Source organism: Pseudomonas sp. MNR3A (assembly GCF_009650575.1).
Classification (GTDB): domain Bacteria; phylum Pseudomonadota; class Gammaproteobacteria; order Pseudomonadales; family Pseudomonadaceae; genus Aquipseudomonas; species Aquipseudomonas machongensis.
Map to the genome: position 1 here is coordinate 56,592 of NZ_VZZS01000019.1, position 56,196 is coordinate 112,787.

52 protein-coding genes (2 of these 52 running past the window's edge) are annotated in these 56,196 nt (G+C 63.5%); 26 read left to right on the plus strand and 26 right to left on the minus strand.

All coding sequences use genetic code 11. The features are described 5' to 3' along the window. Positions 1–182, plus strand: the final stretch of a protein-coding gene (locus F6X62_RS14745; protein WP_153773978.1) for an oxaloacetate decarboxylase. It extends 649 nt beyond the left edge of the window; 182 of the gene's 831 nt are visible here — the last part of the coding sequence; its start codon lies off the left edge, out of view; its stop codon occupies positions 180–182. 6 nt (positions 183–188) lie between these two features. Further along, on the plus strand, positions 189–878 hold the full coding sequence (locus F6X62_RS14750; RefSeq protein ID WP_153773979.1) for an extensin family protein: 690 nt from the start codon (positions 189–191) through the stop codon (positions 876–878). A gap of 1 nt (position 879) precedes the next feature. Here F6X62_RS14750 and F6X62_RS14755 read toward each other — a convergent pair whose 3' ends face one another. Further along, positions 880–1,503, minus strand: a complete 624-nt coding sequence (locus F6X62_RS14755) for a hypothetical protein (protein ID WP_054895054.1) — start codon at positions 1,501–1,503, stop codon at positions 880–882. Positions 1,504–1,597: 94 nt separating this feature from the next. On the opposite strand from F6X62_RS14755, the gene F6X62_RS14760 reads away from it, so the two are divergent. Next, positions 1,598–2,380, plus strand: a complete 783-nt coding sequence (locus F6X62_RS14760) for a class I SAM-dependent methyltransferase (RefSeq protein ID WP_153773980.1) — start codon at positions 1,598–1,600, stop codon at positions 2,378–2,380. 366 nt (positions 2,381–2,746) lie between these two features. Here the strand turns inward: F6X62_RS14760 and F6X62_RS14765 are convergent, their stop codons facing one another. After that, the gene (locus F6X62_RS14765; RefSeq protein ID WP_112897584.1) at positions 2,747–3,394 is read right to left on the minus strand and encodes a TetR/AcrR family transcriptional regulator; all 648 of its coding nucleotides are present in this window, start codon (positions 3,392–3,394) and stop codon (positions 2,747–2,749) included. Positions 3,395–3,576: 182 nt separating this feature from the next. On the opposite strand from F6X62_RS14765, the gene F6X62_RS14770 reads away from it, so the two are divergent. Together F6X62_RS14770 and F6X62_RS14775 are read left to right on the plus strand one after the other, a co-directional pair. Continuing rightward, a complete protein-coding gene (locus tag F6X62_RS14770) occupies positions 3,577–4,677 on the plus strand; it encodes an efflux RND transporter periplasmic adaptor subunit (protein ID WP_125930600.1) in 1,101 nt (366 codons plus the stop codon). Positions 4,678–4,683: 6 nt separating this feature from the next. Beyond that, positions 4,684–7,752, plus strand: coding sequence for an efflux RND transporter permease subunit (locus F6X62_RS14775; RefSeq protein WP_153773981.1), 3,069 nt, complete (start codon positions 4,684–4,686; stop codon positions 7,750–7,752). A gap of 9 nt (positions 7,753–7,761) precedes the next feature. Here the strand turns inward: F6X62_RS14775 and F6X62_RS14780 are convergent, their stop codons facing one another. Then, positions 7,762–8,454 carry a pseudouridine synthase gene (locus F6X62_RS14780; RefSeq protein ID WP_151925346.1) on the minus strand — a complete coding sequence of 231 codons (693 nt, stop codon included), beginning with the start codon at positions 8,452–8,454 and terminating at the stop codon, positions 7,762–7,764. A gap of 10 nt (positions 8,455–8,464) precedes the next feature. Next, positions 8,465–8,686, minus strand: a complete 222-nt coding sequence (locus F6X62_RS14785) for a cysteine-rich CWC family protein (RefSeq protein ID WP_153773982.1) — start codon at positions 8,684–8,686, stop codon at positions 8,465–8,467. Between the two features lie 234 nt (positions 8,687–8,920). On the opposite strand from F6X62_RS14785, the gene F6X62_RS14790 reads away from it, so the two are divergent. Then, positions 8,921–9,334, plus strand: a complete 414-nt coding sequence (locus tag F6X62_RS14790; protein WP_153773983.1) for a hypothetical protein — start codon at positions 8,921–8,923, stop codon at positions 9,332–9,334. A gap of 2 nt (positions 9,335–9,336) precedes the next feature. Here F6X62_RS14790 and F6X62_RS14795 read toward each other — a convergent pair whose 3' ends face one another. Further along, positions 9,337–10,443: an enoyl-CoA hydratase/isomerase family protein gene (locus tag F6X62_RS14795; protein ID WP_153773984.1), complete on the minus strand. Its 1,107-nt coding sequence runs from the start codon at positions 10,441–10,443 to the stop codon at positions 9,337–9,339. 129 nt (positions 10,444–10,572) lie between these two features. Here F6X62_RS14795 and ung point away from each other — a divergent pair, with 129 nt between their 5' ends. Further along, on the plus strand, positions 10,573–11,265 hold the full coding sequence (gene ung, locus F6X62_RS14800) for a uracil-DNA glycosylase (protein WP_054891851.1): 693 nt from the start codon (positions 10,573–10,575) through the stop codon (positions 11,263–11,265). A gap of 84 nt (positions 11,266–11,349) precedes the next feature. Here ung and F6X62_RS14805 read toward each other — a convergent pair whose 3' ends face one another. From F6X62_RS14805 to F6X62_RS14825, 5 genes are all read right to left on the minus strand, one after another. Beyond that, positions 11,350–12,381 carry an AbrB family transcriptional regulator gene (locus tag F6X62_RS14805; protein ID WP_153773985.1) on the minus strand — a complete coding sequence of 344 codons (1,032 nt, stop codon included), beginning with the start codon at positions 12,379–12,381 and terminating at the stop codon, positions 11,350–11,352. Next, positions 12,374–13,888, minus strand: a complete 1,515-nt coding sequence (locus tag F6X62_RS14810) for a tripartite tricarboxylate transporter permease (protein ID WP_054891849.1) — start codon at positions 13,886–13,888, stop codon at positions 12,374–12,376. Before F6X62_RS14810 ends, F6X62_RS14805 begins: the two co-directional genes overlap by 8 nt. Positions 13,889–13,891: 3 nt before the next feature. Then, positions 13,892–14,350 carry a tripartite tricarboxylate transporter TctB family protein gene (locus F6X62_RS14815; RefSeq protein WP_153773986.1) on the minus strand — a complete coding sequence of 153 codons (459 nt, stop codon included), beginning with the start codon at positions 14,348–14,350 and terminating at the stop codon, positions 13,892–13,894. Between the two features lie 138 nt (positions 14,351–14,488). Beyond that, a complete protein-coding gene (locus tag F6X62_RS14820; RefSeq protein ID WP_153773987.1) occupies positions 14,489–15,469 on the minus strand; it encodes a tripartite tricarboxylate transporter substrate binding protein in 981 nt (326 codons plus the stop codon). 31 nt (positions 15,470–15,500) lie between these two features. After that, entirely contained in the window at positions 15,501–16,775 is a 1,275-nt protein-coding gene (locus F6X62_RS14825; RefSeq protein ID WP_153773988.1) for an OprD family porin, read from the minus strand. A gap of 201 nt (positions 16,776–16,976) precedes the next feature. On the opposite strand from F6X62_RS14825, the gene F6X62_RS14830 reads away from it, so the two are divergent. Then, positions 16,977–17,648, plus strand: coding sequence for a response regulator (locus tag F6X62_RS14830; RefSeq protein ID WP_054891845.1), 672 nt, complete (start codon positions 16,977–16,979; stop codon positions 17,646–17,648). Beyond that, positions 17,641–19,020: a sensor histidine kinase gene (locus F6X62_RS14835; RefSeq protein WP_054891844.1), complete on the plus strand. Its 1,380-nt coding sequence runs from the start codon at positions 17,641–17,643 to the stop codon at positions 19,018–19,020. Before F6X62_RS14830 ends, F6X62_RS14835 begins: the two co-directional genes overlap by 8 nt. A gap of 18 nt (positions 19,021–19,038) precedes the next feature. Here the strand turns inward: F6X62_RS14835 and F6X62_RS14840 are convergent, their stop codons facing one another. Both F6X62_RS14840 and F6X62_RS14845 read right to left on the minus strand, forming a co-directional pair. Further along, complete coding sequence (locus F6X62_RS14840) at positions 19,039–19,845, minus strand: HDOD domain-containing protein (RefSeq protein ID WP_054891843.1); 807 nt, start codon at positions 19,843–19,845, stop codon at positions 19,039–19,041. Positions 19,846–19,900: 55 nt separating this feature from the next. Further along, entirely contained in the window at positions 19,901–20,842 is a 942-nt protein-coding gene (locus F6X62_RS14845; protein WP_153773989.1) for a folate-binding protein YgfZ, read from the minus strand. Positions 20,843–20,977: 135 nt separating this feature from the next. Between F6X62_RS14845 and F6X62_RS14850 the strand changes: the two genes are divergently transcribed. Then, a complete protein-coding gene (locus F6X62_RS14850; protein WP_054891841.1) occupies positions 20,978–21,232 on the plus strand; it encodes a succinate dehydrogenase assembly factor 2 in 255 nt (84 codons plus the stop codon). Further along, a complete protein-coding gene (locus F6X62_RS25440) occupies positions 21,216–21,671 on the plus strand; it encodes a protein YgfX (RefSeq protein ID WP_256674041.1) in 456 nt (151 codons plus the stop codon). The genes F6X62_RS14850 and F6X62_RS25440 overlap by 17 nt, the downstream gene beginning before the upstream one ends. 61 nt (positions 21,672–21,732) lie before the next feature. Here the strand turns inward: F6X62_RS25440 and nadB are convergent, their stop codons facing one another. Next, positions 21,733–23,337, minus strand: a complete 1,605-nt coding sequence (nadB, locus tag F6X62_RS14855; protein WP_153773990.1) for an L-aspartate oxidase — start codon at positions 23,335–23,337, stop codon at positions 21,733–21,735. Between the two features lie 434 nt (positions 23,338–23,771). Here nadB and rpoE point away from each other — a divergent pair, with 434 nt between their 5' ends. From rpoE to pdxJ, 10 genes are all read left to right on the plus strand, one after another. Next, positions 23,772–24,353, plus strand: a complete 582-nt coding sequence (rpoE, locus tag F6X62_RS14860; protein WP_003252049.1) for an RNA polymerase sigma factor RpoE — start codon at positions 23,772–23,774, stop codon at positions 24,351–24,353. Between the two features lie 31 nt (positions 24,354–24,384). Continuing rightward, positions 24,385–24,975, plus strand: a complete 591-nt coding sequence (locus F6X62_RS14865; RefSeq protein ID WP_125930590.1) for a sigma-E factor negative regulatory protein — start codon at positions 24,385–24,387, stop codon at positions 24,973–24,975. Positions 24,976–24,987: 12 nt separating this feature from the next. After that, the gene (locus F6X62_RS14870) at positions 24,988–25,953 is read left to right on the plus strand and encodes a MucB/RseB C-terminal domain-containing protein (RefSeq protein ID WP_153773991.1); all 966 of its coding nucleotides are present in this window, start codon (positions 24,988–24,990) and stop codon (positions 25,951–25,953) included. Positions 25,954–26,157: 204 nt separating this feature from the next. Next, a complete protein-coding gene (locus tag F6X62_RS14875; protein ID WP_371264425.1) occupies positions 26,158–27,561 on the plus strand; it encodes a DegQ family serine endoprotease in 1,404 nt (467 codons plus the stop codon). A 215-nt stretch (positions 27,562–27,776) separates the two neighbouring features. Beyond that, positions 27,777–29,576: a translation elongation factor 4 gene (gene lepA, locus F6X62_RS14880; protein WP_054891836.1), complete on the plus strand. Its 1,800-nt coding sequence runs from the start codon at positions 27,777–27,779 to the stop codon at positions 29,574–29,576. A gap of 5 nt (positions 29,577–29,581) precedes the next feature. After that, entirely contained in the window at positions 29,582–30,436 is an 855-nt protein-coding gene (gene lepB / locus F6X62_RS14885) for a signal peptidase I (RefSeq protein ID WP_054891835.1), read from the plus strand. A 158-nt stretch (positions 30,437–30,594) separates the two neighbouring features. Next, a complete protein-coding gene (gene rnc, locus F6X62_RS14890) occupies positions 30,595–31,284 on the plus strand; it encodes a ribonuclease III (protein ID WP_054891834.1) in 690 nt (229 codons plus the stop codon). Beyond that, positions 31,277–32,179, plus strand: coding sequence for a GTPase Era (era, locus tag F6X62_RS14895; protein WP_054891833.1), 903 nt, complete (start codon positions 31,277–31,279; stop codon positions 32,177–32,179). The genes rnc and era overlap by 8 nt, the downstream gene beginning before the upstream one ends. A 145-nt stretch (positions 32,180–32,324) precedes the next feature. Further along, complete coding sequence (gene recO, locus F6X62_RS14900; protein WP_054891832.1) at positions 32,325–33,008, plus strand: DNA repair protein RecO; 684 nt, start codon at positions 32,325–32,327, stop codon at positions 33,006–33,008. 61 nt (positions 33,009–33,069) lie between these two features. Then, on the plus strand, positions 33,070–33,792 hold the full coding sequence (gene pdxJ / locus F6X62_RS14905; protein WP_232233620.1) for a pyridoxine 5'-phosphate synthase: 723 nt from the start codon (positions 33,070–33,072) through the stop codon (positions 33,790–33,792). Between the two features lie 42 nt (positions 33,793–33,834). Here the strand turns inward: pdxJ and F6X62_RS14910 are convergent, their stop codons facing one another. Both F6X62_RS14910 and F6X62_RS14915 read right to left on the minus strand, forming a co-directional pair. Next, positions 33,835–35,220, minus strand: a complete 1,386-nt coding sequence (locus F6X62_RS14910; RefSeq protein WP_054891830.1) for a heavy metal sensor histidine kinase — start codon at positions 35,218–35,220, stop codon at positions 33,835–33,837. Further along, positions 35,217–35,891 (minus strand): heavy metal response regulator transcription factor, encoded by a 675-nt coding sequence (locus F6X62_RS14915; protein ID WP_151925358.1) that lies wholly within the window; start codon positions 35,889–35,891, stop codon positions 35,217–35,219. Before F6X62_RS14915 ends, F6X62_RS14910 begins: the two co-directional genes overlap by 4 nt. A gap of 269 nt (positions 35,892–36,160) precedes the next feature. On the opposite strand from F6X62_RS14915, the gene F6X62_RS14920 reads away from it, so the two are divergent. Next, entirely contained in the window at positions 36,161–36,364 is a 204-nt protein-coding gene (locus F6X62_RS14920) for a hypothetical protein (protein WP_054891828.1), read from the plus strand. A gap of 72 nt (positions 36,365–36,436) precedes the next feature. Here the strand turns inward: F6X62_RS14920 and cmoB are convergent, their stop codons facing one another. Next, the gene (gene cmoB, locus F6X62_RS14925) at positions 36,437–37,393 is read right to left on the minus strand and encodes a tRNA 5-methoxyuridine(34)/uridine 5-oxyacetic acid(34) synthase CmoB (RefSeq protein ID WP_153773992.1); all 957 of its coding nucleotides are present in this window, start codon (positions 37,391–37,393) and stop codon (positions 36,437–36,439) included. Then, complete coding sequence (gene cmoA / locus F6X62_RS14930; RefSeq protein ID WP_153773993.1) at positions 37,390–38,133, minus strand: carboxy-S-adenosyl-L-methionine synthase CmoA; 744 nt, start codon at positions 38,131–38,133, stop codon at positions 37,390–37,392. Before cmoA ends, cmoB begins: the two co-directional genes overlap by 4 nt. Positions 38,134–38,392: 259 nt before the next feature. Between cmoA and F6X62_RS14935 the strand changes: the two genes are divergently transcribed. Both F6X62_RS14935 and F6X62_RS14940 read left to right on the plus strand, forming a co-directional pair. Then, positions 38,393–39,574, plus strand: coding sequence for an alpha-xenorhabdolysin family binary toxin subunit A (locus tag F6X62_RS14935; protein ID WP_178117555.1), 1,182 nt, complete (start codon positions 38,393–38,395; stop codon positions 39,572–39,574). Between the two features lies 1 nt (position 39,575). Beyond that, a complete protein-coding gene (locus tag F6X62_RS14940) occupies positions 39,576–40,553 on the plus strand; it encodes an alpha-xenorhabdolysin family binary toxin subunit B (RefSeq protein WP_153773995.1) in 978 nt (325 codons plus the stop codon). 21 nt (positions 40,554–40,574) lie between these two features. On the opposite strand, the gene F6X62_RS14945 is transcribed toward F6X62_RS14940, so the two are convergent. The 5 genes from F6X62_RS14945 to F6X62_RS14965 form a co-directional block, all read right to left on the minus strand. Further along, a complete protein-coding gene (locus F6X62_RS14945) occupies positions 40,575–40,967 on the minus strand; it encodes a protease inhibitor I42 family protein (RefSeq protein ID WP_054891823.1) in 393 nt (130 codons plus the stop codon). A 114-nt stretch (positions 40,968–41,081) separates the two neighbouring features. Continuing rightward, the gene (lon, locus tag F6X62_RS14950; protein WP_153773996.1) at positions 41,082–43,502 is read right to left on the minus strand and encodes an endopeptidase La; all 2,421 of its coding nucleotides are present in this window, start codon (positions 43,500–43,502) and stop codon (positions 41,082–41,084) included. A gap of 166 nt (positions 43,503–43,668) precedes the next feature. Next, positions 43,669–46,080 (minus strand): glucose/quinate/shikimate family membrane-bound PQQ-dependent dehydrogenase, encoded by a 2,412-nt coding sequence (locus F6X62_RS14955; protein ID WP_125930583.1) that lies wholly within the window; start codon positions 46,078–46,080, stop codon positions 43,669–43,671. 30 nt (positions 46,081–46,110) lie between these two features. Then, the gene (locus F6X62_RS14960; RefSeq protein WP_153773997.1) at positions 46,111–47,457 is read right to left on the minus strand and encodes a carbohydrate porin; all 1,347 of its coding nucleotides are present in this window, start codon (positions 47,455–47,457) and stop codon (positions 46,111–46,113) included. Between the two features lie 332 nt (positions 47,458–47,789). Continuing rightward, positions 47,790–49,841, minus strand: a complete 2,052-nt coding sequence (locus tag F6X62_RS14965; protein WP_153773998.1) for a TonB-dependent receptor — start codon at positions 49,839–49,841, stop codon at positions 47,790–47,792. A gap of 212 nt (positions 49,842–50,053) precedes the next feature. Between F6X62_RS14965 and F6X62_RS14970 the strand changes: the two genes are divergently transcribed. Further along, entirely contained in the window at positions 50,054–50,275 is a 222-nt protein-coding gene (locus F6X62_RS14970; protein ID WP_063543406.1) for a VF530 family DNA-binding protein, read from the plus strand. Positions 50,276–50,277: 2 nt separating this feature from the next. Continuing rightward, positions 50,278–50,907 carry a Pr6Pr family membrane protein gene (locus tag F6X62_RS14975; protein WP_153773999.1) on the plus strand — a complete coding sequence of 210 codons (630 nt, stop codon included), beginning with the start codon at positions 50,278–50,280 and terminating at the stop codon, positions 50,905–50,907. Positions 50,908–50,962: 55 nt separating this feature from the next. Here F6X62_RS14975 and F6X62_RS14980 read toward each other — a convergent pair whose 3' ends face one another. The 4 genes from F6X62_RS14980 to F6X62_RS14995 all read right to left on the minus strand — a co-directional run. Further along, positions 50,963–51,724, minus strand: a complete 762-nt coding sequence (locus F6X62_RS14980) for a siderophore-interacting protein (protein WP_153774000.1) — start codon at positions 51,722–51,724, stop codon at positions 50,963–50,965. Continuing rightward, the gene (locus tag F6X62_RS14985) at positions 51,721–52,263 is read right to left on the minus strand and encodes a PadR family transcriptional regulator (protein ID WP_063543412.1); all 543 of its coding nucleotides are present in this window, start codon (positions 52,261–52,263) and stop codon (positions 51,721–51,723) included. Before F6X62_RS14985 ends, F6X62_RS14980 begins: the two co-directional genes overlap by 4 nt. Positions 52,264–52,379: 116 nt before the next feature. Further along, positions 52,380–55,496, minus strand: a complete 3,117-nt coding sequence (locus F6X62_RS14990) for a transglycosylase domain-containing protein (RefSeq protein ID WP_153774001.1) — start codon at positions 55,494–55,496, stop codon at positions 52,380–52,382. A gap of 102 nt (positions 55,497–55,598) precedes the next feature. Continuing rightward, a protein-coding gene (locus F6X62_RS14995) for an FMN-binding glutamate synthase family protein (RefSeq protein ID WP_125930579.1) crosses the window boundary here: on the minus strand, positions 55,599–56,196 show its 3' end. Its footprint extends 1,022 nt past the window's final position; the window shows 598 of its 1,620 coding nt (coding positions 1,023–1,620); its start codon lies beyond the right edge, outside the window; the stop codon is at positions 55,599–55,601.

Sequence of the window (56,196 nt, forward strand, 5' to 3'; positions counted from 1 at the left end):
CGCTGGGGGTGAACCAGTTGCAGGACCTGGGTGTGCGGCGCATCAGTGTGGGTTCATCAATGGCCAGGGCGGCGCTGGGGGCGTTGCAGCGTGCGGCGCTGGAGATCCGCGACCAGGGCACCTTCGCTTACGGCGAGCAGGCGGTGCCGTTCGCCCAGCTCAACGATCTGTTCCGACGCTGATCGGCCATGCGCTTGCTGGCGACGCTGTTGGGCGGGCTGATGGTCGCAGGCGCTGTTGCCTGGTATCTCGGCTGGCGCCCCCCGGCGGCGTGGAACCCCTGGGCGGCGCTCGATGTGCGTCAGCCGCCGAACCTGCTGACGGCCTACAAGCTGTCACGCCTGCGTGACGACCCGGATCTGTGTCGACAGGCACTGCAAACCTCCGCGCTGCGTTATCGGGAACAGGCCGACAGCCCGGAAACGGCGCGTTGTCCGTTACGCAACGTATGGCGTATCGAAGCTGGCGAGGCGCGGTTGAGCAGCAGCTTTCTCGCCAGTTGTCCGCTGGCGGTGGCCTATGCGCTGTTCGAGACTCACGGCCTGCAGCCTGCGGCGCAGCGTGTGTTCGGCCAGTCGGTGGCACAGGTGGATCACCTGGGCAGCTTTGCCTGTCGCAATGTCTATCATCGCGAGCAGGGGCGGCTTAGCCAGCACGCGACGGCCAATGCCCTGGACATCAGCGGTTTTCGTCTGAAGGATGGCCAGCGCATCGTGCTCGCGCGAGACTGGCAGGCGGGCGGGACGAAGGCGCAATTCCTGCGCGAAGTGCGCGATGCGGCCTGCGAGAGCTTCAGTACGGTGCTTGGGCCTGACTACAACGCCGCCCACGCAAACCACTTTCATCTGGATGCGGGGCGGTGGCAGGTCTGTCGCTGATTCAGGCGTGTACGCGCACGTTGTTCAGCACCACCGGGCGCGCCCAGTGGGTGTCGAACTCCAGGTCGGTCTGCTGCTTGGCGAGAGTTGCGTCGTCGAAGGGCTCCGGGGCCGGCTCTAGCAGGTACTTTTCCAGTTCGGCGATCGGCAGGTGCAGCGGACGCGGCGAAGGCGCCGGGCCCGGCTCGGGCGAGGGATGGCCCTGGTTCATCACCAGCGGACGCAGCCAACTGCCGTTGAGGTCGAGCTGGCGCTGCTGTTCGATCAGTTCGCTGGCGCTGAAGGGTTCGGGGGCCGGCTCCAGCAGGTTGGCTTCCAGTTCCGCCTTGGGCAGGAACAGCGGCTCGGGCGGACGCACCTCGGTATCCTGAACCGGCAGCGCGCGCTGAATTTCGATCAATGCCAGCGCCTTGGCGCCACCTAGTGGCTCGCCGCTGTCCTTGTCGTACTGGCGAGTCAATGCCTGGCTGAAGCTGTCCTGCTCTTCTGCGGACTGCTCGGCCATCGCGCGGGCGAAGAAGTCCTGCCACAGGTGGCTGACGCCGCCCAGTGCCTGGGTATTCTGGCGACCGTAGTTGCCGACTGGCGACAGGTAGGTCAAACCGATGGGAAGAGTATCTGACATGGCAGTCGCGCGCGTTGTGCTCTGGCAGAATAGCGGATAGAGCTTTTATCGGCCGTGGCCGGGGTTTCATTAATTTTTTCGAGTGCGGGATCGGATGGCAGAGCAAGAGCAGGGCACAGGTATCAGGGTCGAGGCGCTGTCGGCGTCGTTCCAGGCGCAGGCACAGGAATGGTCGCAGCGTCTGGGCCTGCCGCAGGTGGATGACGCGGCGGAGTTCGCTGTGCAAATCGGTGCTGATGGTCTGCAGATCCAGCAATTGGGCCCGCAGGCTCCCGGTCCGGTCCGGGTGGATTTCGTCGAAGGGCAGGCGGCGCATCGGCGTCTGTTCGGCGGCGGCAATGGACAGATGATCGCAAAGGCGGTCGGTATTGCCCAAGGCGTTCGCCCCCAGGTGCTCGATGCCACTGCGGGCCTGGGCAAGGATGCCTTCGTGCTGGCGAGTCTGGGCTGCCAGATGACCCTGATCGAACGTCAGCCGTTGATTGCTGCGTTGCTCGAGGATGGCCTGGCGCGTGGGCGCCTGGATGCCGAAGTGGCGCCGATCGTCGAGCGCATGCGCCTGCTGACCGGTAACGCCATCGAGCGCATGCGCGATTGGCAGGGCGAGGCGCCGCAGGTGATCTACCTTGACCCGATGTTCCCGCATCGTGACAAGAGCGCGCTGGTGAAGAAGGAAATGCGCGTGTTCCGCCCGCTGGTGGGCGACGACCTGGATGCTCCTGCACTGCTGGAGGCGGCGCTGGCGCTGGCCAGCCACCGGGTGGTGGTCAAGCGCCCGCGCAAGGCGCCGATCATCGACGGGCCAAAGCCGAGCCATAGCCTGGAAGGCAAGTCCAGCCGCTATGATATCTATCCGAAGAAGGCGTTGAAGGCTTAGGGTAAGCCAGCTTTTGAGCATGGCTTTCCAAGGTGTTTGCAATGTGATTGCGTGAGGGCTGACAGGTGCTTGCCTGAAGTTTTTCAGCGCCTATGAGATCGAGCGCCGCCCGCGCGGCGCTTCGCGGGCAAGTCGGAGCGCCGAACCGCCGCCTCCACATTTGTTTCGGGCCAATGAATCCTGTGGCATTTTCGCGCGACCCCTTTGGCGCACGGCGCAATATCGAGTCGTACACACCAAGCGGTCGCGCGCCTGCGGCACAGGCATAACTGGCCCGAAACAAATGTAGGAGCGGGCTTGCCCGCGAAGCGCCGCGCGGGCGGCGCTCGATCTTGTAGGCGCTAAAAAGCTTTCGACTAGCGCCTGTTAGCCTCTACGCAAACCTTGAATGCCATACGCCCGCATGAACACCCCGACCACCTCGCGCACATGCTGCTCGGCTTCCTCTCCGGCCAGCGGCGGTGCGCAGCCCAGCAGCAGGCGGTAATCGGCAGCGCCCTTGATCAGGCAGAAGAAATGCTCGGCGGCGCGCAACGGATTCTCGATCCGCAGCAACCCACGCTCGTCGACACAGCGCAGCAACGCCTCCATCTCGGCCAGCACCCGCTTGGGCCCCGCCTCGTAGAAGAACTGCCCAAGCCCCGGGTCCTGGCTGCCCAGGGCCATGATCAGGCGCGTGAGCTTGACCGACTCGTCGCTGCTGATCAGTGCCTGGAAGCCTCGGGCGATGTTGAGCAGCACCTCTTCGATCGGCACCCCCTCGGGCAGCTCGAAGATCAGGTCGGGCAGCTGCGTCTGGCAGGTGGCCATGACTGCCGAGCCGAACAGGGTCTGCTTGTCGTTGAAGTGGCTATAGACCGTGAGTTTTGAAACACCTGCCGCCGCAGCGACCGCATCCATGCTGGTGTTGGCATAGCCAAGGCTGAGGAACAGCGACTTGGCGGCTTCGAGGATGGCCTCGCGCTTGGCGAGATCCTTGGGCCGGCCAGGGCCTGTGGGTGCGTCGATGGGCATTGGAATCCGTGTCTGTCTGATGAAGCGCTCATATTACCGGGTCGCGCGGCTCGCGGCTGCTACGCACGTCGCGGCGCAAATACATTTTTCTCTCATGCACCTGCTTCCCGGAGTCGTTTCGCTGACTTAATATACCCGCCAGTATAATTATTCGATGCGTCCTCTGCGAAAGGTCTTCCATCATGTTGCGTCGTGCGTCGCCCCTCGTCCTGCCCCTTGCCTGCCTTCTGCTGCTCACTGCCTGCGGCCAGGAGGCTGCTGCACCCGCGGCCCCGCGTCCGGCACTGGTGATCCAGCCCCAGCCCACCGGCGCCTCGGCCGACAGCTATCCGGGCGAAGTACGCGCCAGGTTCGAGCCGGAACTGGCGTTCCGTATTGGTGGCAAGGTCAGCAAGCGCCTGGTCGAGGAAGGGCAGCGGGTCAAGGCCGACCAACCACTGGCCGAGCTCGATCCACAGGATGTGCGCCTGCAGTTGGAGGCCAACCGCGCGCAGATGGCGGCCGCCGAAGCGAACCTGTCGCTGGTGCGGGCCGAACGCGACCGTTACCAGAAGCTGCTCGACCGGCAGATGGTCAGCCATTCCCAGTTCGACAATGCCGAGAACCTCTACCGTGCAGGTCTTGCCCGCCTCAAGCAGGCCAAGGCCGAATTCGACGTGGCCGGCAACCAGGCGGAATATGCGGTGCTGCGGGCGCCGCAGAACGGAGTGATCGCCAAGCGCCAGGTCGAGGTCGGCCAGGTGGTTGCGGCGGGGCAGACAGTGTTCACCCTGGCCGCCGATGGCGAACGTGAGGTGGCCATCGGCCTGCCCGAACAACAGTTCGCGCGTTTCTCGGTAGGGCAGGCGGTCAGTGTCGAACTGTGGTCGCACCCCGAGCAACGCTTCGAGGGACGCATCCGCGAGCTGTCGCCGGCGGCTGATCCACGCTCGCGCACCTTCGCTGCGCGAATCGCTTTCACATCGACGCAAGCCCCGGCAGAGCTGGGCCAGAGCGCCAAGGTGTACATCGCCCATGCCGAACACTCGCCGCTGTCGGTGCCGCTGTCGGCGGTGACTGCCGAGCAGGGCCAGGCTTATGTCTGGCGGGTTGGCAAGGACAATCGGCTGGAGCGTGCGCCCGTGCGTCTCGGCCCTTATGGCGCAGACAGCGTGCCGGTGCTCGAAGGGCTGGGCGCCAACGATTGGGTGGTCGCCGCAGGTGGCCACGTGCTGCGCGAAGGCCAGGAGGTACGGCCGGTCGATCGCAGCAACCGTGTGGTGAACCTGGCGACCAAGGAGTAAGTCCCGATGGGTTTCAACCTTTCCGCCTGGGCGCTGCGCAATCGCCAGATCGTACTGTTCCTGATGATCCTGTTGGCGGCCATTGGCGCCATGTCCTACACCAAGCTGGGGCAGAGTGAAGATCCGCCCTTTACCTTCAAGGCCATGGTCGTGCGTACGCTGTGGCCTGGTGCCACCGCCGAAGAGGTATCCCGACAGGTCACCGAGCGCATCGAAAAGAAGCTGATGGAGACCGGCGAGTACGACAAGATCGTCTCGTTCTCCCGTCCGGGTGAGTCCCAGGTCACGTTCATGGCCCGCGACTCGATGCATTCGAACGAAATTCCCGAGCTGTGGTACCAGATCCGCAAGAAGGTCGCGGACATTCGTCACACCTTGCCACCGGAGGTGCAGGGGCCGTTCTTCAACGACGAGTTCGGCACCACCTTCGGCAATATCTACGCCCTGAGCGGGGCAGGCTTCGACTATGCGGTGCTCAAGGATTATGCCGACCGCATCCAGATCCAGCTGCAGCGGGTCAAGGATGTGGGCAAGGTCGAGCTGATCGGCTTGCAGGACGAGAAGATCTGGATCGAGCTGTCCAACACCAAGCTGGCGACCCTTGGGGTGCCGCTGGCGGCGGTGCAGCAGGCGTTGCGCGAGCAGAATGCGGTGAGCACTGCGGGCTTCTTCGAAACGCCCAGTGAGCGCTTGCAACTGCGGGTCAGCGGGCGCTTCGACAGCGTCGAGCAGATTCGCCAGTTCCCCATCCGTGTGGGCGACCGAACCTTCCGCATCGGCGATGTCGCCGAAGTCCATCGCGGCTTCAACGACCCACCTGCGCCACGTATGCGCTTCATGGGCGAGGATGCCATCGGCCTTGCCGTGTCGATGAAGGACGGCGGTGACATCCTGGTACTGGGCAAGGCGCTGGAAGCCGAGTTCGCCCGCCTGGCGCACAACCTGCCAGCGGGCATGGAACTGCGCAAGGTGTCCGATCAGCCGGCAGCGGTCAAGGCTGGGGTCGGCGAGTTCATCCAGGTGCTGGTCGAGGCACTGGTCATCGTGTTGCTGGTGAGCTTCTTCTCGCTGGGGGTGCGCACGGGGTTGGTGGTGGCGCTGGCGATCCCGCTGGTGCTGGCGATGACCTTCGCCGCGATGCACTACTTCGGCATCGGCTTGCACAAGATTTCGCTGGGGGCGCTGGTACTGGCCCTGGGGTTGCTTGTGGACGATGCGATCATTGCGGTCGAGATGATGGCGATCAAGATGGAGCAGGGCTACGACCGGCTCAAGGCGGCGAGCTATGCCTGGTCGAGTACCGCCTTCCCGATGCTGACCGGCACGCTGATCACCGCTGCGGGCTTTCTGCCGATCGCCACGGCCGCGTCGAGCACCGGCGAGTACACCCGGTCGATCTTCCAGGTGGTGACCATTGCTTTGCTGACCTCGTGGGTCGCGGCGGTATTGTTCGTCCCCTACCTGGGCGACCGCCTGCTGCCGGACCTGGCCAAGCGCCATGCGGCGCGTCACGGCAATGGTGAGCATACGCCCGACCCTTATGCCACGCCGTTCTACCAGCGTGTGCGCAAGGTGGTGGAGTGGTGCGTGCGCCGTCGCAAGACCGTGATCGTGCTGACCATTGCCGCTTTCATCGGCAGCATCGTGCTGTTCCGCTTCGTGCCCCAGCAGTTCTTCCCTGCGTCGGCGCGGCCTGAGCTGATGATCGACCTGAAGCTCGCCGAAGGGGCTTCGCTGGCCAATACCGCCGAGCAGGTCAAGCGCCTGGAGGCCTTACTCAAGCAGCAGGACGGTATCGACAACTACGTGGCCTACGTCGGCACCGGCTCACCGCGTTATTACCTGCCGCTGGATCAGCAACTGCCGGCGGCGAGCTTCGCCCAGTTCGTGGTGCTGGCCAAGTCGCTCAAAGACCGCGAAGCCCTGCGCAGCTGGGCCATTACCACCCTTGAGCAGGAATTCCCGCAATTGCGCTCGCGGGTCACGCGCCTTGAGAACGGTCCGCCCGTGGGTTACCCGGTGCAGTTCCGGGTCACTGGTGAGCACATCGAGAAAGTACGCGCCCTGGCCCGCGAGGTGGCGGCCAAGGTGCGCGAGAACCCGCATGTGGTCAACGTGCACCTGGACTGGGAGGAGCCGAGCAAGGCGGTGTTCCTGGCGATCGACCAGGACCGTGCCCGCGCGTTGGGGGTGAGTACCTCGCACCTGTCCAGTTTCCTGCAGAGCTCGTTGACAGGTACTACGGTCAGCCAGTACCGCGAGGACAACGAACTGATCGAGATCCTCCTGCGCGGCACCCGCGAGGAGCGCAGCGACATGGGTAGCCTGGGCAGCCTGGCGCTGCCGACCGACAACGGCCAGAGCGTGGCGTTGTCGCAGGTGGCGACGCTGGAGTACGGCTTCGAAGAGGGCGTGATCTGGCACCGCAATCGCCTGCCGACGGTGACCGTGCGTGCCGACATCTACGACAAGGAACAGCCGGACAGCCTGGTCAAGCAGATCCTGCCGACCCTGCAGCAGGTGCGCGAGCGGTTGCCCGACGGCTACCTGCTGGAAGTCGGCGGCACGGTGGAGGATGCCCAGCGCGGTCAACGCTCGGTGAACGCGGGCATGCCGCTGTTCATCGTGGTGGTACTGAGCCTGCTGATGATCCAGCTGCGCAGTTTCTCGCGCACGGTGATGGTGTTCCTCACCGCGCCGTTGGGGCTGATTGGTGTGACCCTGTTCCTGCTGGTGTTCCGCCAGCCGTTCGGCTTCGTGGCGATGCTTGGCACCATCGCGCTGGCAGGGATGATCATGCGTAACTCGGTGATCCTGGTGGACCAGATCGAGCAGGACATCGCCGCTGGGCTGGACCGTTGGCAGGCGATCATCGAGGCCACGGTGCGGCGCTTCCGGCCCATCGTGCTGACCGCCCTGGCGGCGGTTCTGGCGATGATCCCGCTGTCGCGCAGCGTGTTCTACGGGCCGATGGCGGTGGCGATCATGGGTGGTCTGATCGTGGCCACGGCCCTGACGCTGTTGTTCCTGCCGGCGCTGTATGCGGCGTGGTTCAGGGTGAGGAAGAACGCCTGAGGCCGACCTTCAGACCGCCGCGATTTCCTCGGCGGTCAGCGTCCTGAACGCACCTGGCGCCAGGGCCGGGTCCAGATGGATCGGCCCCATGCTTTCGCGGTGCAGGCCGATCACCTTGTTGTCGAAGTGGCCGAACATGCGCTTGACCTGGTGATAGCGCCCTTCGACGATCGCCAGCCGCGCGCTGCGTGGGCCCAGAATGTCGAGTTGGGCGGGCAGGGTGGTGAGGTCTTCGAAGGCGAAGTAGAAGCCTTGGCGGAATTTGTCGATGTAGTGCGCGCCGATTTCGTCCTCAGTCTCGACCAGATAGATCTTCGCCTGCTTGGTGCGTGGTTGGGTCAGGCGGCGTGACCATTGGCCGTCATTGGTCAGGATCATCAGGCCGGTGGTGTTGTAGTCCAGGCGCCCGGCAATGTGCAGGTCGTCACGCAGTTCGGGCGGCAGCAGGTCGAGTACGGTGGGGTGCTGCGGGTCGCGTGTGGCGCTGACGCAACCGGCGGGCTTGTGCAGCATCAGGTAGCGTGCTGGGCGCCCGGCCTGCAGCAACTGCTCATCGACCTCGACTCGGCTGAATTCACGCACCTCATGGCGCGGATCGATCACCGGCTGCGCGTCGACCCGCACACGGCGCTGCACCAGCAGCACGCGCACCTGCTGGCGATTGTACTGGGGGAAGTTGGCGAGAAATCGATCGAGGCGCATCGTACAAGTCTTAGAGAGGCTGCCGCTGGTCGGCTGCCTTGAGCTGTTCGTCGACTGCTGCACAGCGAGGGCACAGACAGGCTTTGTTACGCAGTTCGTCGGGAAGCGCTTCTAGCACAGCGGAGTCGATGCTGACGCTGAAACACCAGCAGGCCTGGGTGGCACTGCGCGGGTCGGCCAGGGCGCACTGGTTGGCGGCGCCGCAGGCGGGGCAGCGCTGGCTGTCGTTCATGGGGGCTTCCGGGTATTCGAGGTAGATCTGCACGGAGGCGCGCAGTATATCCGCTCACAGCTCTTGTCGCGCCTCTGTCCATTTGTATTTCCAGATCGTTCTGTCTGTTTCAATTTGTTGCGCAAATGGCACCGGACCTCGGGCGCACTGTCTTACTCAGTGTCGATCAACGTGTTGCGATCGACGTCCGCCAGCGCCGCTGTGCCGGGCAATCCAGCGGTCCAGGAGGCCGCCATGTACCCTCGAATCCTGTTGGTCGTTCTGCTTGGCCTGATGACCAGTGCCTGCGCCCCATACTACGGGGGCGGGGGCTATTACCGCAGCGAGTACTACACCGCTGACCGCTACGCCTACCCGGGTTACTACTATCGTCAGGACCGTTACTACGTCGCGCCCCAGCCTCGGTATTACTACCAGACGGCACCGCGTTACTACCGTCCAGCGCCGGCGCCTTACTACCGGCCCTACACGCCACCGGTGGTGAACCAGTGGCATGGCAATCCGCGTTATGACTACGGCAACCGCCAGCGCTATGACTATGGGCGTGACCGCGATCGCCAGGACTATCGTGGTGGTGGGCGGGATGATCGCTGGCATTCCAATGGGCAAAGGGACCGGGGGCGCGGGGATCGCAACTGGCAGCGATAGGATCAGCCCAGATCTGCCAGCGGGTGTCGCCCCTCCCAGACTTTAGCGAAATGCGCGTCGACCACCGCCGCTGGCACCTTGCCGATATCCGGCCAGTGCCAGCGCGGTTGGTTGTCTTTGTCGAGCAAGCGAGCACGCACCCCTTCGCTGAATTCCGGATGCCGACAGCAGTTCAGGCTCATGGCGTATTCCATCTGGAACACCTGGGCCAGCGACAGATGACGGGCGCGGTGAAGCTGTTCCCAGACCAGATGCCCCGTGAGCGGGCAGCCTTCATGCAAGCGCTCGCCCGCCTTGGCCAGGAGTGGATCGGCGTGTTGTCTCAAGCCGCACACGGCCCGCCAGGCGGCTACCGGGTCAGCGATATCGAGCAGCGCATCGATCACGGCGCGGCGGGGCAGCCACTGCGCCTCGGGAAGTTCGCCCCAGGCGCGATGCTGCTCGGCCCTGAGCAGGCTGTTCAGTTGCAAGTCGGTCTGTTCCTGCCAGTTCAGTTGCAGCAGTTCCTCAATCAGCGCCGCCTGCTGCTGCTCGCCGAGGAAGCGGTCCGCCAACCCCAGGTCAAGGGCGTCACGGGCATTGATCGGCGCACCTGTCAGCGCCAGAAACAGGCCAAGCTTGCCCGGCAGGCGGCTGAGGAACCAACTGGCACCGACATCCGGATACAGACCGATGCTCACCTCCGGCATCGCCAGGCGGCTGCTGGGGGTGACGATGCGTACATTGGCACCCTGCAACAGGCCCATGCCGCCGCCCAGCACATGACCGTGGCCCCAGCACAATAGCGGCTTGGGGTAGGTGTGCAGCAGATAGTCGAGGCGGTATTCGGCGGCGAAGAAGGTTGCCGCCAGCGGCGGCACGCTGCCGGGATGCTCGCGACAGGCCTGTACCAGCGCCCGGACATCGCCGCCTGCGCAGAAGGCCTTTTCGCCATCGCCGCGCAGCAGCACGCAGACGACGCCCGGATCGCGCGCCCATTCGCGCAGGTGCGAATCGAGCATCTCGATCATCGGCAGGGTCAGGGCGTTCAGGGTCTTGGCGGCATCCAGGGTGGCGATGCCGATACGGGCGCCATCGGCGCCGGTGAGTACCTCGCAATGAATGGACATGGACAACCTCGCGCAAGTCGTCGCACAAGTATGGCTTGCCTGGCCGATCGTGCTTGTCACCGGTCGGAGCGATTGACAAGCCGGGGCGGCTTTCCTAGTGTCGCGCCCACTCTGATTCAGGATGGCGCCATGACCGACGACGATCGCATCAAGCTCGAACCTAGCTGGAAGGCCGCATTGCGTGCCGAGTTCGACAAGCCCTACATGCAGCAGCTGCGCGAATTCCTGCGCCAGGAATATGCCGCGGGCAAGGAGATCTATCCACCTGGGCCGCTGATCTTCAACGCCCTCAACACCACGCCGCTGGACAAGGTGAAGGTGGTGATCCTCGGCCAGGACCCTTACCACGGCCCCGGCCAGGCCCATGGTCTGTGCTTCTCGGTGCAGCCGGGCGTGCCGACGCCGCCTTCGCTGGTGAACATCTACAAGGAGCTGCAGCGCGACCTGAACCTGCCGATCCCCAATCACGGCTACCTGCAGAGCTGGGCCGAGCAGGGGGTGTTGCTGCTCAACACCACCATGACGGTCGAGCGTGCCAATGCTGCGTCGCATGCCAAGAAGGGCTGGGAGTTCTTCACCGACCGCATCATCGAGCTGGTCAGCGAGCAGTGCGAGAACGTGGTGTTCCTGCTGTGGGGTTCCCATGCGCAGAGCAAGCAGAAGCTGATCGACGGGACCAAGCATCTGGTGCTCAAGTCGGTGCATCCGTCGCCCTTGTCGGCGTATCGCGGATTTTTGGGTTGCGGGCATTTCAGCCGGACCAACGGCTTCCTGCAGCAGCGCGGATTGGAGCCCATCAACTGGGCGGTGCCGCCGTTGTAAGGGCTTGCGGTCGGGTTGGTCTCTTCGCGGGCAAGCCTGCCCTCAGCCAGTGGGAGCGGGCTTGCCCGCGAAGAGACCGACCGCTCAATCGCCCTGGCGCACCCAATACCTGAACATCGGCTCTGCCAGAAACAGCACGAACAGCAGCCGCATCACCTGCAATGCCGTCACCAGCGGCACCGACAGTTGCAGGGTCTCCGCCGTCAGGCTCATCTCGGCAATCCCCCCCGGCATCATCCCCAATGTCAGCGAACGCAGGTCCAGGTGGCTGAACAGGCTCAGCACCCAGGCCGCTCCGCCTGCGATCAGCATGCACAGGGCCGTCGCCACCAGGGTGCGCCCCAGGAATGCCGGCGCACGGCGGAAGAACGCGCGGTTGAAGTGACAGGCCAGGCCACTGCCGATCAGCCACTGGCCGATCTGGCTGGCGCCGTTGGGCAGGCCGATCTGCAGGTTGTTTGCCAGGCTGATGCTGGCGGCCACCAACAGTGGCCCGAACAACCAGGGGTTGGGCTGGCGCAGGCGTTGCCAGAGCAGCGCCATGCCGATGCTCAGCGGCGCGATCAGCGCCAGCCAGCCCCAACTGACGCTGCCGGCATGGTTCAGCGCCACGCCATCGCCCAGCAGCAGCTTGAACAGCGCCGGTACGCACAGCACCACCGCCAGCACGCGCAGGCTCTGCGCTGCCGCTACCTGGCTGAGTACCGCACCGTTGCGCGCGCCCAGGTTGACCATTTCCCCCGAGCCGCCAGGCATGCTGGCAAAGAATGCCGTGGCACGGTCCTCACCGGAGCGGCGCAGCAGCCACACGCCGACGCCGCTGGAGACCGTGGTCAGCAGCGCGCCGAAGAAGATCAAGCCGAAATGGCTGGCAACCTGTTCGATCACTTCCGGGGTGAAGTGCAGGCCGATACCGATACCGATGACCCACTGCCCGCATTTGCGGCCGTTGGGGATCTCCGACAGCTGCCAGGGGGTGAGGCAGCGTACTGCGATGATCGCCAGCAGCGAGCCGACCATCCACGGCAAAGGCCAGCCGACCTTGCTGGCGATGAAACCGCCAGCAAGTCCGACCAGCCCGGTGGCCCAGAACAGCGGCAACGACCGATCAGGCATCAGCCATGGCCCGGCGCTGCAGGCTGCGGCGGCGCCAGATGCGCAGCAGCGGGAGGGCCAGCATGCAGAACACCAGTGCCCACACGCTCATGCTGATCGGGCTCGACCAGAGGATGCCCAGCTCGCCGTTGGAGATCGACAGCGCACGGCGCAGGTTCTGCTCCATCAGCCCGCCGAGGATGAAGCCCAGCAGGATCGGCGACAGCGGGAAGTCGAGCTTGCGCAGGATGTAGCCCATGATGCCGATGCCAACCATCAGGAACAGGTCGAAGGTGGTGGCGTGCACGGCATAGACGCCGATCGCGGTGATGATCGCGATCACCGGCACCAGCGCCCAGTTCGGCACGGCAAGGATGCGGGTGAAGATGCGGATCATCGGGATGTTCAGGATCACCAGCATGATGTTGGCGATGAACAGCGAGGCGATCAGGCCCCACACGATGTCAGGCTGCTGTTCGAACAGCAGTGGGCCGGGGGTGATGTTGTACAGGGTCAGTGCACCGATCATCACGGCGGTGGTGCCCGAACCTGGTACGCCCAGGGTCAGCATTGGCACCAGGGCGCCGCAGCAGGATGCACCGATGGCGGTTTCCGGGGCGGCGAGGCCACGGGCATCGCCCTTGCCGAACTTGCCGCTGGTCCCGGCGATACGCTTCTCGGTCATGTACGCCACGGCGCTGGCCAGGGTGGCACCGGCACCGGGCAGCACGCCCATGAAGAAGCCGAGCAGGCCGCAGCGAATGTTGACGACGAAGACCGAGGCCGCTTCCTTGAGGTTGAACAACATGCGCCCGGTGGCCTTGACGGCCTGGTGGCCATGGTGGGTCTTTTCCAGCAGCAGGAGAATCTCGCTGATGGAGAACAGGCCCAGTACCAGCACGACGAACTGGATACCGTCGGCCAGGTGCACGCTGTCACCGGTGAAGCGGTACACGCCGCTGTTGGCGTCGATGCCGACGGCGGACAGGAACAGGCCGATCAGCGCGGCGATGAAGGTCTTCAGTGGCTTGTCGCCGGCCATGCCGCCGAGGGCGACGATGGCGAACACCATCAACACGAAGTACTCCGCCGGTCCGAAGGCGATCGCCCATTTCGCCAGCAGCGGGGCAAACAGCACCATGCCGCAGGTAGCGATGAAGGCACCGATGAACGAGCTCCAGGCCGACAGTGACAGGGCGACACCGGCCAGGCCCTGGCGGGCCATCGGGTAGCCATCGAGGGTGGTCATCACGGTCGAGGCTTCGCCCGGGATGTTCAGCAGGATCGAACTGATCCGGCCGCCGTACTCGCAGCCCAGATACACCGCGGCCAGCAGGATCAGCGCCGACTCCGGCGGCAGGCCGAGGGCGAAGGCGATGGGGATCAGCAGCGCCACACCGTTGATCGGGCCCAGGCCTGGCAACAGGCCGACGACGGTGCCGATCAAGGTGCCGCTCAGGGCAGTGACGAGGTTGTAGGGGCTCAGGGCGACGCCGAAGCCCTGGCCGAGGTAGCTCAAGGTATCCATGTGTCAGTTCTCCAGTACGTCGAGCAGGCCGAGAGGCAGGGGGACGTCCATCACCCGGTCGAACAGCCAGTAGAGGAAGATGCTCATGCCCACCACCACCATGGCGCTGTGCAGCCAGCGGCCGCCATACAGGCGGGCCATGGGCAGGCCGGTGAGGACGGCGCTGAGGATGAAGCCCAGCGACTCGAAGGTGGCGGCGAAGACGATCAGCAGGCCGATGCAGGCGGCGATCTTGGTGAGGGTCTCGCGGTCCAGGGGAATTTCATCGTCCTTGTGCACGATGGGCGTCGGACGAATCGCCAGATACAAAAGGCCCAGGCTCATCAGGCCGAGCATCAGCAGCGGGTAGGCACGCGGCCCTACCGGCTCATAGGAAAACGCCGCCTGGTACGGCCAGGCCATGACGGCCAGGGCGGCGCAGACTGCCAGCAGGACCAGGGCGAAGATGCGTTGCAGGATCATGAAGGAATCCTCGATAGAAGCGGCTTTCATGCTTCCCTGTGGGAGCGGGCTTGCCCGCGAATGGAACAGACCAGGCAACGATGCTGCTGCGACTGGCGAATTCGCGGGCAAGCCCGCTCCCACAGAGATCGCAGGGGCTTACTGAATCAGGCCGAATTCCTTGGCCAGGGTCTTGTAGTCGGCGACCTGCTTCTTCACGTAGCCATCGAGCTCTTCACCGGTCATGGCGAACGGGAACAGCTCGCGCTGGTCACGCAGCTTGGCGAAGTCTTCCGAGGCCAGCAGCTTGTCGAACGACTCCTTCCACCAGGCGTAGTCTTCGTCGCTCACCTTCGGGCCGAGGTAGAAGCCGCGCACCACCGGCCAGACGATGTCGTAGCCCTGCTCCTTGGCGGTCGGGATGTTCTTCATTTCAGGTTCGTCCAGGCGATTTTCCGAGAACACCGCGAGGATGCGCATGCTGCCGCTCTGGATGTGTGGCATGGAGTCGGAAATGTCGGTCGAACCCACCTGGATATGGCCGCCGAGCAGCGCGGTGGCGATTTCGCCGCCGCCTTCCAGGGCCACGTAACGCAGGTCGCGCGGGTTGATGCCGGCAGCCTTGGCGATCAGCGCGGTCTGCATCCAGTCCTGGCTACCCACGGTGCCGCCGGAACCGATCACCACCTTGCTCGGGTCCTTTTTCAATGCCGCAACCAGGTCATCGAGGGTCTTGTAGGGCGAGTCGCTTTTCACTGCGATGGCGCCATAGCTGGTGCCGACGGCGGCCAGCCATTTCACCGCGTTCTCGTCGAAACGGCCGAACTTGCCCTGGGCCAGGTTCAGCAGCGAGCCACTGGACCAGGCGACCAGCGTGCCACCGTCGGCCGGACGCTGGGCCACCACGGCGTTGTAGGCCACGGCGCCAACACCGCCTGGCATGTAGGTGACGCGCATGGGCTTGCTGAGGATCTTCTCCTCGACCAGTGCGCTCTGCACCAGTTTGCAGGTCAGGTCGAAACCACCGCCGGGCGAGGCCGGGGCGATGCATTCCGGGCGTTTCGGTTCGGCGGCCAGGGCGTTGCCTGCCAGCAGCAGGCAGCCGGTGGCAAGGACGAGTCGGCGTAGTGAAAGGTTCATCGTCTATCTCCGTGAGCGTTGTTGTTATGGGTTACCACAGGGCCACGCTGTAGCTGACCAGCAGGCGTACTTCATCGGCGTCGCGGGCGAAGTTGGAACGGAAGGTGGCGTTGCGCAGGCGCACTGCGACGTTCTTCAGCGGACCGCTCTGCACCACATACTTGAACTCGGTGTTGCGTTCCCACTCCTTGCCTTCGCTGCCATCGGCGCGGCTGACGTTGTCGCCGTTGATGTAGCGGGTCATGAAGGTCAGGCCGGGGATGCCCAGGGAGGCAAAGTTGTAGTCGTAGCGGACCTGCCAGGAGCGCTCGTCGGCGCCGGCGAAGTCGTTGATCTGGACGAAGTTGACCAGGTACGGGTCGGCGCCGTCGACATAGGGGAAGGCGCTGTCGCCAGACAGGTGCTGGTAGGCGGCGCTGAACTTGTGGCCGCTGAGCGCGTAGCTGAGCATGCCGTTGACCGTGGTGTTGTCGATCTTGCCGGCCAGGGCCTTGCCCTGTTCGTCGCTCTTCGAGAGGCGCAGGTCGGCGCCGAAGGTGCCGGGGCCCCAGGGCTGGGTGGCGACCATGCCGACGAAATGCTGGCGGTAGATGTCGTCGAGCTGGGCGAAGTGGTAGCTGCCGGTGATGCGGTCGGTGAACTTGTAGTCCAGGCCGCCCAGGTCGAAGTGATCGGCGCGGAACGTACCACCGAAGCGGCCGTTCTTGTTGTTCAGCGCCAGGTCTTCCCAGTTGGTGTCGTCACGGTCCTTGGCCTTTTCCAGGCGCCCGCCGGTGAAGGTCAGGTTCTTGATCTCGCGGGAGGTGAGCACGCCGCCTTCGAAGGTCTGCGGCAGGATGCGCCCGTCGTTGGGCTGCAGCGTCGGCAGTTCCGGGATCAGGGTGCCGACCTTGAGTTCGGTCTGGGAGATCTTGACCTTGCCGGTCAGGCCGAGCTTGGAGTACTCGTTGGCCGCCTTGCCGTCGTCGTGGGTCGGCAGCAGGCCGGTGCCTGTACGGTCCTTGCTGGAGTCGAGCTTGATGCCGAGCATGCCCAGGGCGTCGAGGCCGAAGCCCACGGTGCCGTCGGTATAGCCGGATTCGAAGTTGAGCATGAAGCCCTGGGCCCATTCGTCGCGCTTGGATTGCTGCGAGCTGGTGCCATCGCGGAAGTCGCGATTGAAGTACATGTTGCGGGTTTCGAAGGTGGCCGTACTGTCTTCGAAGAAGGCGGCCTGGCTCATCGGGGCGATGCCGGCAAGGGCAATGGCGCTGGCGAGCGTGGAGGGGCGGGCGCAAAGGGACCGGCTGGGCTGCATTGACAGCATCGTCGTCTGACTCCGTTTTATTGTTCTTATTCGTTGCACCTTGCTGGTGCTTTTTTCGGCGCGTGGAGCGACCGTGGTGCGATGCTAGGTGGCGAACCTTTCGCTAACCTTTCAGCGCGAAAGGTTTGTCACAAGGGCTTCACAGTCCCCACGACGGCGTTACACTCCGCGCCACCGCCCAACCCGAGCAGGGAGAATCCGATGCGTGTGCTGCTGGTCGAAGACCATCTGCCGTTGGCTGAAAGCGTGGCCCAGGCCCTCAAGAGCCAGGGCTTGACCGTGGATGTGCTGCATGACGGCGTCGCCGCCGACCTGGCCCTGGCCAGCGAGGACTATGCTGTCGCCGTGCTGGATGTCGGCCTGCCGCGCATGGACGGCTTCGAGGTGCTGGCGCGCCTGCGCTCGCGGGGCAAGACCCTGCCGGTGCTGATGCTCACCGCGCGCAGCGACGTCAAGGACCGCGTGCACGGCCTGAACCTTGGGGCCGACGACTACCTGGCCAAGCCTTTCGAGCTCACCGAGCTTGAGGCGCGGGTCAAGGCCCTGCTGCGCCGTAGCGTGCTCGGTGGCGAACGTCAGCAGCGTTGCGGGCCCCTGGTGTACGACCTGGACACGCGGCGCTTTGCGCTGGGTGACGAGCCGCTGACCTTGACCTCGCGGGAACAGAGCGTGCTCGAGGCGCTGATCGCCCGTCCCGGGCGGGTGATGAGCAAGGAGCAATTGGCCGCCCAGGTGTTTGGCCTGGACGAAGAAGCCAGCCCCGATGCCATCGAGATCTACATCCATCGTCTGCGCAAGAAGCTCGATGGCCATCCGGTGGCCATCGTCACCTTCCGCGGTCTGGGCTACCTGCTCGAGCATCGTGATGCGTGACAACGGCAGCCTGCGCGCGCGCCTGCTCGGCAACCTGGCGCTGTTGCTCGTGGTGCTGATGTTGGCCAGTGGCCTGAGCGCATACTGGAATGGCCGCGAGGCCGCCGACACCGCCTATGACCGCACGCTGCTGGCCTCGGCGCGGACCATTGCCGCCGGCCTTTCCCAGCGTGATGGCACGCTCAGCGCCGATGTGCCCTACGTCGCGCTGGACACCTTTGCCTACGACAGCGCCGGACGCATCTACTACCAGGTGCTGGATATCCACCAGAAGTTGATTTCCGGTTACGAGAAGCTGCCGCCGCCGCCGCCTGGCACGCCGCGCACCGACGACTATCCGGCGCTGGCGCGCTTCTACAACGCCACCTACCTGGGGCAGGACGTGCGCGTGGTGAGCCTGCTCAAGGCTGTCAGCGAGCCGAACATGAACGGCATGGCCGAGATCCGCGTGGCCGAGACCGAAGAGGCGCGGGTGAGCATGGCGCGTGGGCTGATGGCCGATACCTTGCTGCGCCTGGGCATGCTTGCGCTGGGTGCGCTGGTGATGGTGTGGTTTGCAGTCAGTGCTGCGCTGCGTCCGCTGGAGCGCCTGCGCACGGCGGTGGAAGCCCGTCAGCCCGACGACCTGAGGGCCCTGCCGGTGGTGCAGGTACAGCATGAGCTGGGGCCGCTGGTGCGGGCCTTGAACCATTTCACCGAGCGGCTGCGTGGGCAGTTCGAGCGCCAGGCGCAGTTCATCGCCGATGCCGCCCACGAGTTGCGCACACCGCTGGCGGCGCTCAAGGCGCGGGTGGAGTTGGGCTTGCGCTCGCGGGAGCCCGAGGAGTGGCGCCAGACCTTGGAGTCCGCGGCCCAGGGTACTGATCGCCTTACCCACCTGGCCAACCAGCTGCTGTCGCTGGCCCGGGTGGAAAATGGCGCGCGGGCGATCGCCGAAGGCGGTGCAAAGCGCCTGGACCTCAGCCAGCTGGCCCGCGAACTGGGCATGGCGATGGCACCGCTGGCCCATGCCCGTGGTGTTGCCCTGGCGCTGGAAGCCGAGGCGCCGGTGTGGCTCAAGGGAGAACCGACCTTGCTCAACGAGCTGCTCAGCAACCTGGTGGACAATGCACTGGCCCATACGCCGATGGGCGGCAACGTGATTCTGCGGGTGCTGGCCCCCGCCGTACTGGAGGTCGAGGACGATGGCCCGGGGATTCCACTGGATGATCGCGAGCGTGTGTTCGAGCGCTTCTACCGGCGCAGTGCCCAGGGCAGTGGGCTGGGGTTGGCGATCGTCGGCGAAATTTGTCGTGCGCATCTGGCGCAGATCAGCCTGCATGATGGCGACAACGGCGGTTTGAAGGTGCGGGTGAGTTTCATCGCGGATTGACCGCCGCACCCGCGGCATTCAGCGCAACATGTCCCGCGCCTCGACCAGTTCCATCAGGTCCAGCTCCTTGCCCTCCGGCAGGCGCAGCAGCTTATAGGCGGGGAGGCTGGTCAAGGGCTGGCCGCGCCCGCGCAGGCTGAGCGAACGGGCGATCTGGACGATGCCGATGTAGTCGATCTTGTCGGTCTCGCGCTCCAGGTTCTGGACCTGGCTGGGCAGGTTGACCAGTTGCTCTGGAAACTCCCAGGCGCTGAGGATCTTGTCGCCCAGCACCGGTTGAATCTGCTCGATGACATAGTGCAGGCACACGGGGTCGGACAGCAGCTCGTTGTGCTCTTCGGCGTAGATCAGCACCGGCAGGGCGCCGATCTGGTGCACGAGCCCACCCAGGGTGGCCTGATCGGGTTTGAGGTGGGTGTAGCGCCTGCATATTTCGTAACTGATGCCCGCTACTTCCAGGCTGTTTTCCCAGATATCGCGCAACTTGTGCTCCACCGCCGCCGAGCGGGCATGGAAGATCTGTTCGATCACCAGGCCGATGGCCAGGTTGCAGCTGTAGTTGACGCCCAGGCGCGTGATCGCGGTGTGCAGGTCGGTGACCTCCACCAGTGCGCGCAGCAGCGGGCTGTTGACCACCTTGATCAGGCGCGCCGAGAGCGCGGCATCGCGACCGATCACGCGGCTCAAGGCGGCCACGCTGATTTCGCTGTCTTCGGCGGCTTCGCGGATGCTCAGGGCAACCTCTGGCAGCGTGGGCAGGACCAGGTCGTCGTTGTCGATGGCAGCGAGCAACTGCGCTTGAACCATCTCGGCCAGCTTGTTCATGGACTTCTCTACCGCAGTGATGGGGCTGCCCCGCCGCAGCGGCGGGGCGGGCTGGTCAGCGCTGGATTTCCCGGTCGCGGTCCAGTTCGTAAGGCAGGTCCAGCAGGGTCAGGCGTGGCCCTTCGAGGCTGCCCAGGTGCAGGTTGTCATCTTCCACCGAGTCGGCGCTGAGCACTGCCAGCAGTTCGACACCTTGCTCGGCGGGTGCCGCGATGACTACCTCGCCGACAGACGAGCCGTGGGTGGGCGAGAAGATTTCTGCGCCTGGTGCGGGCGCTTCGTCCACGGGCAGCGAGAGGCGATACTGGCGACGCTTGAGCTTGCCCAGGTACTGCATGCGCGCGACGATTTCCTGGCCGGTATAGCAGCCCTTCTTGAAGCTCACACCGTCGACGGCCTGCAGGTTGATCATCTGCGGGATGAACAGTTCACGGGTCGGGCCCATGACCTGGCCGATGCCGGCGCGGATCTGGCCCAGCAGCCAGGCATCCAGGGTGCCTTCGGGCAGCGCGGCGGCGAGGGTCTCGCGCACGTTGGCGGATTGTTCGGCGGGCACCCACAATTCGACGCGAGCGGGCGAGACGGCGATGGCCAAAAGCCCTTCATGACGCACCGTGGCGCCGGCTGCCTGCGGTGTTTCAAGCCCCAGCGCCTGCAGCGCGGCATCGCCCTGCTGCAAGCCGAAGCGCACCCAGGCGGTACTTTCGTCGGTCAGCGTGGCCTTGGAAAAGACCGCGTACTTCTTCAGGTCCGCCAGTTGCGCCTCGAGCAGTTCGCTGGCCATGGCAAGGAGGTAGCCATTGCCCTCGGGCAGGATGCGGAAGCTGGATTGCATGCGGCCTTTGACCATGCAGCGCGCGCCGAGACTGGCGTGCTGCAGATTCAGGTAGTCGAGGTTGCAGGTCAGCTGGCCTTGCAGGAATTTTCCGGCGTCGGAGCCGCGGACAGCGAGGATGCCCTCGTGGGACAGGGGACAGAAGAAAGCGGAGTCGGCCATGGGTCATCGCGGTAGCTATAAAGACTGGCGGCCATCATAGAACGCCAGTAACAAAATAGGTAGGTGACTAGACCAATGCCTCGTGCCGCTGCGGTTGCAGCGCGGTATACTGCGCGACCATTCGAGGAGGGCCCCATGGTCGAACAAACTGAACTCAACCGGCTTTTCTGGCACAGCCGCCGCGGCATGCTGGAGCTGGACGTGCTGCTCGTCCCCTTCACTCAAGAGGTCTACCCGAACCTGAGCGAAGCGGATCGCGAACTGTACCGCCGCCTGTTGACCTGCGAGGACCAGGACATGTTCGGCTGGTTCATGGAGCGTAACGAATCCGAAGACCCTGAGCTGCAGCGCATGGTCCGCATCATCCTGGACCGTGTCCAGCCCAAGTGAGTGCTTCGAGTGCCGTTGGCAAGGCTCGCGCCTGCTGCTGACGGCCTATCTTTGCGGGCAGGCGCTGGCGCTCGCCACCCTGTGGTCAGTCGAGTTGCCCTGGTGGTTGGCAGCTTGTGCACTGATTGGCTGCCTCGCCCATGCCTGTTGGGTGATTCCCCGCCGTATCCTTCTGACTCATCCCGATGCCGTGACTGGCTTGCGCCGTGATGCGCGTGGCTGGCAGGCGTTCAGCTGTGCCTGTGGCTGGGAGCGGATAAGGTTGTGTCGTGACAGCGTCGCTCTGCCGCGGATAGTGGTGTTGCGCTTCGTGCGCGACGGGCGGCGGGTTGCCCAGAGTCAGTGCATTCCAAGGGATACGCTGACGGCGGATGAACACCGGCGGCTTCGTGTGCGCTTGAAGTTCAGCCGGCGCCGGTGGGTGATGGCGCCAGAGTGAGGTGAGAGTTGCCGACCTCCTCGCGGGCAAGTCGCCAAAGGCGAAAAGGTCGGCGCCAGGCTCAGGTCGGGCTGAGTACCGTATCCCTGGCCTCATCCAGCATCCCCGGATAATCCAGGGTGTAGTGCAGCCCACGGCTTTCCTTGCGCTGCATCGCCGAGCGAATCATCAGCTCGGCCACCTGCGCCAGGTTGCGCAGCTCGATCAGGTCGCGGCTGACCTTGTAGTTGCTGTAGAACTCGTCGATTTCGTCGAGCAGCAGACGCACCCGGTGCTCGGCGCGCTGCAGGCGCTTGCTGGTGCGCACGATGCCCACGTAGTCCCACATGAATCGCCGCAGTTCGTCCCAGTTGTGCGCGATGATCACGTCCTCATCCGAATCGGTGACCTGGCTGGCATCCCAACAAGGCAGGGCCTGCGATCTGCTGACTTCGTCCAGGTGCGCCTCGATGTCCGCTGCCGCCGCACGTCCGTAGACGAAGCACTCCAGCAGCGAGTTGCTGGCCATGCGGTTGGCCCCGTGCAGGCCGGTGAAACTGGTTTCGCCGATGGCATACAGGCCCGGCACGTCGGTGTGCCCGCGCTCATCGACCATCACGCCGCCGCACGTGTAGTGGGCCGCCGGTACCACGGGGATTGGCTGGCGCGTGATGTCGATGCCGAAGGTCAGGCAGCGTTCGTAGACCGTGGGGAAGTGGCTCTTGATGAACTCGACAGGTTTGTGGGTGATATCCAGGTACACGCAGTCCACGCCCAGGCGCTTCATTTCATGGTCGATGGCGCGGGCGACGATATCCCGTGGCGCCAACTCTTCACGTGGGTCGAAGCGCGGCATGAAACGCTCGCCGTTGGGCAGGCGCAGCAGTGCGCCTTCGCCGCGCAGGGCCTCGGTGATCAGGAAGCTCTTGGCTTGCGGGTGGTACAGGCAGGTGGGGTGGAACTGGTTGAACTCAAGATTCGCCACCCGACAGCCAGCGCGCCAGGCCATGGCAATGCCATCACCGCAGGCGCCGTCGGGGTTGCTGGTGTAGAGATAGACCTTGGCTGCACCGCCAGTCGCCAATACCGTGAAGCGCGCGCCGAAGGTGTCTACCTCGCCGCTGTTGCGGTCGAGCACGTAGGCGCCCAGGCAGCGGTCGCCGGGCAGGCCCAGGCGCCGCTCGGTGATCAGGTCCACGGCCACACGCTGTTCGAGCAGGTCGATGTTCGGGCGCTGGCGTGCCTGTTCCAGAAGGGTGGTGAATATCGCGGCGCCCGTGGCATCGGCGGCATGGATGATGCGGCGGTGGCTGTGACCGCCTTCACGGGTGAGGTGGAACTCGAAGCCGCCGTCGTCGACGCCGTGGTGTTCGTCGCGCGTGAAAGGCACGCCCTGCTCGATCAGCCACTCGATGGCTTCGCGGCTGTGCTCGACGGTGAAGCGCACGGCGTCTTCATGGCACAGGCCTGCGCCTGCATTGAGCGTGTCCTCGACGTGCGACTGCACCGTGTCGGTGTCGTCCAGTACTGCGGCGACACCTCCCTGGGCCCAGAAGGTAGAGCCATTGGCGAGGTCGCCCTTGCTCAGCACGGCAACGCGCAGGTGGCTGGGAAGGTTCAGTGCCAGGCTGAGACCGGCGGCGCCACTGCCGATCACCAGGACATCATGTTGGAATTGTTGGCTCATGTCGGGACACTAGTAACTAGGGAAGGGGAGCGGCACAATAGGCATGCGTATATGGCATTGTGAAACTATTGGAAAAGTGCCGGGATGCCTTTATAGCAGCCCCCGGCGTCGGATTTCCAATGGCGGTTGCGCGGGCGCGGCGACTTTGTGGGAACTTTCCAGCACCCCTGCAAATCTCAAGAAGGCTGCCCGTCTGCCACGATTGCCGAGGCGACGCAGGACAGCAGCTCTACCCGGGCTGAAACCTGTGTATTCGAAACACCGATTATCGACGCAGCCGGCTGCGACCGCGCTGTGTCTTTTTCGTGCGAGCCGACCAGAGGCCGCAGGAAACTTGCTTGGAGGGGAGAACTTTTGCGCAAAGCCCGAGTCTATGGTTGCAAGCCTGAACGATGGCTGTCGCAACGCTCCTTTGAGTTCACTGAGGAGTGTTCATGCTAACCCAGGAAGAGGATCAGCAGCTTGTCGAGCGCGTGCAGCGCGGTGACAGGCGAGCGTTCGATCTGTTGGTGCTGAAGTATCAGCACAAGATTCTCGGGTTGATCGTGCGTTTTGTACACGACACCCATGAAGCGCAGGACGTGGCACAGGAAGCGTTCATCAAGGCCTATCGTGCGCTTGGCAACTTCCGCGGTGACAGTGCGTTCTACACGTGGCTGTACCGCATCGCCATCAACACGGCGAAGAATTACCTGGTGTCCCGTGGAAGACGGCCGCCAGACAGCGATGTGAGCTCCGAGGATGCGGAGTTCTACGACGGCGATCATGGTCTCAAGGATCTCGAGTCCCCAGAGCGCTCGTTGTTGCGGGATGAAATCGAAGGCACTGTCCATCGCACCATCCAGCAACTGCCCGAAGACCTGCGCACAGCACTGACCCTGCGCGAGTTCGACGGACTGAGTTACGAAGACATTGCGAGTGTCATGCAATGTCCAGTGGGTACCGTGCGCTCTCGAATCTTCCGCGCTCGGGAGGCCATAGACAAAGCCCTGCAACCCCTGTTGCAGGAAACCTGAGACAGCGGCGACAGCCAAGAGAGGAACCGCCATGAGTCGTGAAGCTTTGCAGGAATCGCTGTCCGCGGTAATGGATAACGAAGCGGACGAACTGGAATTACGTCGCGTGCTGAACGCGGTCGATGATGCCGAGACCCGTGCCACCTGGTCGCGTTACCAGGTCGCTCGCGCAGCCATGCACAAGGAACTGCTGCTGCCCAAGCTCGACATCGCCTCGGCCGTTTCGGCTGCGCTGGCCGATGAAGCCGTACCGGTCAAGGCCAAGCGTGGCCCGTGGCGCAGCATTGGCCGCCTGGCCGTTGCCGCCTCGGTGACCGTCGCTGTGCTGGCAGGCGTACGCCTGTACAACCAGGACGAGATCAACGGTGCGCAACTCGCTTCGCAGCAGCCTGTGCAGCAGGGCATCACCGTGCCACAGGCTCAGGGCCCAGCCGTTCTGGCAGGCTATAGTGAAAGCAGTGAGCAACCGACCGGTCCGATGGCCAACGGTGTGCTGCAGAATCAGGCTGGCTGGGATCAGCGTCTGCCAGGTTATCTGCGCCAGCACGCTCAGGAGTCTGCGCTGAAGGGCACCGAAACCGCTCTGCCTTATGCCCGCGCCGCCAGCCTGGAAAATCGCTAAGTAAGGAGGCTCATGCGCGCGCTACCTCTTCTGTCGCTGCTGCTCGGCAGTTGCATGACGGTGCCGGTATTGGCGGCCAACTCTTCGCCCGAGGCGAGCGAGTGGCTTAACAAGCTGGCACAGGCCGAGCAAGGGCAGAGTTACCAGGGTTCTTTCGTCTACGAACGTAACGGCAGTTTTTCTTCCCACGATATCTGGCATCGAGTCCAGGACGGCAAGGTCAGCGAGCGGCTGTTGCAGCTTGATGGCGCCGCCCAGGAAATCGTGCGGGTCAATGGCAAGGTGCAGTGCGTCAGTGGTTCCCTGGTCAGCGGGGTCGGTACACCGCCCGATTCCGCCCCGCGTTTACTAGATCCTTTGAAGCTGATGAGCTGGTACGACCTGGGTGTGGCTGGCAAGGCCCGAATCGCCGGGCGCGACGCGGTGATCGTCACGCTCACGCCACGCGACCAGCACCGCTACGCCTTTGAGCTTCACCTGGATCGCCAGACCGGCCTGCCGCTGCGTTCGTTGATGCTCAACGACAAGGGGCAGTTGCTCGAGCGCTTCCAGATGACCCGCCTGGACACCGATGATGTGCCGACCGATCGCGACCTGCAGGCCAGTGCCGCGTGCAAGCCGGTGGAACGTCTTGCGGCGACCAAATCCGAAACAGTCGCTGGCTGGCGTTCCGACTGGCTGCCGCCGGGGTTCGAGTTGGTCAACAGTGCTATTCGCCGTGATCCGGAACGCAACAGTACCGTCAGCAGTCTGATGTACGACGATGGGCTGGCACGTTTTTCGGTCTTTCTCGAGCCGATCAAGGAAGACGCCGGTACCGACACCCGTGCGCAACTGGGGCCGACTGTCGCTGTTTCGCGGCATCTGAACACGCCCAAGGGCAAGGTCATGGTGACCGTGGTCGGAGAGATTCCGCTGGGCACTGCCGAGCGCGTGGCGCTGTCGATGCGCGCCCAGGATGTCCAGGCACGGCAATGACCGTCGCAGACCCTTCCTACAAGCTGCCAGGCATGCAGCTGACATGAAATTAAAGCATTGTCATTTGCAATCAACTGGTAAATTTCCTATAGGTCAGACTCCCTGGAGTCTGGCCTTTCCTGCATCTGCAGGGGCCCTTCTGCTAACTACGCTCGTTGTGACGGGAGCCGTATGTCAATACCACGCTTGAAAACCTACCTATCGATGTTCGCCGCCGTGCTGATGCTCGGCCAGGTGCTCACCGCCCAGGCCGAAGAAGCCCTGCCGGATTTCACCACCCTGGTCGAGCAGGCCTCGCCGGCAGTGGTCAACATCAGTACCAAGCAAAAGCTGCCGGACCGTCGCGTGGCCGCTGGGCAGATGCCCGATCTGGAAGGCCTGCCGCCGATGTTCCGCGAGTTTTTCGAGCGCAACATGCCGCAGCAGCCGCGTTCCCCGCGTGGCGGCGACCGCCAGCGTGAAGCGCAGTCCTTGGGCTCGGGCTTCATCATCTCCAGTGATGGCTATGTCCTGACCAACAACCATGTAGTTGCCGACGCCGACGAAATCATCGTCCGCCTGTCCGACCGCAGCGAGTTGCAGGCCAAGCTGGTCGGCACCGACCCGCGCACCGACGTTGCACTGCTCAAGGTCGATGGCAAGAATCTGCCGACCGTCAAACTGGGCGATTCCGAGAAGCTGAAGGTCGGTGAGTGGGTGCTGGCCATTGGCTCGCCGTTCGGCTTCGATCATTCGGTGACCAAAGGTATCGTCAGCGCCAAGGGGCGCACCTTGCCCAACGACACCTATGTGCCGTTCATCCAGACCGACGTCGCGATCAACCCGGGTAACTCCGGCGGCCCGCTGTTCAACATGAAGGGCGAGGTCGTAGGTATCAACTCGCAGATCTTCACCCGCTCCGGCGGTTTCATGGGTCTGTCGTTCGCCATCCCGATCGACGTGGCGATCGATGTCTCGAACCAGTTGAAGAAAGACGGCAAGGTCAGTCGCGGCTGGCTCGGCGTGGTGATCCAGGAAGTGAACAAGGACCTGGCTGAATCCTTCGGGCTCGACAAGCCTGCCGGCGCCCTGGTGGCCCAGGTGCTGGAAAACGGTCCTGCGGCCAAGGGCGGCCTGCAGGTCGGTGACGTGATCCTGAGCATGAACGGCCAGCCGATCATCATGTCCGCAGACCTGCCACACCTGGTCGGCGGTCTCAAGGATGGCCAGAAAGCCAAGCTCGAAATCATTCGCGAAGGCAAGCGCCAGACCCTGGACATCACTGTCGGCGCACTCCCTGAAGACGATGCCGACATTGGCACCGGTGGTCAGGCCGGCGTGGAGCGCAACAGCAACCGCCTGGGCGTCTCCGTCGCCGACCTCAGCGACGAGCAGAAGAAGTCGCTCGAGCTCAAGGGCGGCGTGGTCATCAAGGAGGTTCAGGATGGCCCGGCTGCCCTTATTGGCCTGCGTCCGGGCGACGTTATCAGCCATCTGAACAACCAGGCGATCAGCTCGGCCAAGCAATTTACCGAGATCGCCAAGGACCTGCCGAAGAATCGTTCGGTATCGATGCGTGTGCTGCGACAAGGGCGCGCCAGCTTCATCACCTTCAAGTTGGCTGAATAGGCTGAGTGAAGGGTAGGAAAGGGCAGCTTCGGCTGCCCTTTTTCATGAGCGTGTCATGATTTTCTGTGGGAACATCAGCGAGCCGAGCAAATTCATGTCGCATTTGCAGGTGTGCGTGGCGATAGAGGAATCTCCCATATCCCTCCGGCTTGAGGTACAATTCCCGGCTATTTTTCCGCGGGCGTCCGGCTCGCAGCCTTTTCGAGTGTTGACCCGTGAGTGATTTGAGTCATATCCGCAATTTCTCCATCATCGCCCACATCGACCATGGCAAGTCGACGCTGGCCGACCGTTTCATCCAGATGTGCGGTGGCCTGACGGCGCGCGAAATGGAAGCCCAGGTCCTCGACTCCATGGACCTCGAGCGTGAACGCGGTATCACCATCAAGGCCCACAGCGTCACGCTGCACTACAAGGCGCAGGACGGCAAAACCTACCAGTTGAACTTCATCGATACCCCCGGCCACGTCGACTTCACCTATGAAGTCTCGCGTTCGCTGGCGGCGTGCGAGGGCGCGCTGCTGGTGGTCGATGCCGGCCAGGGCGTCGAGGCGCAATCGGTCGCCAACTGCTACACCGCCATCGAGCAGGGCCTCGAGGTCATGCCGGTACTGAACAAGATGGACCTGCCCCAGGCCGATCCGGACCGCGTCAAGGACGAGATCGAGAAGATCATCGGCATCGACGCCACCGACGCCGTGGCCTGCAGTGCCAAGAGCGGCATGGGCGTGGACGAGGTGCTCGAGCGCCTGGTACAGACTATCCCCGCGCCGGAAGGCGAGATCGACGCACCCTTGCAGGCGCTGATCATCGACTCCTGGTTCGACAACTACCTGGGCGTCGTGTCGCTGGTACGCGTGCGTCAGGGCCGGGTCAAGAAGGGCGACAAGATCCTGGTCAAGTCCACCGGCAAGGTGCACCTGGTCGACAGCGTCGGCGTCTTCACCCCGAAACACACCGCCACCGCCGATCTCAAGGCCGGTGAAGTGGGCTTCATCATCGCCAGCATCAAGGACATTCATGGCGCGCCGGTCGGCGACACCCTGACGCTGTCCTCGACCCCTGAGGTCGAAGTGCTGCCAGGCTTCAAGAAGATCCAGCCGCAGGTGTACGCCGGCCTGTTCCCGGTCAGTTCCGACGATTTCGAGGACTTCCGCGACGCCCTGCAGAAGCTGACGCTCAACGACTCGTCGCTGCAGTACATGCCGGAAAGCTCCGATGCACTGGGCTTCGGCTTCCGTTGCGGCTTCCTCGGCATGCTGCACATGGAGATCATCCAGGAGCGCCTGGAGCGCGAATACGACCTGGACCTGATCACCACGGCACCAAGCGTGATCTACGAGCTGGAGCTCAAGACCGGCGAAACCATCGTCGTCGACAACCCGTCGAAGCTGCCGGATGTCTCGGCGGTCGCCGATTTCCGCGAGCCGATCGTCACCGCGACCATCCTCGTGCCGCAGGAGCACCTGGGCAACGTCATCACCCTGTGCATCGAGAAGCGTGGCGTTCAGCGTGACATGCAGTTCCTCGGCAGCCAGGTGCAGGTGCGCTACGACATGCCGATGAACGAAGTGGTGCTGGACTTCTTCGACCGTCTCAAATCCACCAGCCGCGGCTACGCCTCGCTGGACTATCATTTCGATCGCTACCAGTCGGCCAACCTGGTCAAGCTGGACGTGCTGATCAACGGCGACAAGGTCGATGCCCTGGCATTGATCGTGCATCGTGACAACGCGGCCTACAAAGGTCGTGCGTTGACCGAGAAGATGAAGGAACTGATTCCTCGGCAGATGTTCGACGTGGCGATCCAGGCAGCTATCGGCGGCCAGATCATTGCGCGGACCACTGTCAAGGCGCTCAGAAAGAACGTACTGGCTAAGTGCTATGGCGGTGACGTCAGCCGTAAGAAGAAACTGCTGGAGAAGCAGAAGGCCGGTAAGAAACGCATGAAGCAGGTGGGCAACGTGGAGATCCCACAGGAAGCCTTCCTCGCTGTGCTCAGGTTGGATAGCTAGGTCCTATGTCGCTAAATTTCCCGCTGTTGCTAGTCATCGCCGTTGCTGTCTGCGGTCTGTTGGGTCTGATCGATCTGCTGTTCCTGGCTCCGCGCCGGCGAGCGGCGATCGCCAACTACCAGGGTAGCGTCAGCCAGCCCGAAGTTGCGGTGGTCGAACGCCTGAACAAGGAGCCGTTGCTGGTCGAGTACGGCAAGTCGTTCTTCCCGGTGTTGTTCATCGTGCTGGTGCTGCGCTCGTTCCTGGTCGAACCCTTCCAGATCCCGTCGGGATCCATGAAGCCGACCCTGGAAGTGGGCGACTTCATCCTGGTGAACAAGTTCTCCTACGGCATCCGCCTGCCGGTGATCGACAAGAAGGTCATCGAGGTCGGTGACCCGCAGCGCGGGGACGTCATGGTGTTCCGCTACCCGAGTGACCCGAACGTCAACTACATCAAGCGTGTGGTTGGCCTGCCGGGCGACCGGATCCGCTACACCAACGAGAAGCACCTGTACGTCAACGACCAACTGGTCGCCGAGCAACTGGTGGGCACCGAAGCCGGATCGTTGGGCAGTGCCGAGCTGTACAAGGAGAAGCTGGGCGAAGCCGAGCACCTGATCCGCAAGGAGATGAGCCGCTACCGCATGCCGCCGGACCAGCAGTGGACCGTGCCTGCCGGGCATTACTTCATGATGGGCGACAACCGCGACAACTCCAACGACAGCCGCTACTGGGACGATCCGAGCATCCCGCGCGAGCTGCAGGGCATGGTCCCGGACCGCAACATCGTCGGCAAGGCCTTCGCAGTCTGGATGAGCTGGCCCGAGCCCAAGCTCAGCCACTTCCCCAACCTGTCGCGGGTCGGCCTGATCCATTGATACCCTTCGGCGCTGTCAACAGACAGCGCCGAATGCATTTCTGACATAGGCTGTGTTCTCAGGGATGGGTAAATTCGCCGCTGCACGACGGCGTGACACAGCCAAACAGTCTTTCAGGATGTTGATTTGAACGCGTTTAACAACGAAGGGGTGGCTGCATGAGCGCTTCCCTCGAACGCCTGGAGCGCAAGCTCGGCTATACCTTCAAGAACCAGGATCAGATGCTCCTGGCACTCACGCATCGCAGTTATGCCGGGCGCAACAACGAGCGCCTGGAATTTCTCGGTGATGCGATTCTCAACTTCGTGGCGGGCGAGGCGCTGTTCGAGCGCTTCCCCCAGGCTCGCGAAGGCCAGTTGTCGCGCCTGCGCGCACGGCTGGTCAAGGGTGAGACCCTGGCCCGCCTGGCCCGCGGCTTCGACCTGGGCGACTATCTGCGCCTGGGCTCGGGCGAACTCAAGAGCGGTGGTTTTCGCCGTGAATCCATTCTTGCCGATGCACTCGAAGCGCTGATCGGGGCGATCTATCTGGACGCCGACATGCAGACCGCCCGCGAGCGCATTCTCGCCTGGCTGGCCGGCGAGTTCGATGGGTTGACGCTGGTCGACACCAACAAAGACCCCAAGACCCGTCTGCAGGAGTATCTGCAGTCGCGTGCCTGCGAACTGCCGCGCTACGAAGTGGTGGATATCCAGGGCGAACCTCATTGCCGCACCTTCTTCGTCGAATGCGAAGTGGTGCTGCTGAACAACAAGAGCCGTGGTCAGGGCGTGAGCCGGCGTATCGCCGAGCAGGTCGCCGCTGCCGCCGCACTGATCGCCTTGGGCGTGGAGAATGGCAATGACTGAGAACAATCCGACCCGCTGCGGTTACGTGGCCATCGTCGGTCGCCCCAACGTGGGCAAGTCCACGCTGCTCAACCACATCCTCGGGCAGAAGCTGGCGATCACTTCGCGCAAGCCGCAGACCACCCGTCACAACATGCTCGGCATCAAGACCGAAGGTGATGTGCAGGCGATCTACGTCGACACCCCCGGTATGCACAAGGCCAACGACAAGGCCTTGAACCGCTACATGAACCGCAACGCCTCGGCAGCGCTCAAGGATGTCGACGTGGTGATCTTCGTGGTCGACCGCACTCGCTGGACCGACGAGGACCAGTTGGTGCTCGAGCGTGTGCAGTACGTCACCGGCCCGCTCATCATCGCGGTCAACAAGACCGACCGCATGGAAGAGAAGGCCGAGTTGATCCCGCATCTGCAGTGGTTGCAGGAGCAACTGCCGAACGCCGAAGTGATGCCGATCTCGGCTCAGCAGGGGCACAATCTGGACGCCCTGGAAGCCCAGATCGCCAAGCACCTGCCGGAAAACGACCACTTCTTCCCGGAAGACCAGATCACCGACCGCAGCAGCCGCTTCCTGGCAGCCGAACTGGTACGCGAGAAAATCATGCGCCAGCTCGGCGCCGAGCTGCCGTACCAGATCACCGTCGAGATCGAAGAATTCAAACAGCAGGGGCATGTCCTGCACATCCACGCCCTGATCCTGGTCGAGCGTGACGGCCAGAAGAAGATCATCATCGGCGACAAGGGCGAGCGTATCAAACGCATTGGTTCCGAGGCCCGCAAGGACATGGAGGTGTTGTTCGACTCCAAGGTCATGCTCAACCTCTGGGTCAAGGTCAAGGGCGGCTGGTCCGATGACGAACGCGCCCTGCGTTCGCTGGGTTACGGCGACCTCTAAGCCTCGCCGCGCACCTTGTAGGAGCGGGCTTGCCCGCGAACACAAGCAACGCCTGCGCCATGCATCCACGGTGCCTGGGCTGGCCTCTTCGCGGGCAAGCCCGCTCCTACAGGTGTGCGCTTTGCCTGAGACCGAGTAACCGCTCATGGACCAACCCACCCCGCAACCCGCCTACGTCCTGCACAGCCGCGCCTACAAGGAAACCAGCGCGTTGGTGGACTTCTTCACCGCCCAAGGCCGTGTGCGGGCGGTGTTGCGGCGCGCACGGGGCAAGGGCGGTAGCCCGGTGCGCCCTTTCGTGCCGCTGGAAGTCGAGTTACGCGGGCGGGGCGAGTTGAAGAACGTCGGTCGGTTGGATACGGTCGGCCTTGCCGGGTGGCTGCACGGCGACGCGCTGTTCAGCGGTCTGTATCTCAACGAGTTGCTGATGCGCCTGCTTCCTGCCGAAGCGCCGTTTCCTGCCCTGTTCGAGCATTACACCCTGACCCTCGAGGCGCTAGCTGCCGGCCGACCGCTGGAGCCGCTGCTGCGGGCCTTCGAATGGCGTCTGCTGGACGAGCTGGGCTATGCCTTCTCGCTGACCCACGACGTGAACGATGATGCGGTCGTCGCCGAGGGGCGCTATCGGCTCCAGGTGGACGCCGGGCTGGAGCGGGTCGAGCTGTTTCAGCCTGGGCTGTTCAGTGGTACGGAGCTGTTGGCCCTGGCCGATGCCGACTGGGATGCCCCGGGCGCGCTGCTTGCGGCCAAGCGCCTGATGCGTCAGGCGCTGGCCGTCCACCTGGGGCCCAAGCCACTGGTCAGCCGGGAACTGTTTCGCAAGCGTTGAGCACGTCGTATGCTGTGGGGCTCAATCTTCAGGAGAGCCTTTCGTGACTCACAGCAACCGCATGCTTCTCGGCGTCAACATCGATCACGTGGCCACTCTGCGCCAGGCCCGGGGCACCCGCTATCCGGACCCGGTCAAGGCCGCGCTGGACGCCGAGGAAGCGGGTGCCGACGGTATTACCGTGCATTTGCGCGAAGACCGCCGGCACATCCAGGAGCGTGATGTGCTGCTGCTCAAGGACGTGCTGCAAACGCGCATGAACTTCGAGATGGGCGTCACCGAAGAGATGATGCTTTTCGCCGAGAAGATCCGTCCGGCACACATCTGCCTGGTGCCCGAGACCCGCCAGGAGCTGACCACCGAAGGTGGCCTGGATGTGGCAGGTCAGGAGGCGCGGATCAAGGCTGCAGTGGAGCGCCTGGCGCGCACCGGCGCCGAGGTGTCGCTGTTCATCGATGCCGACGAACGGCAGATCGAGGCGTCGCGTCGCGTGGGCGCGCCGGCCATCGAGTTGCATACTGGTCGCTATGCCGATGCACAGACCCCGACCGAGGTAGCCGAGGAGCTCAAGCGTATCGTCGACGGCGTGGCCTTTGGCGTGGGGCAGGGGCTGATCGTCAATGCCGGGCATGGCCTGCACTACCATAACGTCGAAGCAGTGGCGGCGATCAAGGGGATCAATGAGCTGAACATCGGCCACGCCCTGGTGGCCCATGCACTGTTCGTCGGCTTCAAGGCGGCGGTGGCAGAAATGAAGGCCTTGATCGTGGCGGCTTCGCGTTGATATTGGGGCGGCCTCGCGAGCTTGCGCGCGAAGCCGCCGCCATCACTCGGCCTGAAACACCAGGCTGAACCGAGTCGGTCCTTGCGCTGCGCTGCTGACCTCGACCCGGCCTCCATGCAGTTGCATGATCGATTTCACGATCGCCAGCCCCAGCCCTGTACCACCCTCCAGACGCGAGCGACCACAGCCGGCCCGGTAGAAGCGCTCGAACAGATGCGCCAGGTGCGCCTCGTCAATCCCCGCGCCCTGGTTCTGCACCCACAACCAGACCTGGTCCTGGCGCCGCTCGATCCCCAGTTCGATCACCTGGCCCTGTGGGCTATGGCGGATGGCATTGCTCAGCAGATTCGACAGCGCTCGCTGGAACATCAATCGGTCGGCCAAGGCCGTGCCCCAGCCGTGTGCCCGTAGCTCGATTCCTTTCAGTTCGGCGCTGAGGTCGAACAGCTCCATCACCCGTGCGGTTTCATCGGCCAGGGACAGTGGCTTGAGCATGGCCAGTGCCTGGGGTTGGCTGACCTGGGCCAGGAACAGCATGTCATTGATGATGCGGTTCAGGCGGGTGAGCTCCTCGACGCTGTCCTCCAGCGCCTCGCGGTAGCGGTTGCCGTCGCGCTCGCGGGACAAGGTGACCTGGGCCTTGCCCATCAGATTGCCGATGGGGGTACGCAATTCGTGGGCCAGGTCGTCGGAGAACTGCGACAGCTGGCGAACACCCTGGTCGAGGCGATCGAGCATGATGTTGATGCTGCCGGCCAGCTCCGCGAGTTCCTGGGGCAGGCCACTGGTCGGCAGTCGATGCGCCAGGTCGTGCGCGCAGATCTGCCCGGCGATGCGGCGGAATCGGCGCAGGGGGGCGAGCCCACGCTGCACCAGTTTCCAGGCACCGATGCCGATCAGCAGCAAGAGTATCGGCAGCGCCAGCAAGGTCGAGTTCAGGTAGGCCTGGAGCAGCGCATTGTCGTCGGCGCGGTCCAGCGACATCATGACTCGCACCGGCTGGTCGTCGCGCAGGCGCATCAACTGGGTGACGGTGAGGATCTGCCGCCCGTCGCTGTCACGCCATTGCGTGAAGCTTGGCTGCTGGCCCGCGGGTAGCTGGCGCAACGCCTGCGCCTCCAGTGCCGGGCCCAGGCTCAGCAGCGATGGGTGCCGGCCGTTGATCGCCAGCACATTGAGACTGAGGTTGTCGTGCCCCATCACCAGGTCGAGCAGGGGATGAGCGCGGGCGCCAAGGTCGTCGCTGCGCAGGTCCACCCGCAGGTTGTGCTCGACTTGCAGCATCTTGCGCGCCAGGTCGCGACGGGCGCGGCTGTCCAGCTCGTGGTCGAGGGCAAACACTGCCAGGCAGGCCAGCAGCAGTACCAGCGCGGCGCCCATCAGGGTGACCGAAAGCCCGAGGCGCAGCGACAGGGTACGGCCCTTCACGCGCGTGCCTCGAGTACGTACCCCACGCCGCGCAAGGTGTGTATGAGCTTGTGCTCGAAGGGGTCGTCGATCTTGGCCCGCAGACGGCGGATCGACACCTCGACCACATTGGTGTCGCAGTCGAAGTTCATGTCCCACACCAGCGAGATGATTTGCGTGCGTGAGAGCACCTCGCCGCTCTGGCGCATCAGCAGATGCAGCAGGGTGAACTCCTTGGCGGTCAGGTCGATGCGCTGGCCGCCGCGCCAGGCGCGATGACGGCCGGGATCGAGTTCGAGATCGGCGACCTTCAGGGTGTCTGGTTGCAGATGCTGATCGTTGCGCCGCAGCAGGCTGCGGATTCGCGCCAGCAGTTCCGGAAACTCGAAAGGCTTGAGCAGATAGTCGTCGGCGCCCAGGTCCAGGCCCTTGACCCGGTCGGCCAGGCGACCATGGGCGGTGAGCATCATGATCCGAGTCGACGATTCGGCGCGCAGGCGCTGTAGCACGCCCCAGCCATCGAGCTCGGGCAGATTGACGTCGAGGATCACCAGATCGTAGCTGTGCTGGCGCGCCAGGTGCAGGCCGTCGGTGCCCGTGTATGCGCAATCAACCACGTAGCCGTTTTCGCGTAGGCCCTGCTGCAGGTAGTCGGCGGTACGGGGTTCGTCCTCGATGATCAATAGGCGCATGGTGGGCTCTGTGGAGTTGAAAGGGCGCGATTCTCAAGCCTGTAGGGGCTTTAGGGTCAAGCTGCAGGATGTTACGGCATGAGAATGCGTTGTCGGCGCAGATAACCGATTTGTAATGCGGGCGTCATCTGGCTGCCTGTTTGGGGCCCTTCGCTTGGAAACACCGCCCGCAGGACCACATTGCAAGACTGTAATGCCGGGCTCACCTTGGCGTTAGCTGCCGCTGGCTAGGATGGCGCTGTCTGAACGGTGATCATGAGGCAAGCACGATGAACCTGATCAAATATCTGCTGCTGGCGACCCTCGCGATGGGCAGCACCAGCGTTTTCGCCGAAGGTGGCGCGGAGCGTTCACAGCAGTTCGTGGATACCTTTCTCAAGGAGCAGGAGCGGCTGTTCGGCGACCGGCAGCAAGTGCTGGTCAAACGTGAGCGCCAGGCGCAGGAGACGGCCCGTGAGGTAGCCAAGGACTAGCGGTAGTCAGGCACCGGCGCTGCGACAGCTCCTCGCTGCTGGTGAACTTGGGCGCCCTTCGGGGCGCTTTTTTTATTTACGCGCCAGGAGCGTGGCGCGGCGGGGGGCCGGGAGGCCTTCGATGGTCTTGCTGTGGTCGTTCGGGTCGAGGAAATCGGCCAGCGACTGATAACGCATCCAGTCGGTGCTGCGCTGCTCCTCGACGCTGGTGACGCTTACATCCACGCAGCGTACATCGCTGAAGCCGGCGCGGCGCAGCCAGCGCTCCAGCGCGGGTACCGACGGCAGGAACCAGACGTTGCGCATCTGTGCGTAGCGGTCCTCGGGCACCAGCACGTGCTGCTCATCGCCCTCGACCACCAAGGTTTCCAGCACCAGCTCCCCGCCTTTGACCAGGCAGTCCTTGAGCGCCAGCAAATGCTCGATGGGGGATCGACGGTGATAGAACACGCCCATCGAGAACACGGTGTCGAAGCCTTCGAGGTTGGCGGGCAGTTCTTCCAGGGCGAAGGGCAGGTGCCAGGCGGGCAGGTCTGGCAGGTATTTTTGCACCGCCTGGAACTGGCAGAAGAACAGCCAGTTCGGGTCGACACCGACCACCATGTCGGCACCAGCGCCGAGCATGCGCCACTGGTAGTAGCCGTTGCCGCAGCCGACATCAAGCACGCGTTTGCCCTTGAGGTTCAGGTGCGGACCGACACGCGACCACTTCCAGTCCGAGCGCCATTCGGTGTCCACGTGCACACCGAACAGGTCGAACGGCCCCTTGCGCCACGGCGAGAGCCCCATCAGCGCCTGGTACACCTGAGCACGGGTGGCGTCATCGCAATTGCTGTCCAGACGCAATCCGTCGACCAGGTCGATTTTCTCGGGCGTCAGGTCAGGCAGCGCATCCAGGGCGCCGCGCCAGCGCTCGAGGTCGCCATGGCCCTTCTCCAGCTTGGTGTCGAGTTGTGCTTGCAGCCCCAGGGACCAGGAAGCCAGTGGCGTGCCCGCCAGACGGCGGACGAGGGGAGACAGATCGATCATGGCAGGGCTATCAGCGAGGCGAAATTGAGGCATTGGAACCAGGGTACGACTTTCGAGAAGCCGGCGGCGTGGAGGCGCTCCTGGTGGGCTTGCAGGGTGTCGGGCTTCATCACGTGCTCGATGGCGCTGCGCTTCTGGGCGATTTCCAGATCGCTGTAGCCATTGGCACGCTTGAAGTCCAGGTGCAGGTCGTTGAGCAGGTCCTGTTCCTGTACGTCGTCGAAGCGCAGTTTCTCGGACAGGATCAGCGCGCCACCCGGCAGCAGGGCTTGGTGAATGCGTGCGAGCAGAGCCAGGCGCTGCTCAGGGGCAATGAATTGCAGGGTGAAGTTCATCGCCACCACCGAGGCGGGCTCGAAGGGCAGGGCAAGGATGTCGGCTTCGATTACCTGCACTGGCAGCAGTTCCTGGAACATCGAGTCCTGTGCGGTGAGGTACTGGCGGCAGCGTTCGACCATGGCTGCTGAGTTGTCCACCGCGATCACCCGGCAACCGTCGTGGCGCACATGGCGGCGCAGCGACTGGGTCACGGCGCCCAGCGAGGCGCCAAGATCGTACAGCGCGGTGTGGGGTTGAGCGAAGCGTGCGGCGAGCACGCCGAGGTTCTCGACAATGGTCGGGTAGCCGGGTACCGAGCGCTTGATCATGTCCGGGAACACACGCACCACGTCCTCGTTGAAGACGAAGTCGGGCACCTGCTCCAGGGGTTGGGCGAAAAGGCGGTCGGGGTCTTGGCTCACAGTGGGCTCGGGGAACAGACAAAGGCGACATTCTAGCCAAGCCATGCGGTGCTGCATACCGGGAGTGCGGCCAGTGATCGGTGGGTCTGGGAAGAAAGTGGTGACTCGAAAGAGCTGTATTTCTGCCAAGTGGAAGCGAATTGGATGTCACCAGGGCAAGTCTAGAGCCACTGAAGACGAGTGGGGCGCGACGTATGGTGAGGCTTGCTCTGCGCTGTACTGGCGGAGCACCTCATCCGACCCTCAAAGGACGATCACTATGGAAGTGCTAGAGAATGAGTCGTTAGCAACTCTCGACCCGCAGCTGAAAGCAGAGCTGATACCTCTGCAATACATCGAGACGATCAGCGATCCGATAAAGACTGACCAGCAACCTGGATTGATCTTCAGCCGCGAAAACCTGCTGGTGATCAAACGCTACGTCAAGGCCGTGGATTCGTTTCCGGGCGCATCGGAGCCAATCAGCGAGTGGATCGACTTCGTGAAGCTGGGCCTGGATGGCGAGGGGGTTAGTAGTTTTATCTCCGACTTGAACCAGCATGCCGAAGGGTGGGAGCCATTAGAGCGCGAAACTCAAGCCCTTAGCGTGAAACTGGAAAATTTCGCGCAGACGTTCGCCACCGAAGGCGCGCTGCTCGTGAGTGAAATCCGCAGTATGCACGGCAATAGTCTCTCCGATATCGAGGATGCGGTGTTGGAGCAACTGGAGACAGTACTGCTTGATGAAAACGAACGTACGCTTAAGGCTGAATCCATCCTCGGCGCGATCGAGGATATCAAAGAGCTGATCGACAGGATGTCGAAGGATATTGATCAGGTTCAAACGCGTGCAGATCGCTTCTATAAGGATGTCGAAGATATTTTGCTGCCAAAGTTGGCAGGGCTGGATTCGACGCTTGACATTGCCGGTGCCGGCGAGAGGGCAGCAGCGCTTGCAGACAACTTGCGAGTATTGGACCAGGAAATCGAGTATCAGTCTTCGATCATTCTCGGCTTCACGGGCTATACCCTGTTTGGGCTGACATTTTCGCCCCTGGGGGTTGGGCTAACCTATTCGCTGTTCGGTGATCAGGCAAAGTCTGCGAAACAAGATAAGCAGAAGCTGCTGGAACGTCGCGAAGCGCTGGTGATGGAGATGCAATCGTTTACCCCGCAGTTGGCGAACCTGGCCACATTGTCGGGTCTGCTCAATGACATCAAGGGCCGACTCAAAGAGGTCAATACGGCCGCCTGGAACCTGCGCTACGTTATCCGCACCTTGAGTGACCATACAAAAGTCTCGAGTGAGGAACTTGACCTGCTCGATACCAATGTCAGCGTGGAACGATTTGCGCGTCGGATCGATCGTGTGGTCCGCCCGTGGCACAAGATTGGCAATATTTCGCACGAGTTGGCATTGATTTTTAACGACGTCATGAAAAGTTTTAATCAGGAGAATTGATATGGATATTAGCAGCCCGATACTTGTGAAGTACCCCGATGTATCTGCAATGCGATTGATGCAAGGTGAAATTTCCAAGTTTGTAAATATGCAGGCAAAACATCTGAGCTCGTCTATCCGGGAGAACGTCTCGGATTTGCTGAGGCTGCTCAGGGAATGCGACGCTCAAATGAAAGACCAGGTATTGAGTGCCACGCTCAATCTTGCGCACCAGAGTTGGTCGGAGATAAATGCCGCAGCCGTAAGTTCGCAAAATGGCCAGAACCAAGGCATCAAGAAAGATATCGAAGACGAGCTGGTGCGTTTGCGGGGTCGATTGAAGGCGTCGTTGCAGATGCTGGGCCAGCGAGTCAGCGCAATACAGGTTTATCGCCTGTCGGAATTGGAGGAGCGCCGTTCACAGCTGGCAGGGACCAAGGAACGTATGCAAGCCAGTATCGACCACCTGCTGGAAGTGGTTGCAGGCATGGAGCGTCAAAAGAACGAGCTGGACCAGATCATCAAGACGTTCGAAGTGCCAACGCTGTTCAGTACTATCAAGGGCATGATTCCGACAGAGGAGGAAGTGGACCTGTTGATGAGCAGCATCAAGAACCCCACGGTGAGCCCTGAACTGGTGAAGGCAGCCGTCAAGAAGTTCGAGGCCAATCTGGATGTCATAGGCGAAGGACGCAAGTTCTCGGATCTTGTGTCAGCCCGGGCGACGTGTGTAGGGCAGATTGCCGAACAGCGACAGGCATTGTCGTCGTTGCAGAGTTTGTTGCAACAGGCTGTTCAAGAACATGACGAACTGGTCACTGCTGGCAATGTCGACAGTTGGCGTGATCGCTGGGTACTGGAAGCCCAAAAGCTGACGACGACTTGGCAGAGCCATCAGGCTGCTGCACAACAGGCGACTGAATTGGGCACGCTTGGCAATGCCCTCATGGCGTTGTCCGTCTACCTGGCGGAGGTACGCCGCAACTTCGAGACCGTCTGAGCGCACGCATCGCTCCAGGTTTCAACGTACGGTTATCTGGCACTCGAAGGTTTGTACGGGCGCGACCTCAGGGGCCCAGGGTTGTTGGTAGATCAGGGCAAGCGTGGCAGTACCCTCGGCCTTGGCCTGGAAGCGCCAGTTTGAAAGGCCTGCACTGCCGACGATACCGGCCTCTTCCGGAGTGCTGTATACCTCTGGGCCCAGGCTGCGTAGCACGCTTGAGGCTGGGTCCTTGAGCGTCCAGCGATAGCCGGTGGAAGGGTTGCTGGCCAGCGACAGCGATAGAGTCTGACCGACCTGCAGGCGCTTGGGACATTCGCTGTCGGCATCCAGCTCGACGGTTTGCCGCGGTTGCTGCGCGCAGGCGGCGAGCAAGCTGAGACTCAAGGGGAGCAGCAGGCGGGAGAGGGTCATGGTGGCTCCTGAGGCGGACGATGGCCTGAGGATAACCGATGCGCTTGTGTATGTGGGGCTCTGAGGGGCCATCGCGGGCTTGCCCTGCGATGGCCCCTCAGAGCCCTGTGTTTATCAGAACAACACTTTCGCCACGTCGGCAAAGCGCTTGGCGAAATGCACCGTCAGCCCTTCGCGCAGGTAGTCGGGCAGTTCCTCGAAGTCCCCACGGTTCGCCTCCGGCAGGATCAGTTCGAAGATCTTCTGCCGCTTGGCAGCTATTACCTTCTCGCGTACCCCGCCAATCGGCAGTACCTGCCCGGTCAGTGTCAGCTCGCCAGTCATCGCCACGCCTTTTTTCGGCGCCTGGTCGCGCGCCAGTGACAGCAGGGCGCTGGCCATGGTCACGCCAGCGCTGGGACCGTCCTTGGGCGTGGCGCCTTCGGGTACGTGCAGGTGGATGAACGCTTCGTTGAAGAAGCCTGGGTCGCCTCCATACTGCTTGAGGTTCGCGCTGACGTAGCTGTAGGCGATTTCTGCGGACTCCTTCATCACCTCACCCAGCTTGCCGGTGAGCTTGAAGCCGCGGTTGAGCGTATGAATGCGTGTTGCCTCGATCGGCAGGGTGGCGCCCCCCATGCTGGTCCAGGCAAGGCCTGTGATCACGCCCTTGCCCGCCAGTACCTGCTCGCTGCGGAACACCGGCATGCCCAGTGCTGCCTCGAGGTCCTTGGTGCCGATCTTGAGCTTGGCATCCGGGTTCTCCAGTAGCTTGACCACTGCCTTGCGCACCAGCTTGCCGAGCTGTTTCTCCAGTTGACGCACGCCAGCCTCGCGAGCGTAGCCTTCGATCACCAGGCGCAGGGCGCTGTCGCTGATGCTCAGGCTGGTCTTGGCAACGCCAGCCTTGTCCAGCTGCTTGGGCCACAGGTGGCGTTTGGCAATGGCCAGCTTCTCTTCGGTGATGTAGCCGGACAGGCGAATCACTTCCATGCGGTCGAGCAGCGGGCCGGGGATCGAATCCAAGGTGTTGGCAGTGCAGACGAACAGCACCTTTGACAGGTCCAGACGCAGGTCCAGGTAGTGGTCGAGGAAGTCGACGTTCTGCTCCGGATCCAGGGTTTCGAGCAGTGCCGAGGCGGGGTCGCCCTGGTAGCTCTGGCCCATCTTGTCGATCTCGTCGAGCATGATCACCGGGTTCATCACCTCGACATCCTTCAGTGCCTGTACCAGTTTGCCGGGTTGGGCGCCGATGTAGGTACGGCGGTGACCTTTGATCTCGGCTTCGTCGCGCATGCCGCCGACACTGAAGCGGTAGAAGGGGCGCCCCAGGGATTCGGCGATGGATTTGCCGATGCTGGTCTTGCCAACGCCCGGCGGGCCGACCAGCAGTACGATCGAGCCGCTGATCTCGCCTTTCCAGGCACCGACGGCGAGGAACTCGAGGATGCGCTCCTTGATATCGTCAAGCCCGGCGTGGTGCTGATCGAGCACTTTGCGTGCGTGCTTGAGGTCGAGCTTGTCCTGGCCGTATACCCCCCAAGGCAACGCGGTGGCCCATTCGAGGTAGTTGCGGGTCACAGCGTATTCCGGCGAGCCTGTTTCGAGGATCGCCAGCTTGCCCATTTCCTCGTCGATGCGCTTTTTAGCCTGCTCGGGCAGGGTCTTGCCTTGCAGGCGCTGTTCGAACTGTTCGAGGTCGGCGCTGCGGTCGTCCTTGGTCAGGCCCAGCTCCTGCTGGATGACCTTGAGCTGTTCCTTGAGAAAGAACTCACGCTGATGCTCGCCGATCTGCCGGTTCACTTCGGCGGAAATCTCGTTCTGCAACCGCGCAACCTCGACTTCCTTGCGCAGCATCGGCAGGACCTTCTCCATGCGCTTGAGCATGGGGACGCAGTCGAGCACTTCCTGCAACTGGTTGCCGGTGGCAGAGGTCAGGGCAGCGGCGAAGTCGGTGAGGGGCGAGGGGTCGTTGGGGCTGAAGCGGTTGAGATAGTTCTTCAGCTCTTCGCTGTACAGCGGATTGAGCGGCAGCAGTTCCTTGATCGCATTGATCAGGGCCATGCCGTAAGCCTTAACCTCGTCGGTGGGCTGCGCGGGCTGGTGCGGGTACTCGACTTCGACCAGGTAGGGTGGTCGATGGTGCTTGAGCCAGGTGCGGATGCGTACGCGGGTCAGGCCCTGGGCGACGAACTGCAGCTTGCCGTTCTCGCGGCTGGCATGGTGCACCTTGACCAGGGTGCCGTATTCCGGCAACGCCTTGGTGTCGAAGTGGCGGTGGTCTTCGGGCGGCGTGTCCATGAAGAACAGGGCCAGGGAATGATGATCGGTCTTGGCGACCAGGTCGAGGGTTTCGGCCCAGGGTTCCTCGTTGACAATCACCGGCAGCACTTGCGCGGGGAAGAACGGGCGGTTGTGGATCGGGATCACGTAGACCTTGTCCGGCAGTTGCTGGCCGGGCAGGGCAAGGGCGCGGCTGGTCTCGGCCTTGGCCTCGAGGTGTTCGATTTCGCTCTGTGCGTCGGGGTGTTCCGGGAAATCCTGCTGGTCGCTCATGGGGCACCTGCGTGAATGACTATGGTGCTTAGATGGGGCGGGGAGGGATGGGTTTCAATGGTAGACGAAGGCTGGAGGGGGAGGCTTTCATCTTTGCCGGCCGGTGCCGGGCCGCTCGTGGGCCTGCCCGCGAAGGCGGCGGTGTGGCCACCGCCGCAGTCGAGGCTTATTCAGCCAGTTTGTAAGCGATGATGTAGTCGCCCATCTTGGTGCCTAGCGAGCCATGTCCTCCGGCCACGATCAGCACATACTGCTTGCCGTCCTTGCCCGTGTAGGTCATTGGCGTGGCCTGGCCACCGGCTGGCAGGCGAGCGCTCCACAGTTCCTTGCCGTTGTGCACGTCATAGGCGCGCAGGTACTGGTCCAGGGTGCCGCTGAGGAAGCCCACGCCACCGGCGGTGACGATCGAGCCACCCATGCTTGGTACACCCACCGGCAAGCCGATCGGTACAGGGGTGCTGTCACGAGTGGTGCCGTTCTTGCGTTTCCACACCACCTTGTTGGTGAACAGGTCGATAGCGGCCACATAACCCCAGGCCGGTGCCTGGCACGGCACGCCCAGTGGCGACATGAACGGGTGCATGGTCACGGCATACGGGGCGCCGGTGTTCGGCTGCACGCCGCTGGTCTCGCTTTCGCGCTTGCTGCCTTCGGCTACCTGCTCGCGCGGGATCATCTTCGACACGAACGCCATGTAGTTCGGCGAGGTGAACAGCAACTGACGCACCGGGTCGACCGACACGCTGCCCCAGTTGAACACGCCGACGTTGCCGGGATACACCAGCGAGCCCTGTTCGGACGGCGGGGTGTACTGGCCTTCGTAGCGCAGCTCGCGGAACTGGATGCGGCACAGCATCTGGTCGAATGGCGTGGCGCCCCACATGGCCTGTTCGGTCAGCTCGGGGCCGAGCAGGTTGAGGTCGGAGCGGGCTTGGGTCGGCGCCGTGTGATCGCCCTTGACCGCGCCTTGCGGTACCGGGATCTCGCGGATCGGCACGATCGGGGTGCCGTCACGACGGTCGAGCACGTACAGGCTGCCCTGCTTGGTCGGCACGATGACCGCAGGCTTCACGCCGTCGTCGGTCTTCAGGTGCACCAGGGTGGGCTGGCTGCCCACGTCCATGTCCCACAGATCGTGGTGGGTGAACTGGTAGTTCCAGCGTGCCTTGCCGGTGGCCAGGTCCAGGGCGACCACGCCAGCGCTGTACTTCTCGGCGCCTGGGGTGCGGTTGGCGCCCCACTGGTCAGGGGTCTGGTTGCCCAACGGCAGGTAGATCATGCCCAGGTCTTCATCGACGCTGGCCAGCGACCACATGTTCGCCGAGTTGCGGCTGTAGGTCTTGCCCGGCGCCAGGGGCTTGGTGTCGTCGGGGTTATCGCTGTCCCAGTTCCACACCAGGCGGCCGTCGTGCACGTCGTAGGCGCGGATCACGCCGGACGGTTCGTTGGTCGACTCGTTGTCGGTGACATGCCCGCCGATGATCACCAGATCACGGGTGATCGCCGCTGGCGAGGTGGAGTAGTAGCCGCCGGCGGTGAATGGGCCGATGCCGGTGGTCAGGTCGATCGCACCCTGGTTGGCGAAGCCTTCGCAGACCTTGCCGTTGTCGGCGTTGATCGCGATCAGGCGGGCATCGGCAGTGGGCAGGTACAGGCGTCGTGGGCAGGTCTGGGCAACGACCTGGCCGGCATCGGAGATCTTCGGCGCAGGGCTGCCGTCACGGCTGACGTAGCGGTTTTCGTCATAGTACGAAACGCCGCGGCAGGTCATGTGGGCGAAGCCCTTGAAGGTCTTGACTGGGCTCTTGACCTGCGGGTCGAAGCGCCAGATTTCGGCACCGGTGTCCGGGTCCAGGGCCAGCACCTTGCTGTGCGCGGTGCAGGCATAGAGCATGCCGTTGGCCTTGAGTGGGGTGTTCTCGTTGGTCAATTCGACCGGGTCGTTTTCGGTCGGCAGGTCGCCGGTGCGAATGCGCCAGGCTTCTTCCAGGCGATAAGCGTTCTGCGGGGTGATCTGGCGCAGGGGCGAGTAGCGGTCGCCGTGTTCGGTACGCCCGTAGGCCTGCCATTCGCCGTCCGGCATGGAAGGGGCTGCACTGGCCATTTCGCTGCTGTCACGCCCCAATTCGCCGAAGATCTCCCCGGGATGGGTGAACTGGCTACCAACTGCGGTTGCGCCGGAAGCGACCACGGCGGCGGCCAGCAGGGCGCCGTTGACCTTAGAGGCAGGCCCAAGCAGCGGGCGGCGCGCCCAGGGCAGCAGCAGGACCACGCCGAGGGCGAACCAGATGGCCAGGCGTGGCACCAGTTGCCACCAGTCCAGACCCACTTCCCATAGCGCCCAGGCGGTGCTGGCCAGCAGCACCACGCCATACAGGCCAAGGCCGATGCGGCGCAGGGCGATCAGCAGGATGCCCGAAAGGGCAAAGCCGATCCCGCCGATCAGGTAGTAAAGGGATCCCCCCAGCTGGCTCAGCTTGATACCGCCTGCGATCAGGGCCAGGCCCATCAGCAACAGCAGCACGCCTACGAGGCGCGGTAGCCAGCGGGTTCCATTCTTGGCACCGTCAGTGCTCATCGCATGTTCTCCGTTCGTTCAAGGTTGGGTTCAGAAACTGCTCTGGATCTTCAGGCCGCCGATCAGCGCGTCATCGACCTGCGACACCCCGCCCGGATGGCGGATGTACTGCAGGTTAGGACGCACGGTGAGCCAGTCCGCCAGGTGAACGCCGTAGTAGAGTTCGGCGCTGTATTCGGTGTCCTGGACGGGCAGGAAGCCGGGATTGTCGTAGTCGACGACGGCGTTGGCCTGGTTGGCCAGGCGCGCGTTCTTGCGGTAGGCGGGGTTGACGTGCACGCGGGCGAGGGCGAAACCGATGTCGTCCTTGGCGCGGGCATCGAAGGGCCCCTTGTACACCACACCTGCCTGAACGTAGTTGTCGATGGCATTGGTCTTCTTGTCATGCATCGTTGCATTGGCGAACAGGCTTAGCCCGCGGGAGGCGTCCGAGGCGCGCGAGGTCACCTGCTGCTGGGCGCCGAGCCAGAAACCATGCTTGCTGGCGCTGCTGCGGTAAGCCTGGCCGCTCAAGGCCGCGGGTTGGCCGTTGCCGTCCTTGTAAACATCCTGTGCCTTGGCATTACTGTAGTAGTAGCCGGCGCGATATTCCCCTTTCAGACCATTGACCCTTGGGGTCCACACCAGTTCGATCGGCATCAGCGCACCTTGCGTACCGCTGCCACTGAGCTTGAAACCATTGCCGGATTCAAGGTTGGAGGGATTCTGTTCGAAGACGCCGACCTGCGCGTAGAGGTCGTCAGCGAGGTTGTACTTCACCCGCAGCGCCCATTGGCTGACCGGCCAGTTGTACCAGATGCCACCCACCCAGTTACCCACCTGGGAACCGCAGAACGCCAGGTTCTGGAAGTCGCAGGGGAAGCTGTTGAAGTCCTCGCCTTCACCGAAGCGGCCGACCTTCACGTCCAGTGCGCCATCGAAGTATTTCTGCTTGATCCACATTTGTGTCAGACGCCAGGTTTCGCCGCGGCCCCAGACTTCCTGGGCGGAGGTGAAACCTCCCACGCGCGGGTCGTTGATCCGGTCGTTGCTGATGTTCTGGCCGTGGCGCTCGGTGACCGTCAGCTGGAATTCGCTGTCGTGCCAGCCGAGGATCTTTTGCAGGTCCAGATGGGCGCCCAAGGTGAACTGGTCGCTGTAGCGTGCGGTGCGATCGTGATCGAAGCCGCCGTGCAGGTTACTGCCCATTTCGCCGGTGTAGCCGAAGGTGAAGTCGTAGCCCTGCGCCTGGAGTGCGGTGCGGGTACCGTCCCAGTCACCGAACATCCAGGGTGAGTCTTTGGCGAAGGGCGCGTCTGCGCTGGCGCTGGGCGAAAAGCCGCTGAGCAGGGCGGTGAGGGCGAGGCCCGGGTATGGATTCTTCGGCAGTTGAAGCATGAGATAGCGCTGTCTTTTGATTATTGAGAAAAACGCAAGCGCATCGAGGAGCGAACGCTTCGATGGAAACGGCTGGAGGGTTTATTAGTGAAGCGTTTCAGCTTGCGGTGCGGAGGATATAGGGGAAGTTGTAAGAAAAAAAGACAAAATGTCGCAGGGGATTGTTGTCGCAGACGTAATAGTGGGTGCAGTTCCTGCAGGAGCGGGCTGGCCCGCGAAAAAACACCACGCTGTCTGGCACGGGCTACGCCCGTGTTCGCGGGCAAGCCCGCTCCTACTCGGATTGGGCTGGCCTTTAGATTTTGAACAAGACAGTTGTCCCTGCAAGCAGGTCAGAAGCTGGTGCGCAGCCCGACTTCGACGCTACGCCCCGGTGCCGGCGCGATATCGCGCAGGATGGAACTGGCGTAGCGCACGGTCTGGTCGGTCAGGTTCTCGCCACGCACGAAGGCCAGCCACTGGCTCTGGCCAATGTCGAAGCGATAGCCGACGCTGGCGCCGAGGGTGGTGTAGCCGTCGGTGCCGTGTTCGTTGTCCGGCTTGCGGTGCTGCGAGGCGGCGTGTTGCACGTCCACGCGCGCCTGCCAGCGATCCAACTCCCACAGCAGGCCGGTGCCCAGCCGCAGCGGGGCGATGCGTGGCAGTGGCTCGCCGGTGTCGAGGTTCTTGGCGCGGGTATAGTCGCCGGACAGCTCCAGGGCGAAGCTGCCGTAGCGGTTCTCCAGCAGCTTCCAGCGATCCTGGGCCTCGATACCGTAGAAGCGCGCACGCACGCCCTGATACAGGTACTCAGGAATCCCGCCGTCGTCGTGGTCATGATCATGGTCGTGGTCGTCGTCACCATGGTCATGATCATGACCTTCACGCAGATTACCGCTGCCGATCAGGCCGATGTAGTTGCGAAAGTGGCTGTAGAACACGCCGACACTGCCCTTGTGCGTGCCGTTGTCGAAGCGCAGTGCCAGGTCGCCGGAAATCGCCTTCTCCTTGTTCAGGTTCGGATCGCCCACTTCATAGGCTCCGGTGGCCACGTGCGCGCCGTTGGCATACAGCTCGTAGAAGGTCGGTGCGCGCTCGGTGTAGGCCAGGCTCGCCGCCAGTGCCCAGACCGGGTCGAGCTGGTACACCGCGCCCGATGACAGGCTTGCGGCATTGAAGCTGGTCGATTTGTCGGCACCGACGAAGTTCTCGTTACCCTTGGCATCCGGATCGATGCGGGTGTGCTCCAGGCGTGCGCCCAGGCTCAGGTTCAAGCGTTCGGTGGCCTGCCATTGCTCGAGCATGAACAGCGCCAGGCTGTCGGTGTCGGTGTGCGGCACGAAGGCTTCTTCACCCAGTGCCGAGAACTCGTTGCGACTGACCTGGGCGCCGATCACCCCTTCGACGGGGCCGATCGGCTGGTGGCGGGCTTCGATGCGCGCCTCATAGCCTTTGTTCTTGAAGGTGGTGTGGACCTCGCCCTCTTCGATCTCGCGGTGTTGGTAGTCGGTGTAGCCGGCGTCGACCTTGACCGAACTGAACGGCCCTTCGAGGTCGCGCAGTTCCGAGGCGAAGGCGTAGTGGTCCTGTTGCATGTCCAGGCGCACGCCGGGCTCGGCCACCGAGCCGTAGTTGCTGTCGTAGCGGCTATAGGACAGGCCTGCATAGCCATGGTCCCAATGGTAGGAACCACCGATGGCGCCGCCGTCCTGGCGGCCGTCGCTGTTTTCCAGGCGATGCTTGCTGCCGGGTTCGTCGGCGTCGCGCACCTTCGCGCTGCGTGCATAGCCGGGGATGCGCAGGTCGTTGAACTGACGGCTGTTGGCGTCCAGGTGCAGGGCGAAATTGCCGTCACCGGCTTCGAGCTTCCCAGCGCTGCTGCGTGTGGTGTCGGCGCCGCCATAGCGCAGCTCGCCTGCACCATGGATGCCATCGATCGGCGAGTCGGGAATGCGGTTGTCGAAGGTGTTGACTACACCACCGATGGCGTTGCCGCCGTAAAGCAGCGCAGCCGGGCCACGGACGATCTCGACGCGTTCGACGGTGACCGGGTCCAGCGGCACGGCGTGGTCATAGGACAATGACGAGGCATCCAGGGCACCGACGCCGTTGCGCAGGATGCGGATGCGGTCGCCATCCAGGCCGCGGATCACCGGGCGACTGGCGCCTGGACCGAACCAGGTGGAGGCGACACCGGGCTGTTTGTTGAGGGTTTCACCGAGGCTGCCGTGCTGCTGTTGCAGCAGGTCATCGCCTTCGAGCACGGTGCTTGGGGCGGCGAGCTGACGGTTGCCGAGCGGGTTGGCGGTGATCACCTGGGGTTCGAGCTCCACCGCCTGGCTGGGCGATGACGCCAGCCACAAGGCGACAGCGAGGGGAGAGAGGCGCAGGGACTTGGACAACATGAGCGTGTGACGTTCCTTGGCAGATAGTTATAGTGAAGATACGAATAGATACAATATAACATTTCTATTTCATCACAGAGGTTTCCTGTCTGGCCAGGGGTTTGTGCTGTGGAAGGCTCTGGCCTGGGCTGGGAGCGCAGGCGGTCCGCATCCTTGCACACCGGCCCACTACACTCGTGTAAGGTGCGCATCTTTCAACGCGGGAGCACTGCATGAGCACGGCCCAACACAACGCACTGCACGGCAAGACGCTGGAGCAGATCCTCACCGAGCTGGTGGCCCACTACCAATGGCAGGGGCTGGCCGAGCGCATCGACATCCGCTGCTTCAAGAGCGACCCGAGCATCAAGTCGAGCCTGACCTTCCTGCGCAAGACGCCTTGGGCGCGGGAAAAGGTCGAGCAGCTGTACATCAAGCTGTCACGCAAGGCTTGAGGGTGCCGCGTCCCTGGCTGACCCTGGCCGCGCTGCTCGGCTGGACGGGGTTGGCGGTGCAGTTGTATCTGGTGCTGCTGGCGCGCTGGCAGGAGCAGGCCAGCTTGATCGGTGGCATGGTCAATCTGTTCGGCTATTTCACCGTGCTGAGCAACACCCTGGTGGCCACGGTACTGAGCCATGCGGCGTTCGGCCGTGGGACGGCGGCGCGGCGCTGGTTCCTGACGCCAGCGGTGAGTTCCGGTGTGCTGGTCAGTATCGTGCTGGTGGCAGTGGCCTACAGCCTGCTGCTTCGGCACCTGTGGCAACCCGAGGGTTGGCAGTGGCTGGCCGACGAACTGTTGCACGACGTGATGCCGCTGGTGTTCGTGCTGTACTGGTGTCTGGCGGTGCCCAAGGGGCGCTTGCGGCTATGGCACCTGGGCGCCTGGAGCCTGTACCCGCTGGTGTATTTCCTGTTTACCTTGTGGCGGGGGCATGAGATTGGGGTCTACCCCTATCCCTTCGTCGATGTGGCGAGCCTGGGGTATGGGCGGGTGCTGATCAATGCACTGGCGGTGTTGGCGGGGTTCTGGGGGATCGGGTTGCTGGTGATCGGGGTGGATCGGTGGTGGGGGCGGGTGAAGGGATGAGTCGGGACGAGTCGCTGCGACTCGTCCCGCGACAGGGCCGCATCGGTCTTACTGGCTACTCATCATCCGCACTGCCCTCTGCGCGCCAGTAAGCAGCTGCCTTGAGCGCATCCTCGGCCACGCCCTTTTCCAGCAGCAAAGCCTTGGCCTGCCGGGTCAGGCCCTTCTCCAGCGCTACCCAGCCATACAGCCGGCCCTGCGGCAACGCCAGGTTTTTCACCAGGCCGAGCAGGTCCTCTGCCTGCCGACGTACCCAGATGACCTCCACCTGCGCCTTGCTCGGCAGCGGCTGGCGCTCCTGTTCATCCTCGATCTGGATGACCGCCAGCACCTGGCGTCCGGCCGGCAGCTCCTCGAGCCGTCGGGCAATCGCGGGGATGGCGGTTTCGTCGCCGATCAGCAGGTAGCTGTCGAAGATGTCCGGCACCACCATCGACGCGCGTGGGCCGGCGATATCGAGGTGCTGGCCCGGCGCGGCCTGGGCAGCCCAGGTCGAGGCAGGGCCGTCGCCATGCAGGACGAAGTCGATGTCCAGCTCCAGGGCGTCCAGGTCGATGCGCCGCGGTGTGTACTCGCGCATGGTCGGTCGTACGCCGCCGTCGCGGCCCAGGTTGCGGGCCTCGATCGCTTGTTGCTCCTCGGGCGTGCAGCCGAACAGCACCTTGACGTGGTCGTCCGTGCCCAGGCTGGTGAAGCCTGCCAGTTCCGCACCGCCCAGGGTGATACGGCGCATGCGCGGGGTCAGGTCGGTGACCCGCAGCACCTGCAGACGGCGTTGGCGGATCTCGTGGTTGACGCGATGAATGGTGTCGCTCATGGGGTTTTCTCCTGAACGGAATCGGTCGGCCCGCCTGCGATGGCCCTGGCCGTGTCGTTGAGCAGGCCGCGTACCCGCTCGATTTCCTCGGGTGTCCAGCGGCCGCTGTGCATGTGCAGGGCATGGCGCAGATTGCCGACCGCCTCGTTGATCTCTGGCGGCCGGTCATGTCCGCGCAGGGCACGCTTGCTCAACTCGATGCGCATGCGTACGCCGTCGAGGGCGACGGCTTGTTCGGCGAGTGATTGGCGACCGACTTCGGTGATGACATAGAGGCGCTTGCTGCCCTGAATCTGGCCACTGATCAGCTCGGCTTCCTCAAGAAAGTTGAGGGTCGGGTAGATCACCCCGGGGCTGGGGCTGTAGCTGCCATCGAATAGCCCTTCGATCTGACGAATCAGGTCGTAGCCGTGGCCGGGTTGCTCGGCGAGCATCGACAGCATCAGCAGTTTCAGATCGCCAGGGGCGAACACCCGCGGGCCGCGCTCACCGCGACCGGGGCGGCGCTCGAAAGGATCATGGGGGGCGTGGTCACGCATGAGGTGCAGGCTCCTTGTGTTTCGATATATCGCAAGATATTACTCAAGATATATCTAAACACAAGGCTTCAAATGCAGATGATTATCATCTGGTTTTTTGATGGGTGCCTTGCCTGTCAGTGCATCGCCAGTTGCGGCGCCTTGCATTCATTGGGGTTTCCCGGCTCCAGGTATGGCATGAGAATCGGCGCCATACCCTTGAGTACCTGCACGGGCAGGGCCGAGGTGAACTTGAACGACTCCGCCGTGCGTCCCGGCACGAAGGCGGTGAGCGTGCCGAAGTGGTTGTCGCCGAGGAAGAACACGAAGGTGGCAGTGCGGTTCAGCGAGCGTGAGCCGATCAGCCGTCCGCCGGCGCCGTAGCTCTGCAGGCGGTTGTCACCCGTCCCGGTCTTGCCACCCATCACCAGCAAGGTACCGTCGTGCAGCTTGAAACTGCCGGAAATACGCCGCGCGGTACCGGCATCGACCACCTGCGACATCGCGCCTTTCAGGGCCCGCGCCACTTCCACCTTGAGGATTCGTTGGCCGCGGTCGGGGTCGCTGATCAGTTTGGTTTCATAGGGGGTGCCGGCCGCAAAGTGCAAGGTGTCGATGCGCAGGGTCGGCAGGCGTACGCCATCGTTCTGGATGATGCCTACCAGTTCGGACAGCGCCGCAGGGCGGTCGCCCGAGCTGCCAATGGCCGTGGCCAGTGACGGTACCAGGTGATCGAAGGGGTAGCCGACGCGCTTCCAGCGCTGGTGGATGTCGAGAAACGCCTCGATTTCGACCATGGTGCGGATGCGGCTGTCACGGGCGCCCTGGTGACGGCTCTTGAACAACCAGCTGTACACCTCCTGACGCTCGAAGCGGCTGGCGTTGACCATCTCGGTGGGGGTGGCGCCAGGGTTTTTCAGCAGGTAGCCAAGCAGCCACAGGTCCAGAGGGTGGACCTTGGCGATGAAGCCCTGATCGGGCAAGTCGTACTTGCCGGGACCGTAGGCGGCGTACATTTCAGAAAGGCGGCCATCGTTGAGCTTGGCCATGGCGGCCTTGTCCTTGGCGCTGTGCGCGCGGACGAAGGCATTGAAGGTTTCCTGGCCGGCCTCGGGGAACAGGTAGCGGTGCACCGCCGCCAGGCGCTGGGGGGTGACGCGCATGCTGTCGAGGAAGGTGTCCAAGCGTTGCTGGGAGGTCTTGCGCTGGTACTTGCGCCAGAAGCGCATCAGGTAATTGGTGCCCTCGCGGTCGGCGAAGCGCGCCAGGTACTCCTGGCGGCGCGGGTCGGCGTCATCCTTGAGCAGTGGTTCGCGGTTGTAGGGTTGCTGGTAGGTGACGTAGCGCACCAGGTCGCGCATCAGGCGGATGAACGGCAGGTTGATCGACTCGCGCAACGCGTCCTTGAGGGTCGGGTTGCGGCCGTTGTCCTCCTTGCGGAAGTTGTTGAACACGTGCATGCCACCACCGGTGAAAAATGCCTCGCCGGTATTGGCCGAGTACTTGCGCTCCAGCGCGGCGTCGAGCATGGCGTCGAGGTTCTGGTTCTTGCTGTTCAGCATCAGCCATTCCAGTGACCACTGGGTGATGCGGTCCAGGTCGGCTACCTCCACTTTCTTGAGCTCGGCTACCGGCTTGCCGGCGTACTTGTCGTGCAGCTCGGCGACGATTTCAAGGTAGGTGGTCAGCACCCGCAGCTTGGCGGTCGAACCCAGTTCCAGCTTGCTGCCCTCGTTGATGTCGAACGGCTGGTTGGTGCTGTCGGTCTGCACCCGAACCCGCGAGCCGTCGGCGGTGCGCTCGAACAGGGTGAAGCTGTAGCTGACCTGGTCGGTGGTCTTGCTGGTCAGCAGGCGCTCGCCGATCAGGCCCATCTGCGCGGCGAACTCGGGGTCGGCGAGGTTCTTCAGGTACTGGCTGACCTGGGTCTGCAAGTCGGCTTGCAGGGTGCTGGTGGCGGAGAGGTCGAGGCGATCGAGGTCGTACAGCGGACGGTTGAGCATGGCTGCCAGACGGTTACGGGCCAGGCTGATGCCCTTGTTGGTGATGATCGGCACGATGGTCGGCTGGGCCACCCAGTCGCGGTACACCGCCTTGCTGGCCAGCGCGGCGTCGGCCAGCGGGCGATCGATGATGCCGTTGGCAGCGAGCACGCGGATATGCGAGTCGGTGAGCTCGGCCAGCTCGACCCGGCCTTTGGACAGGTAATGCGAAGGCCGACGCTGGGCAATCATCAGTGACAGCACTTCACGCAGCGCCAGGCCGCGAGCGGCCATGCTCTGGGCGTCGGTTTCGGTCGCGGTGAGCGCCTTGTTCACCTCGGCGAAGTCTGCGCCGTACCAGACCCGTAGCCCTTCGGCCATGCCATGCACTTCACCGTGCCCGGGTACCGCCGAGAGCGGCACGCTGTTCAGGTAGTCGCGCACGATGCGCTGGCGCGCCTCGGTGGTGTCCGGCCCGCCCTGATAGGCGCGCACGCTGGCAGAAATCATCTGGCGGATCTTCTCGGCGCCGTTGACCGTCAGGCCGTCCGGCGAGTGCCGGTATTTTTCCAACTGTGTCGCCAGGGTGCTGCCGCCCGCTGACTGGCCGGGCAGGGCCAGGTACTTGGCGACCTGGCTGTAGGCCGCCTTGGCGAAGCGTGGCCAGTCTACCGCTGGGTTGTTCTGCGGGTCCTTGCTGTCGAGCAGGTCGCGGTTCTCGATGAACAGCAGGCTGTTGACGATCACCGGCGGGATCGAGGCGAAGTCGTCGTACAGGTGCTGGGGGTAGTGGTACTGGTAGAGGGTGTCGCCGCGGCAGTCGGTGATCGACAGGCCGGCCTGGATCTTCTCGACGTAGGGCACGAACAGGCCGTGGTCGACATAGCGCATCAGTGCCGGGGAGAAACGCACCTGCTCGCTGATCAGGTAGTCGCGCTTGAGCAGGCGCGGCAGGAACTGACCCAGGGCGCTGTAGCCCAGGCGCTTGTCGAAGGGGCCGTCGCCTGGGTAGACGATCGCGTCGCTCGGCCCGCGCTCCAGCGAGTAGGTGAGGGTGCTGGCCAGGCGGCTGAATTCACGCGATTGCAGGTCCGAGCTCTGCACCTCCTCATAGACGGCAAAGCCCACCGCCACCATGGCCACCAGCACGATCAGGATGATCAGTCGCCACCACAACCGACGCTGACGAGGTGGCTTCGGCTGTGGTGGCTCGGCCAGAGGTGCTTCGGGTGCTTCCGTTCTGGTCTGTTCCGATTGCCACAGTGCGCCCATAGAGTTCAGTCCGGCCAAGTATTTTCGTCTTGCTTGCCTGAAGCTTAGACGCTGGCCGGACTTGGTGAAAAAATTGTGAGGGCGATGATCGGTGTATTCGGATCAGGCTGCGGCTTCGCTGTGCGGCTCGAAACTGTCGGCGCGCGCCAACTGCCACATCCGCGAGTAGAACTGCCCGTCCACCTCGCCGGTCAGTAGTTCGCCGGGCTTGAGGAACACGTGCATCTGCGAGAACAGCTTGATCTCGGTGGCGGAAATACGCCGCACCAGGTGCTTGGCCTCCAGTTGCGCGGGGTGCTCGAGGCCTGCAGCGGCCAGCATTTCGGCCAGGGCGCGCAGGGTGTTGTGGTGGAAGTTGAGCACCCGCTGGGCCTTGTCGGGCACCACCAGTGCGCGCTGGCGCAGGGCGTCCTGGGTGGCAACGCCGGTCGGGCACTTGTTGGTGTGGCAGCTCTGCGACTGGATGCAACCGATGGCGAACATGAAGCCGCGTGCAGAGTTGGCCCAGTCGGCGCCGATAGCCAGCACGCTGGCGATGTCGAAGGCACTGACGATCTTGCCACTGGCGCCGAGCTTGATCTTGTCGCGCAGGTTCAGGCCAACCAGGGTGTTGTGCACGAACAGCAAGCCCTCGCGCAGGGGGACGCCGATGTGGTCGGTGAACTCCACGGGCGCGGCGCCGGTACCGCCCTCCTTGCCG

Bases quoted from the DNA above. Each gene is read 5' to 3' on its own strand.
- F6X62_RS14830 (WP_054891845.1), top strand. From the start codon at position 16,977: ATGCGTGTGCTGCTGGTCGAAGACCATCTGCCGTTGGCTGAAAGCGTG.
- F6X62_RS14770 (WP_125930600.1), top strand. From the start codon at position 3,577: ATGTTGCGTCGTGCGTCGCCCCTCGTCCTGCCCCTTGCCTGCCTTCTG.
- ung (WP_054891851.1), top strand. From the start codon at position 10,573: ATGACCGACGACGATCGCATCAAGCTCGAACCTAGCTGGAAGGCCGCA.
- F6X62_RS14805 (WP_153773985.1), bottom strand. From the start codon at position 12,381: ATGCCTGATCGGTCGTTGCCGCTGTTCTGGGCCACCGGGCTGGTCGGA.
- F6X62_RS14775 (WP_153773981.1), top strand. From the start codon at position 4,684: ATGGGTTTCAACCTTTCCGCCTGGGCGCTGCGCAATCGCCAGATCGTA.
- F6X62_RS14945 (WP_054891823.1), bottom strand. From the start codon at position 40,967: ATGACCCTCTCCCGCCTGCTGCTCCCCTTGAGTCTCAGCTTGCTCGCC.
- F6X62_RS14915 (WP_151925358.1), bottom strand. From the start codon at position 35,891: ATGCGCCTATTGATCATCGAGGACGAACCCCGTACCGCCGACTACCTG.
- F6X62_RS14790 (WP_153773983.1), top strand. From the start codon at position 8,921: ATGTACCCTCGAATCCTGTTGGTCGTTCTGCTTGGCCTGATGACCAGT.
- F6X62_RS14825 (WP_153773988.1), bottom strand. From the start codon at position 16,775: ATGCTGTCAATGCAGCCCAGCCGGTCCCTTTGCGCCCGCCCCTCCACG.
- rpoE (WP_003252049.1), top strand. From the start codon at position 23,772: ATGCTAACCCAGGAAGAGGATCAGCAGCTTGTCGAGCGCGTGCAGCGC.
- F6X62_RS14810 (WP_054891849.1), bottom strand. From the start codon at position 13,888: ATGGATACCTTGAGCTACCTCGGCCAGGGCTTCGGCGTCGCCCTGAGC.
- F6X62_RS14850 (WP_054891841.1), top strand. From the start codon at position 20,978: ATGGTCGAACAAACTGAACTCAACCGGCTTTTCTGGCACAGCCGCCGC.
- F6X62_RS14795 (WP_153773984.1), bottom strand. From the start codon at position 10,443: ATGTCCATTCATTGCGAGGTACTCACCGGCGCCGATGGCGCCCGTATC.
- F6X62_RS14840 (WP_054891843.1), bottom strand. From the start codon at position 19,845: ATGAACAAGCTGGCCGAGATGGTTCAAGCGCAGTTGCTCGCTGCCATC.
- F6X62_RS14970 (WP_063543406.1), top strand. From the start codon at position 50,054: ATGAGCACGGCCCAACACAACGCACTGCACGGCAAGACGCTGGAGCAG.
- F6X62_RS14875 (WP_371264425.1), top strand. From the start codon at position 26,158: ATGTTCGCCGCCGTGCTGATGCTCGGCCAGGTGCTCACCGCCCAGGCC.
- F6X62_RS14835 (WP_054891844.1), top strand. From the start codon at position 17,641: ATGCGTGACAACGGCAGCCTGCGCGCGCGCCTGCTCGGCAACCTGGCG.
- cmoB (WP_153773992.1), bottom strand. From the start codon at position 37,393: ATGATCGATCTGTCTCCCCTCGTCCGCCGTCTGGCGGGCACGCCACTG.
- pdxJ (WP_232233620.1), top strand. From the start codon at position 33,070: ATGCTTCTCGGCGTCAACATCGATCACGTGGCCACTCTGCGCCAGGCC.
- F6X62_RS14755 (WP_054895054.1), bottom strand. From the start codon at position 1,503: ATGTCAGATACTCTTCCCATCGGTTTGACCTACCTGTCGCCAGTCGGC.
- F6X62_RS14765 (WP_112897584.1), bottom strand. From the start codon at position 3,394: ATGCCCATCGACGCACCCACAGGCCCTGGCCGGCCCAAGGATCTCGCC.
- lepB (WP_054891835.1), top strand. From the start codon at position 29,582: ATGTCGCTAAATTTCCCGCTGTTGCTAGTCATCGCCGTTGCTGTCTGC.
- F6X62_RS14870 (WP_153773991.1), top strand. From the start codon at position 24,988: ATGCGCGCGCTACCTCTTCTGTCGCTGCTGCTCGGCAGTTGCATGACG.
- F6X62_RS14780 (WP_151925346.1), bottom strand. From the start codon at position 8,454: ATGCGCCTCGATCGATTTCTCGCCAACTTCCCCCAGTACAATCGCCAG.
- F6X62_RS14960 (WP_153773997.1), bottom strand. From the start codon at position 47,457: ATGCTTCAACTGCCGAAGAATCCATACCCGGGCCTCGCCCTCACCGCC.
- F6X62_RS14785 (WP_153773982.1), bottom strand. From the start codon at position 8,686: ATGAACGACAGCCAGCGCTGCCCCGCCTGCGGCGCCGCCAACCAGTGC.
- F6X62_RS14955 (WP_125930583.1), bottom strand. From the start codon at position 46,080: ATGAGCACTGACGGTGCCAAGAATGGAACCCGCTGGCTACCGCGCCTC.
- rnc (WP_054891834.1), top strand. From the start codon at position 30,595: ATGAGCGCTTCCCTCGAACGCCTGGAGCGCAAGCTCGGCTATACCTTC.
- F6X62_RS14940 (WP_153773995.1), top strand. From the start codon at position 39,576: ATGGATATTAGCAGCCCGATACTTGTGAAGTACCCCGATGTATCTGCA.
- F6X62_RS14980 (WP_153774000.1), bottom strand. From the start codon at position 51,724: ATGAGCGACACCATTCATCGCGTCAACCACGAGATCCGCCAACGCCGT.
- F6X62_RS14760 (WP_153773980.1), top strand. From the start codon at position 1,598: ATGGCAGAGCAAGAGCAGGGCACAGGTATCAGGGTCGAGGCGCTGTCG.
- recO (WP_054891832.1), top strand. From the start codon at position 32,325: ATGGACCAACCCACCCCGCAACCCGCCTACGTCCTGCACAGCCGCGCC.
- nadB (WP_153773990.1), bottom strand. From the start codon at position 23,337: ATGAGCCAACAATTCCAACATGATGTCCTGGTGATCGGCAGTGGCGCC.
- F6X62_RS14965 (WP_153773998.1), bottom strand. From the start codon at position 49,841: ATGTTGTCCAAGTCCCTGCGCCTCTCTCCCCTCGCTGTCGCCTTGTGG.
- F6X62_RS14985 (WP_063543412.1), bottom strand. From the start codon at position 52,263: ATGCGTGACCACGCCCCCCATGATCCTTTCGAGCGCCGCCCCGGTCGC.
- F6X62_RS14990 (WP_153774001.1), bottom strand. From the start codon at position 55,496: ATGGGCGCACTGTGGCAATCGGAACAGACCAGAACGGAAGCACCCGAA.
- lon (WP_153773996.1), bottom strand. From the start codon at position 43,502: ATGAGCGACCAGCAGGATTTCCCGGAACACCCCGACGCACAGAGCGAA.
- F6X62_RS14845 (WP_153773989.1), bottom strand. From the start codon at position 20,842: ATGGCCGACTCCGCTTTCTTCTGTCCCCTGTCCCACGAGGGCATCCTC.
- F6X62_RS14935 (WP_178117555.1), top strand. From the start codon at position 38,393: ATGGAAGTGCTAGAGAATGAGTCGTTAGCAACTCTCGACCCGCAGCTG.
- F6X62_RS14750 (WP_153773979.1), top strand. From the start codon at position 189: ATGCGCTTGCTGGCGACGCTGTTGGGCGGGCTGATGGTCGCAGGCGCT.
- F6X62_RS14815 (WP_153773986.1), bottom strand. From the start codon at position 14,350: ATGATCCTGCAACGCATCTTCGCCCTGGTCCTGCTGGCAGTCTGCGCC.
- F6X62_RS14920 (WP_054891828.1), top strand. From the start codon at position 36,161: ATGAACCTGATCAAATATCTGCTGCTGGCGACCCTCGCGATGGGCAGC.
- F6X62_RS14820 (WP_153773987.1), bottom strand. From the start codon at position 15,469: ATGAACCTTTCACTACGCCGACTCGTCCTTGCCACCGGCTGCCTGCTG.
- era (WP_054891833.1), top strand. From the start codon at position 31,277: ATGACTGAGAACAATCCGACCCGCTGCGGTTACGTGGCCATCGTCGGT.
- F6X62_RS14865 (WP_125930590.1), top strand. From the start codon at position 24,385: ATGAGTCGTGAAGCTTTGCAGGAATCGCTGTCCGCGGTAATGGATAAC.